The following is a 57,671-nucleotide window of genomic DNA, read 5'->3' as shown; positions in this document are numbered from 1 at the left end:
CCAGCTCGCGCTCACGTGGGGCGTCGAGACCTTCCTCGTCGGCAAGGTCCGGCACACCGACGAGATGGCCATGCAGGTCGACGAGGTGCTCATGGGACTCGGCCGGGTCCAGGAGGGCGACCAGGTGGTCATCGTCGCGGGCTCGCCCCCCGGCATCCCCGGCTCGACGAACGCCCTGCGCGTGCACAAGGTCGGCGACGCCAAGAACCGGGTCGCGCCCGCCTACGTCGAGGCGGCGAAGCACGGACACGCCTGAGGCCGGCACGGTGGCCCTCGATATGCTGTCCACGCCCCGGCCGGGGTGGTGGAACGGCAGACACGGCGGACTCAAAATCCGCTGCCCGCGAGGGCGTGCGGGTTCGAGTCCCGCTCCCGGCACATGACCCAGAGTGCAGCCACCACCAAGCGCGTCCTCGTCGCCGAGGACGAGGCCATCATCCGGCTCGACCTCGCGGAGATGCTCCGCGAGGCCGGGTACGACGTCGTCGGCCAGGCCGGCGACGGCGAGCAGGCCGTCGAGATGGCCCGCTCGCTGACCCCGGACATCGTCATCATGGACGTCAAGATGCCCGTCATGGACGGGCTGACCGCGGCCGAGACGATCGGCGCCGAGCGCATCTGCCCGGTCGTCATGCTCACCGCGTTCAGCCAGCGCGAGCTCGTCGAGCGGGCCCGCGACGCGGGGGTCATGGCCTACGTCGTCAAGCCCTTCACCGCGAGCGACGTCACGCCGGCGCTCGACATCGCCCTCTCGCGCTGGAGCGAGCTCAAGCAGCTCGAGGCCGAGGTCGCCGACCTGGGGGAGCGGCTCGAGACGCGCAAGGCCGTCGACCGCGCCAAGGGCGTGCTCATGGCCAAGCTGAAGATCAGCGAGGCCGACGCGTTCCGGTGGATCCAGAAGACCGCCATGGACCGGCGGATGGGCATGCGCGAGGTCGCCGACGCCGTCGTCGCCGGCATGGAGAAGAGCTGACCCGATCCGTGGGCCGGGAGCGGTCCCACGACGGGATCCGTGGGCCGCGTCGGGCCGTTCGGACCGGTTGCGGCCATCCGGACTTCCCTCGGGTGGCCGCGGGGGCATAGTGTCCGGTGTCGGTGCGGTCCCCGCTGGGGACCACCGTCGGACAGGAGGCGAACGTGGCGCGACGACCCGTCGAGGTGGCTGCCGTCGAGGGTGATCTCGTGGCCCTCACCGCGCTCTGGCGTGAGGCGAAGGTCGACGCCGGCACCAGCCCCGAGGTCTGCGCCCGCGCCATCTCCGACGGCCGGCTGTCCGGCGCCCTCCAGCGTCCCGGCGTGCAGGCCTTCATCGCCCACCTCGAGGGCGAGCCCGCCGGCTACGTCATCACCACGGACAACCCCTTCGGGCTCGCGCCCAGCCCCGAGGTCGCCATCGAGCAGCTCTGGGTCACCCCGGACGCCCGGCGGCACGGTGTCGCCAAGCAGCTCCTCGCCGCCGTCCTCGCGGCGGCCGAGCGCGCGGGCTGCGAGCAGGTCGTCTCGAACGTCCCGACGACGAGCCGCGAGGCCAACCGGTTCTTCGCCCGGCTCGGTTTCGGCTCCACCGTCACCCGTCGCGTCGTCGCCACGGGCACCCTCCGGCGCAGGATCGCGCCCGAGACGGCCGACACGGGCCTGGAGCTGACCCGTCGCCGCCGCAGCCTGCGCCAGCGGGCGTTCTCGACCCGCTCGGCCTGAGTCGCGGCGGCCCGGCCCCGCTCAGGCCTTCTGCTGGAGCAGGCCGAGGCGGCTCGTGGGGGTCCCGGGCAGCACGCTCGAGGCGGTGAGGCGGCAGCGCTTCTCGAGGACCTCGGCGAGGACGGTGCGGTAGTCGGTGGTGGCCTTGAGGTCGCCGGCCTGGGTCTGGTCGGGGGCGAGGCCGGGCCAGGTGCCGTAGACCTTGCCGCCGTTGACGCCGCCGCCGAGGACGAACGAGAAGTTGCCGTAGCCGTGGTCGACGCCGCCCGAGCCGTTCTCGGTGACGCGGCGGCCGAACTCGGAGAGGGTGACGAGGGTGACCCGGTCGGCGGCGCTGCCGAGGTCGGTCATGAACGCGGCGAGGGCCTTGCCGACCTCGGTGAGCTGGCTGAACATCCAGCCCCCGGTGCTGGAGCCGAGGTCCGTGTGCATGTCCCAGTTGCCGGAGTCGATGCTCACGGCGCGCAGGCCGACGCCGGCCTTGACGAGCCGTGCCGTGTCCTTGAGGGCGTCCGCGAGGCCGCCGTTCGGGTAGACCGCCCCGTTCGCCGGGGTGTAGCCGGCGGTCTGGAGGGTGGACGCCGTCGACAGCGCGTCGAGGGCCGTGCGGGCCGGGGTGGTCACCGGGTCGGCGGCGCCGGCGTGCAGGGCGCGCAGGGCGGTCGTCCACCGCGTGGTCTCGGTGGCGTCCCAGGCGCCGCTGAGGGTGAAGGAGTCGACGGAGCGCATCGCGAGGTCGGCGGTGAGGTCGCCGAGGAAGGAGCGGGGGGCCGTCGTGGATCCCAGGGTGGTGCCGGCGAAGGGGCCGGGGGTGGTGGTGGCGCCGACCATGCGGTCGAGCCAGCCGGTGCGCAGGGAGGAGCCGGGGGCGGCGCGCTCCATCTCGTCCATGTCGGTGAAGTGGGAGCGGGTGGGGTTGGGCTGGCCGACGGCGTGGACGACGGCGAGCTTGCCGGCGGTGTAGAGGGGCAGGAGCGGGGCCAGGGCGGGGTGGAGCGCGAAGCGGGCGTCGAGCTTGAGGCCGCGGGACTGGGGGATGGCGATGGAGGGGCGGGCGGTGTAGTAGGCGGGGTCGCCGACGGGGGCGACGACGGAGAGGCCGTCGATGCCGCCGCGGAAGCTGAGGACGACGAGGGTGTCGCCGGTGTAGCCGGCGTCGGCGAACGTCAGGCGGGTCATGGCCTCGGCGGGGGAGGCGAGGGCGAGGGTGGCGCCGGCGGCGCCGAGGACGGTGGCGCCGGCCAGGAGGGCCCGGCGGCTGGGGGCCATGGCGGCGACGCCCTCGGGGCAGCCGCAGGTGGTGGTGGTCATGGGGGGGGCTCCTCAGCGGGTCGCGAACTCGGGGGTGTCGAGGACCAGCGCCACGACGTAGGGCAGGCGCCAGCCGACGAGCGAGTCCGTCGACTTCAGCGGGGTGGTGGCGGTCTTGCCGAGGAACGCGCAGATCGCGTCCCGCTTCGCGGCGGGCAGCGGGGCGAAGACCAGGCGGGTCGCGAGGGCGTCGACCGCGGCCCCGTGGGTGGCGGGCAGCGTGCTCGGCAGGAGGCCACGCAGCGCGGGGTAGACGACCCGCTTCTCGTTCGTGTCGGCGGCCGACCAGCCCTGGTGCATCGCGAAGTTCCACCCGGCGAGCGTCGCCCCGGCGCCCGACCACGCCGCGGCGACGTCCGGGTAGCCGTTGGGCGCGGGCCACGCCAGGGGGGCCTGCCCGGCGACGCGGGCGTTCCACGTGAGGTCGCCGAGCCAGCCGCGGGTGTTCGCCCCCGGCTTGACGCCGAGGGCCCGCGCGACCGAGACGATGCGCTCGAGCGGGCGCTTGGTCTTGCGGCCCGCGGACTCCGCGAACTCCGTCGAGGCGAAGAGGGCGCGCAGGACGGGCGCGATGGCCGTGTCGTTGGCGAGGTAGACCTGCGCGAGGGAGTCGACGAGGCTGCTCGGCGGGGTGTCCGAGACGAACCGCACGGCGAGCTTGGTCGCCAGCCGGCGCGCGGTGCTCGGGTGGCGGGCCAGGTGCTGCAGGTAGGAGACGCCGACGGCTTCCCCCCGGGACGACGTGTTCGCGCTCGACCAGCCGAGCAGGCCGACCTGGCCCGTGTGGTGGCGGTTGTACCGGTAGAAGTACTCGCCGGTCTCCGGCTCGGTCGAGATGCCCGTGAGGACGAGCGCGGAGGTCCGGATGTCCGACTCGACGTAGCCGCCGGTCACGCCGACGGTGTGCAGCTCGAGCAGCTCGCGCCCGAAGTTCTCGTTCGGCGCGCGCTTGGAGGAGGACTCGTTGTCGAGCTGGGCCAGCATCGCCGGGTGCATCGCGGCGGCGACGAGCATGTCGACGTACCGGCCGAGGGCGTTCTTGCGGATGACGTCCTCGTGGAAGCGGTGCACGCAGTCCCAGGTCTCGCCCCACGGCGCCGTGACGACGAGGTGGTTGCTCCAGAAGTCGACCATCACCTCGAGCAGCTGCCGCGTGGACCAGATCGCGCGGGCGGCGTAGGCCTCGACGGTGTCGTAGCCGAGGTCGCCGGTCTGGTTCGGCCAGTACCGGTCACGCACCTCCCAGGTCTGCCACGACAGGCGGGGGAACTGCGTGGCGATCAGGTCGTCGACGACCGGGTCGGCGATGCCCTTGGGGGCGAGCTGCGCCTCGACCCAGGCGCTCGCGCCCATCGCGGTGATGGCGTCGACGACCTCGGGGGTGGCTCCCCAGGTCGCCCGGCGGGCGAGGAGCAGCGCCGCGGCGGTGCTCGTCGTGCCGCCGCTCACCGCTCGCGGGGCGACCGGGCGCACGGCCTTGTAGCGCGGCGGGCGCGCGGCCGCGACGCGCGGCGTGGTGCCACCGAGGGCGACCCGGGGGGCGTACGCCGCGTCGACCGACCGGGCGGCCGGGGCCTTCGTCGGGACGACGACGCCGGCCGGCGCCACGGACCGCGGCGGGGTCGGCGCGGGCAGGCGCGTCCTCGTCGCGGCGGCCTTCGCCGCCTTCTTCGCCGGCGCGGACGGGTCGGCGCCGGCGGTGGTGGCACCGAGGATGGCCTGGAGGGTGGCGGCCCGGCGAGGGGGCAGGGGAGAGCTCACCCGCCCATGGTTTCTCGGTGTGCCGCAACCGTCGTCGTCCGTTCGGACGCCGCGGCATCGGGCCAACGGCCCTCGTTCGCCGGACTTGACCAGGGCTTTACCCGGACCTGGTGAGGGCGTGGTGAAACGCTGGTGCCGCCATGACCGACGGCGTCCCGGACGAGGGCGTCAGGCCCCCGGGGCGGCGTCCCGGATGAGGCAGGTGATGCGGCTCGTGCAGACCCGTCGGCCGTCCTCGTCGGTGACGACGACCTCGTAGCAGGCGAGGGTGCGACCGAGGCTGAGCGGCGTCGCCGTGCCCGTCACGAGGCCGGAGCGGGCGGCCCGGTGGTGGGTGGCGTTGATGTCGAGCCCGACGACCGCCTTGCCCTCGCCCGCGTGCAGGGCGGCCCCGATGGAGCCGAGCGTCTCGGCGAGGACGACCGAGGCGCCCCCGTGGAGCAGGCCGTAGGGCTGGGTGTTGCCGGCGACCGGCATCGTCGCGACGAGCCGGTCGGGCGTGGCCTCCAGCACCTCGATGCCCATCCGGTCCATGAGGGAGTCGGGGTTCATCGCGCGCATCCGGGCGACGGCTGACATGAGGTCGGGGCTGTCGGTCATGGTCGTTAGGCTGCCACGCGTGAAGCTCCTCCTCCTCGACGGACACTCCCTGGCCTACCGGGCGTTCTTCGCCCTCCCCGTCGAGAACTTCTCGACGAGCACCGGGCAGCACACGAACGCCGTCTACGGCTTCACCTCGATGCTCATCAACGTGCTGCGCGACGAGGCGCCGACGCACGTCGCCGTCGCCTTCGACGTCTCGCGCCAGACCTTCCGCCTGGAGGAGTACGGCGAGTACAAGGCCGGCCGCTCCAAGACGCCGACGGAGTTCACCGGCCAGCTGCCGCTGCTGCGCGAGGTGCTCGACGCGCTGCGCATCAAGCACATCGGTGTCGAGGGCTACGAGGCCGACGACGTCATCGCGACCCTGACCCGCCGCGCCACCGAGGCCGGCGCCGAGGTCGTCGTCTGCACGGGTGACCGTGACGCCTTCCAGCTCGTCACCGACCAGGTCAGCCTCATCTACCCGGTCCGCGGCGTCTCCGAGGTCTGGCGGATGGACCCCGCCGCCGTCGAGGAGAAGTACCTCGTCCCGCCGAACCGCTACAGCGACCTCGCCGCGCTCGTCGGCGAGGCCAGCGACAACCTGCCGGGGGTGCCCGGCGTCGGCCCGAAGACCGCGGCCAAGTGGATCACGCAGTACGGCGACCTCCAGGGGATCGTCGCCCACGTCGACGAGATCAAGGGCAAGGCCGGCGAGAACCTGCGCGCCCACCTCGACGACGTCCTGCGCAACCGCCGCCTCAACAGGCTCGTCGACGACCTCGACCTGCCGCTGACGGTGCCGGACCTCGAGCGCGCCTCGTGGGACCGCGAGGAGGTGCACCGGGTCTTCGACGGCCTCGAGTTCCGGGTGCTGCGCGACCGGCTCTTCCAGACCTTCGACGTCGAGTCCGACGAGGTCGAGGGTGGCTTCGACCTCGGCGGGGACGTCCTCACCGCCGACGACCTCACGACGCGGTTCGCCGACGACGGCCCGGGCCGCGCGCTGCCGCACGGTGTCGTCGTCTCCGGGCACTACCGCGCCGGCGAGGGCGACGCCACCGCGCTCGCGCTCGCGGGGGAGGACGGCGCCACCGCCCACCTCGACCTCACGGCGCTCACCACCGAGCAGGAGCAGGCCCTCGCCGGCTGGCTCGCCGACCCCGACGCCCCGAAGGTCCTCCACGACCTCAAGCCGCAGCTGCAGGCCCTCAGCGCCCGCGGCCTGGCGCTCAACGGCGTCGTCAGCGACACCGCCCTCGCGGCCTACCTCGTGCGCCCCGACCAGCGCTCCTACGACCTCGAGGACCTCGTCGTGCGCCACCTCGGCCGCGAGCTGACCGCCGAGGGCGACGCGACGAGCGACCAGGGTGCCCAGGGCACGCTCGACTTCGACACCGACGACGACACCGCCGCCCGCGACGCGATGGTCCGCGCCCGCGCCGTGCTCGAGCTGTCGTCCGTCCTCGCCGAGAAGGTCGAGGAGACCGGCGGCACCGAGCTGCTCGCCGACCTCGAGCTCCCGCTCGTCGGCATCCTCGCCGAGATGGAGCGCACCGGCATCGCCGTCGACGAGGACGCCCTCACCGCGCTCGAGGCCGACTTCGCCGCGAAGATGCGCCAGGCCCAGCAGGACGCCTACGACGCGATCGGCCGCGAGGACGTCAACCTCGGCAGCCCGAAGCAGCTCCAGGAGGTCCTCTTCGACCAGCTGGGCATGCCGAAGACCAAGCGGACCAAGACCGGCTACACGACCGACGCCGACGCGCTGGCCGACCTCTTCGTCAAGACCGAGCACCCCTTCCTCGAGGCGCTGCTGCGCCACCGCGACACCAGCCGGCTGCGGGTCACCGTCGAGGGGCTCATCAAGTCGGTCGCGCCCGACCGGCGCATCCACACGACCTACCTCCAGACCATCGCGGCCACCGGGCGGCTCTCGTCCACGGACCCGAACCTCCAGAACGTGCCGATCCGGACCGAGGAGGGCCGGCGCATCCGCGACGTCTTCGTCGTCGGCGAGGGCCTCGAGTCGCTGATGTCGGCCGACTACAGCCAGATCGAGATGCGGATCATGGCCCACCTCTCCGGCGACGAGGGGCTCATCGAGGCCTTCCGCACCGGCGAGGACCTCCACCGCTTCGTCGGAGCGCGGGTGTTCGCGGTCGAGCCGGCCGACGTCACCCTCGAGATGCGCAGCAAGGTCAAGGCGATGAGCTACGGCCTCGCCTACGGCCTCTCGGCCTTCGGTCTGTCCAAGCAGCTGACGATCTCGACGGGCGAGGCGCAGGGCCTCATGGACGAGTACTTCGCCCGGTTCGGCGGGGTGCGCGACTACCTGCGCGAGGTCGTCGTCGAGGCCCGCGCCACCGGCTACACCGCGACGATGCTCGGCCGCCGCCGCTACCTCCCGGACCTGCTGAGCGACAACCGCCAGCGCCGCGAGGGCGCCGAGCGGATGGCCCTGAACGCCCCGATCCAGGGCACGGCCGCGGACATCATCAAGCTCGCGATGAAGGGCGTCCACGCGGCCCTGCTGGCGGAGGGGGCGCGCAGCCGGATGCTCCTCCAGGTGCACGACGAGCTCGTGCTCGAGGTCGCGCCGGGTGAGCGCGAGGACGTCGAGGCCCTCGTCCGCCGCGAGATGGGTGCGGCGATCGACCTCGGCGACGTGCCGCTCGACGTCAGCGTCGGGGTCGGCCGCTCCTGGCACGACGCCGCCCACTGAGCGGCCGGCGTCAGCCCGTGACCTCGACGGCGGGCGCCGGGTCGTCGTGGCGGGTCACGAGGACGAGGACGACGAGCACCACGGACGCGACGGCGACGATCCAGGCCAGCAGCGGCTCCGCCGCGTCGACCCCGGACGGGACCGCGGCCCCGAGCCCGAGGACCCCGGCCCACAGCGCGGCGGGCGCCCACCTGTGCCCGCGGGCCAGCGCGGTGAAGACGAGCAGCTGGATGCAGGCGAAGACGGTGCCGAGCACGGCGAACGCCCACAGCGAGGGGGCGACGGCGCGGTACTGCTCGCCGCCGACGAAGGCGAGGGTGAGGCCGGGCAGGGCGAGCGCCCCGCCGACGACACCGGCCCCGATGAGTCCGACGACGGCCAGCCCCCACAGGTGCAGGTGCCGGTGGGCCCCCCGCGCCAGGGCCGGGAAGATGACGGCGGTGACGAAGTAGGGCAGGAAGAGGACGGACTTGGCGAGGATGGCGCCCGAGGCGTAGAGCCCGGCCTCGTGGGCGTCGAGGGCGGCCCGGGCCACGACCACGTCGCTGCTGGAGAGGACGAAGAAGGCGAGCAGGGCGTGCGCGTTGCGCGCCACCTCGCGGGCGAGCGCGCCCTGCCCCACCGGGGTGCCGTCCGGAGCCGGGGCGCCGCGACGCCACCCGAGGAGGAAGGGGGCGAGCGCCCCGACGGCCACGCCCACCATCGCCCCGAGCGGTGTGGGGGAGACGGCCACCGCGACCGACCCCGCGACGAGCCGGCCGAGGCCGAGGGCGAGGAACACGGCGGAGAACGCACCCCAGCGCTCCTCCCCCTGGAGCACACCGACCCGGCCGCCGACGAGCGTGAGCAGGCCGGCCGGCACCGCCAGGACGGCGGCGGCCGCGATGCCGCCGAGGTCGAGGAGCGCGGCGACGAGGGGTGCGGCGAGCAGGCAGAGGGCGGCGAGCGCGAGGGCGGCCCGCGCGGCGAGGGTCCCGACGGCGGCGGCGCTGGCCCGCCCGTCCGTCGCGACGCGGCGGGCGCCGACGGTCTGCAGCCCGAGGGACACGACGTTGACGACGACGAGCACGGACATGAGGGCGGCCACGGCGCCGTACCGCGCCGGTCCGAGACCACGGGCCGCGACGAGCGCGAACGCGTAGCTCGCGACGTTCATCACGACGAGCGAGACCGCGACCAGCGCACCGCCGCGGACGGCCGTGCCGGGGGAGCGGCGGCGCTCCACCGCGGTCACAGCGGCAGCCGGCGGAACAGCGGCCGGGGCACGTGCCGCAGGACGCTCATGACGACCCGGAGCGGCGAGGGGACCCACACGATCCCCCCGAGGCCGGCGAGCCGGGTGGTGACCGCCTCGGCGACGGCGTCGGCGTCGACGGCGAGCGGGGCCGGGGCCAGCCCGGCGGTCATCCGGGTGCGGACGAAACCGGGCCGCACGACGAGCACCTCGACGCCGCTGCCACGCAGCTCCTCCCCGAGTCCCAGCGCGAACCCGTCGAGGCCGGCCTTGGTCGAGCCGTAGAGGTAGTTCGACGCCCGGACCCGTTCGCCGGCGACGGAGGACAGCACGACGATCCGTCCGTGCCCGGCGGCGCGCATCCGCGTCGCGGCGACCGTGAGCGCCGTGACGCCGGCGGTGAAGTTCGTCGTGACGACCTCGGCCGCCGCTTCGGGGTCGGGCAGCGACGGTCGGTCGGGCAGGGTGCCCACGGCGAACAGCACGACGTCGACGTCGCCCGCGTCGAAGACCGGGTGCAGCGCGGCCGCGTGGTCGCCCGTGCGCGTCGCCTCGAAGTCGACGACCTCGACCGAGGCGGCGGGCGCGAGCCGCCGCGCCGCGTCGGCCGCCGCGTCCCGTCGCGCGCCGGGACGCCCGGCGAGGACGACGCGCAGCAGCCGCCCGCCGGCCGCCCACCGGGCGAGGGTGGCGGCGGCGATGTCGGAGCCGGCCCCGAGGACGAGGACGGACTGGGGGGCGCCGAGCGCGTCGATCACAGCTGCAGCCTCCTGGCCAGGTCGGACGTGAACACGTGGTGCGGGTCGAGCCGCTCCCGCAGGGAGCGCCACCGGGGCAGCTCGGGGTACATCGCCGCGAGGACGTCGGGGCGGGTCCGGGCGTCCTTCGCGAGGTAGGTGCGCCCGCCCGCAGCGGCCACGAGCGCGTCGGCCCGGTCCAGCGTCGGTGCCACGCCGGGGTCGGCGGGCACGTCGAGGGCGAGGGTCCAGCCGGGGACGGGGAACGACAGCGGGGCCCCGCTCGCGAGGCCGAACCGCTTGAGCACCGCGAGCGCGACGACGACGCGCTCCCGGTGCAGGAGCGCCACGAGGTCGAGGAGGTCGTCGTCGGTGGGGACCGCGACCTGGTACTGGACGAAGCCCCGGGGGCCGTACAGCCGGTTCCACCGGCCGACGACGTCGAGCGGGTGGAAGAACGTGGTGGGGTCCTCGTGGGTGACCGTCGGACGCACGGGGGCCCGCCGCAGGTAGAGCTCGTTGACGGCGCGCAGGCCGTGCCGCCCGACGAGACCGACCGGGGACGGGGGGACATCGACCGCGCGAGGTCCGCGGTGCAGCTCCACCGGTCGGGCCCCGGGCTCGTCGCGGTCCGCGTGGTCGCCCGAGGTGACCACGCCGCGGCCGTGGGCCCGGCCCCCGACGACGAGGTCGACCCACGCGACCGTGTACCGGTGTGCGGCATCGTCCTCGACGAGGGCGGACATCGTCGCCTCGAGGGAGGACGTGCGGCGGGTGTGGACGGTGACGCTCGAGCTGGTGACAGGCAGGAGCCGCACGCGTGCGGACAGCACGACGCCGGCGAGGCCCATCCCGCCGAGGACGGCGCCGAGCAGCGGGTCGCCCCGCTCGAGCACCAGGACCTCGCCGGTCCCGTCGACGAGCGTGAGGGACTCGACGTGCGCGCCGAACGTGCCGTCGCGGTGGTGGTTCTTGCCGTGGACGTCCGCCGCGAGGGCCCCACCCACCGTGACGTGCCGCGTCCCGGGCGTCACGGGGACGAACCACCCGTGGGGGAGGACCGCGTCGAGCAGCGCGCCGAGGCTCGTGCCCGCGGCGACCGTGACGGTGCCGTCGGGTCCGGGCACGGGCACCGGCGCCGACCGCGGCAGGCGCAGCAGGGTGCCGCCGGCGTTGAGGGCGGCGTCGCCGTAGGCCCGCCCGAGGCCGCGGACGAGCAGGCCCCGGCCGTCGGCGGTGCGGACGGCGCGCGCGACCGCCTCCGCGTCCTCCACGTCGAGCACGTGGCTCGCGGTCGCGGTCGCGCGCCCCCAGCCGGTCACGAGCTCGGTCACAGCAGCGCCCCGACCGCGTAGGTGACGAGCCAGAGGAGCACGAGGACCAGGAGGACGCGGTCGGCGACCACCGTGCGCTCCGGCTCCTCGGCCTGCGCGTCCTCGGCGTCGAGGAGGAAGCGCAGCACGGCCACGGTGAAGGGGACAACGCTGACCGCGATCCACGGCTCGCGCGCCTGCGGCGCCACGTCGGCGGCCCACAGCGCGTAGCCCGCCACGGTCATCGCCGCGGCCGTGGCGGCGACGACCCGCAGGAACGCCGTCGTGTAGCGCGCGGTCGCGCGGCGGGGGGTGCGGCCGTCGCGCTGGGCGAGGACGAGCTCGGACTCCCGCTTGCCGGTCACGACGAGGAGCGAGCCGAAGCCGGTGACGATGAGGAACCACTGCGACAGGGGCGTGTCCGTCGCGACACCGCCGGCGATGGCCCGCAGCACGAAGCCCAGCGCGACGATCGCCAGCTCGACGACCGGCTCGTGCTTGAGCCCGGCCGAGTACGCCGCCGTGAGCGCGAGGTAGCCCCCGACGACGAGGAGCAGGCCGACGCTCGCCGCGACGGCGAGTGCGGCGACGGCGAGCACGGCCACGACGACGGCGGCCGTCCGCCGGGGCACCCGCCCGGACGCGACCGGGCGGGCGCGCTTGACCGGGTGCGCCGCGTCGGCGTCCGCGTCGAGGAGGTCGTTGAGCGCGTAGGTGGCGCCGCTCGCGAGGACGAAGGCGACGAAGGCGACGGCGACCCGTCCGGCGACGGCGGGCTGGAGGAGCGTCCCGGCGGCGAGGGGCGCGGCGACGACGAGGAGGTTCTTGACCCACTGGCCGGGTCGCACGAGGCGCACGAGCTCGCGGGTCACGCGGGGAACCCTACGGGATCGGCTAGGGTCGCTCGCCATGATCGCGGCGGCCCGGACCCGTGTCGCCGGGGAGGCGGCGCCGCTCCTCGCGGCGGTCCTCGCGGCGGTCGGAGTCCTCGGTCCGGCGCTGGTCCCCGGGGCCGCCCTCGTCCGCGACATGGTGCTTCTCCCGGGTGCCGTCCTCGGGCCGCGGCTGCTCGGGCTGGGCCACGAGACCGCCCGCGCGGTGCCGAGCGACGCGGTCGCCGCCCTGGCCTCGACGGTGCTCGGCGACCTCGCCGCGCCGAGCGTGCTCCTCCTCCTGCTCGTCGGGGCGGGCTGGGGCGTCTCCCGCCTCGTCCCCGGGCCGGTCGTGGGGCGGGCCGCCGCCACCGTGGCCGCGGTCTGGAACCCCTACGTCGCCGAGCGCCTCGCCATGGGGCACTGGGCGCTGCTCCTCGGCTACGCCGCCCTCCCGTGGGTCCTCGCCGCGGCCGGCGCCGTCGCCGCGGGTCGCGGCGGGGGCCGTCCCCTGCTCGTCGCGCTGTCCGTCGGCGCGCTGGCCGGCGCCGTCGGGTGGCTCCTCGGCGTGCTCGCCCTCCTCGCGGGCGTCCTCTGCGGCCCCCGAGGTCGGGCGGCGCGGTGCTGGCTGCCCGCCGCCGGCCTCGTCGTCGCCCTCGCCGTCCCGTGGGCCCTGCCGTCGCTCCTGCGCCCCGTGGCACCGGTCTCGGGCCAGCTGGGTTTCGCGGTGTTCGGGCCGCGCAGCGACCTCGGTGACGTGCCGGGGGGTGTCGTCCTCGGGGTGCTCGGTGGCGGTGGCACCTGGAACGCGTCGGTCGTCCCCGACGGGCGCGCCTCGGGGGCCGGCGTCGTCCTCGCGCTGCTCGCGCTCGCGGTGGCCGTGACCGGATGGGTGCTGAGGCCGCCGTCCGCGCGGCAGGACCGGGTGGTGCTCGTCGCCGGCGCCCTCTCGCTCGTGACGGTGCTCGCCGGCGCGGCGCTCGCCCACCTCCCGGCCCTCGCCGGACTGCCCGGCGCCGGCCTGCTCCGCGACGCCACGCGCTCGCTCGGTCCGTGGGCGGTGGTCCTCGCCGTGGGGACGGGGCGGGCGGTGGGGGAGGCGTCACGGCGCGGCCTGCCCCGTGGCGCGTCGCTCCTCATCGTCCTGCTGCCGGTCGTGCTCCTGCCCGGCGCCGCGCTCGGCGTCGGCGGGCGGGTGGCGACGGTCCAGCTCCCGCCGGCGGTGGCCGCGGTCCGGGCCGCGGTCGCGGCGGGACCGGCGGACGAGGCCCTGGTCGTCCTGCCGTGGCAGCCGGTCAGGGCCTACGACTGGAACGGCCGGCGCACCAGCCTCACCCCGTGGTCCCGGGTCCTGCCGGTGCGGGTCGTCGCGGCCTCGCAGCTCGTCGTCACGCGTCCGGGGGGTGCCGTCGTCGTCCCCGGGGACGACCCCCTCGCCGCCGACGTCGGCGTGGCGCTCGCCGCCACCGACCCCGTGCCCGCGCTCCGCCGCCTCGGGGTCGGGTGGGTCCTCGTGGACGCCGGGGCGTCCCCGTCCTGGCTGCCCGCCGGCCGCGACCTCGGCTCCGGGGTGTCGCTGGTGCGGCTCGAGGGGGCCGCGGCCGGCGCGGCCGACCGGCACGACCCACCGACGTCCGTCGTGCTCGTCGGCGACGCGTTGGCGGTGCTCGCGGGCCTCGTCCTGCTCGCCACGACAGGCCGACGTCGGGAACGGCGGGACTCCGCGGTTACCTTGCAGTAGGCTTCGCACACACCTGCTCGTATCGTCCCGGGAGAGCCCATCCATGAAGGACTCGATCATCACGGTCGTCGTCGGCGCCGTCCTCGCCGGCCTGGCGAGCTTCGGCCTGTTCACGGCCGCCACGCCCGAGCCCAACACGCAGCAGGTGACGATGTACACCTACGGGGACCAGACCCCCTGACCCGGCCGGGCGGGCCCCGCCCCGCTCAGCGCCCGCGACCTGCGGGCTGCGGTCGCCGCCGGGGGTGGCGCCGCCCCACCGACCTCGTGATGAGGTCGTCCCACCGCGCGACGGCCGCCTCCCACGTGTAGCCCTGGGCGAGTTCGCGGGCTCCCCGCCCCAGCTCCTCGCGCAGCGAGGCGTCCTCGACGAGCCGGCGCACCTGCGCGGTGAGGTCGTCGACGTCGTCGGCCCGGGCCAGCAGACCGGTGCTCCCGTCGACGATCGACTCCTCCGTGCCGCCCGAGCCGTGGAAGGCGACGCTCGGCGTGCCGTGCATCCCCGCCTCGACGACGACGAGCCCCCACCCCTCCTTGACCGACGGCACGAGCGAGACCCAGCTGCTCGCGAGGAGGCGGTGGCGCTCCCGGTCGCTCACGTAGCCGACGAGGTCGACGTGCGCCGCGAGCCCGAGCTCCTCGACGCGCTCGTTGATGTGGTCGGCCCACCAGCCGCGCCCCGCGACGACGAGGCGCAGGTCCGGGTGCTCGGCGACGAGGCGGCGCGTCACCTCGAGCGCGAGCTCGACGCGCTTGTGCGGGACGAGGCGGCCGAGCACGACGAGCTGGGGGTGGGCGGCACGGGGCACGTCGTCGGGGGGCGGCGGGATCGCGCCGTTGTGGATGACGGTGACCCGCCGCGGCTCGACGCCCAGCTCGGCGAGCTCGTCGCGGGTGACCCGCGAGACGGCGACGTAGGGGCGCCGCCGGTTGACGAAGGGCGCCAGCCGGGACTCGACGAACCACCCGACCCGGGCCAGCATCGGGGGGAAGACCACGGGCCACTGCTCCCGGTGGACGTGGTGGACGAGCACGACGTGCGTGGCCCGGCGGCGCCAGAGGGCCGCGAGGTACGGGACGCCGTTCTGCGTCTCGACGATGACGTCCGGCGGGTCGACGCGCCCGCGCAGGACGGTGAGCGCGGCCGTGGCGTAGACCCCGAAGCGTCCCCCCGCGCGCCGGTGGACGACGCCGCTCTCGCGCACGGCCACCTCGGGCAGCCCCTCGACCCGGGCGGTGAGCAGGGTGACGGCGTGGCCGGCCGCCGCGAGGCCGTCGCACACGTGCTCCGCGTACACCTCCGACCCGCCGCCCTCCGGGTGCCGCGTGTCACGCCAGTTGAGGAACAGGACGCGCAGGGGGCGGTCCTCCGGGGGCTGAGGCATCATCGGCTCTTCCGGGATCACGGGGCGGGCGGCGGCTACTCTACCGACGGGTAGACAAGCCGGACGCGGGACACCGCCCCCGGGAGCAGGTCGGACGAGAGGCGGGCGAGCAGGTGCGCGAGGGCTCGGCGGGCGCCGCCGCACGGTCGAGGGCCGACTGGGAGCGGCTGGGCGAGAGCGACCCCCTCTGGGCCGTCCTCATGAAGCCCGACACGAAGAACGGCGGCTGGGACCGCGAGGAGTTCCTCGCCACCGGCCGGGCCGAGGTCGCGGCCTCCCTCGACCACCTGCGCGAGCTCGGGTCGCTGCCGCTGCCGGGGCGGGCGCTCGACTTCGGGTGCGGCGCCGGGCGCACCGCCATCGCCCTCGCCGCGACCTTCGAGGAGGTGACGGGGCTCGACGTCTCACCGGGGATGCTCCGGGCGGCACGCTCCCTCGACACCTCCGGCCGCTGCCGCTTCGTCCTCTCCGAGCGCGACGACCTCGCCGGGCACGGGGACGGGAGCTTCGACCTCGTCTACTCCAGCCTCGTCCTCCAGCACCTGCCACCGGACCTCGGCTGGAGCATGCTCGCCGAGCTCGCCCGGGTGACGGCGCCCGGAGGGGCCCTCGTCGTGCAGCTGACGACGCGGCCGACCCGCAGCGCGAAGGGACTGCTCTTCCGTTACGCCCCGTGGCCGCTCATCCGGCTCGGGCAGCGGCTCGTGCTCCGGTACCCCGCCCCGATGCGGATGCAGGCCTTCGACCCGCGACGGGTGCGGGCGGTCCTCGCGGCCGCGGGGCTGGAGGTCCTCGACGTCGTCGAGGACACGACCTACGGGGGCCACTGGGTCTACCACCGCTACTTCGCGGTCCGTCCGTCGTGACGCAGACCCGGTCCGCCGGACCGAGCACCACCCGGGACGGCGCGACCGCGCCACGCACGGTCGTGGCGCTGGCCCTCGCGCTCGTCGCCGTCGGTGTCGCCGTGCGGGCCTGGGTCGGGTACGGAGGCTGGTTCAGCCTCGACGACTACGTGTTCTACGTCCGCGCGATGTCCCGGGCACCGTTCGACCCCGACCTCCTCCTCACCCCGTACAACGGGCACCTCATGCCCGGCGCCATGCTCTGGGTGTGGGCGGCCTCCCACCTGGCCCCCCTCGGCCACGGGCTCGTCGTCACGACGATGCTCGTCGGCGTCGCCCTCTGCGGGCTGGCCGTCGTCGGGCTCCTCGTCGACCTCTTCGGGGCGCGCGAGGCCGTCCTCGTCCCGGTGGGCGTCTTCACCCTCTCGACCCTGACGCTGCCGGGGTCGACCTGGTGGGCGGCGGCCCTCAACCAGCTGCCCCAGGTCCTCTTCACGACCCTCGCGCTCTGGGCGCAGCTGCGCGCCGTCCGCAGCGGGCGCGCGAGATGGTCGCTCGCGTCGGTCCTCGCGGTCGCCGCGGGGCTCGCCTTCTCCGAGAAGACGGCGCTCGCGATGCCGCTCGTCGCCGGCTTCAGCCTCCTCTTCCTCCTGCGCGGGACACCGTGGCAGCGGGTCCGGCTGGCGCTGCGCCGCACGCCGGTCACCTGGGCGGGATACCTCGTGCTCGGGCTCGCCTACGTCGCGATCTACGCCGCCACCGTCGTGAGCCCGGTCAAGGAGGGCGTCGCGGCGGGGGAGGTGGCCACCGGTCTCGGGCAGGCGCTGCGGGCGACCGTCGTCCCGGGGCTGCTCGGCGGGCCGTGGACCTGGCGCCCGCTCGGCGTCGTCGACTCGCTCGCGGCGCCCTCGGCCGTCATGCAGGTCGTCTCGGCCGCGGTCCTCCTCGGCGTCGTCCTGCTCTCGGCGCGTGTCGGGGCCCGGTGGCGGGCCGCGTGGGCCTTCGCGGCGGTGGCGGTCGTCGTCGACGTCGTGCTCGTCATCGTCACCCGGGTGCCGGTCGTCGGCGCGGACCCCGTCCTCCTCGAGTACCGGTACTTCACCGACCTCGCGCTCGTCCTCGCCCTGGCGGTCGGCTGCGCGTTCCTGCCGGTCCGCGGGGTCGACCCGCCGGCGACCGACCCCCGGCCGGAGGTCAGCGTCGGCAGCTGGCACCTGACCGACGACGTCCTGCGCACCGTCGCGCTCACCGGGCTGGCGGTCCTGCTCGTGGGCTCGCTCGTGTCGGCGTCGGGCTTCCGCGAGCGGTGGGCCGCCAACCCCGGGCGCGCCTACGTGACGACCGCGCTCGCCGACGCCCGGACCGTGCCCGCGACGGCGCGCGTCTACGACGCGCCGGTCCCGGACGCCGTCGTCTGGCGGCTGCTCTGGCCGGCCACGCTGCCCTCGCGCCTGCTCCTCCCCGCCGGCGGCCGGTTCACCCCGCTCGCGGTGGGCGAGGCGACGGACGACCTGCGCGACTTCGCCGCGGACGGCCGGCTGCGACGCTCGGAGGTCAGCGGGGTCCCGCTGGCCGTCGACGGCGCCGGCACCTGCCCCGGCCCGGCCACGCCCACCCGGGTCCGGGCCACGGCGGGCCAGTTCTTCTGGGCCTGGGTCGTGCAGCTCGACTACCGGGCCACCTCCGACGGCACGCTCACCCTGAGCACCCCGCGCGGCGCGAGCGTCCGGGTCCCGGTGCGGGCGGACGGCTCCCGCGTCTGGGCCCTCGTCGAGGACGACGTCACCTGGCTCGACGTCACGGCCGACGCCGGGTCGGGGGCCTGCCTGACCGGCGGCGTCGTCGGCCTGCCCCAGCCGGTGGGGTGGTGAGCATGCCGCTGCGTCCCGGGACCGGGCGCTACCCCGAGCTCACCGCCGTCCGCGGGCTGGCCGCCCTGGCCGTCGTGGGGACGCACGCCGCCTACTGGACCGGTCGGTACGACGAGAGCACCCTCGGGCTCGTCCTGGCCCGCCTCGACGTCGGCGTGGCGGTCTTCTTCGCGCTCTCCGGGTTCCTCCTCCTGCGCCCCTGGCTCGCGGCCGCCGCCGGGGCCGGCACGCCGCCGAGCGCGCGGTCGTACGCGTGGGCCCGCGCGACCCGCATCCTGCCGGGCTACCTCGTGGCCGTCGCCGCCGCCTACCTGTTCGTGGCGTCGCCGTCCGGGAACGGGCTCGGGGACCTGGTCCGGACGCTGACCCTCACCCAGATCTATCCCGGGGCCGAGCAGCACCTCGGCCTCACCCAGATGTGGAGCCTCGCGGTGGAGGTCTCCTTCTACCTCGTCCTCCCGGTCCTCGCCCCGCTCCTCGCGCGGCTGCGCTCCACCCGGGCGCGGCTCACGGTCCTCGGCGGCCTCGGGGCGGTGAGCCCGCTCTGGTGGGTGCTGCGCGCGCGCTGGGACGCTCCGCTCGAGGCGCAGTACTGGCTGCCCGGTCACCTCGTGTGGTTCGTCGCGGGGATGGCGCTGTGCGTCCTCGCCGTCGAGCGCGAGGCCACGGGGAGCGCCGACCTCCCGGGAGCCGCGCGTGCCCCGGGGTCGGTGTGGCTCGTCGGTGCCGGGCTCTTCCTCGTGGCGAGCACGCCGGCGGCCGGGCCGGCGACCCTCGTCCCGGCGCAGGCGGGCGCCGCGACCCTCAAGTCGCTGCTCTACGCGGGGGTCGCGGCGTGCGTCCTCGCCCCGCTCGTCGCCCGCTCGGCGTCCCCGCTCGTGACCTGGCTGCGCCACCCGGCGCTGCAGTGGCTCGGGCGGGTGTCCTACGAGCTGTTCCTCGTGCACCTCGTCGTCATCGAGGGCGTCATGGACGTCCTCGGCTACCGCACCTTCACCGGTGACACCGCCGTGGTCTTCGTCGTGACCCTCCTGGCGAGCCTCGCGGTGGCGGCCCCGCTGCACCTGGTGCTCGCCCGCCTCACCGGTCGCGGCGGGGGAGCGGCACCAGGGTCAGGACGACGGCGGCGAGACCGAGCAGCTGGACCGCCGGGGCCAGCGCGTCATGCCGCGCGGACCCCCACGGGGCCGCGGCCATGAGGACGCCGGCCACGACGAGGAGAAGGCCCACGACGCCCGCCCGGTGACGTGCGGTGCGGCGGCGGCCTGCCCACCCGGTGGCGGAGGCCGTCGCGACGACGAGCGCGAGCCCGGCGACCCCGCCGAGCAGACCGGCGGTGACCACGACGGCCGACCACCGCAGGGGGCGGGGCAGCCCCCGCCCGGCCACGGCCACGGTGGCGCCTGCGGGCGTCCGACGACGCCGCGACCAGAGGGCGGCGAGCGCGACGAGCGCGGCGAGGGCGAGCCCGCCGACGACCGCGCCCCGATAGAGACCGGCCGGGGCGAAGCGTGCGCTGACGGCGGTGTCGCCGGCGGGCACCACGAAGCCCTGCTGCCATCCGTCGACGACGACCGGCGTCACCCGCGGGTCGTCGGCGACCCACCCGGGGTTGGTGTTGAGCGGTCGGGTGAGCAGCGTCGCACCGGCGTCGACCCCGGGGGGCGCCGTCACGGTGACCTCGGTCCCGCCGCCGGTAGTGCTCGCGGGCCGGGCCGGGACCGGGGTGGTCCAGGTGGAGCCGACGAGCGAGAGGCGGGCGGGGGCGAGGGTGTCGGTGCGCTCCACCGACACGACCGTCTCGCCGTCCAGCACGACCGCGTCGGAGCCGCAGACGCGCGCGGGGACCTCGGTGCCGGTGGCGAGGTCGGCGACCGTCGTGGTGACCGCGGTCGGCAGGCGGACCCCGCCGACCTCCACCTCGGGGCCCTCGCCGCAGCGCCACCGCACCTCCGTCGTCCCCTCGACGACGCCACTCGTCACCCCGGGGACCTCGAGCTCCGTGACGCCCACCGGCAGCAGCTGCTGGGTGCCGTCGACGGGGTCCAGCCCGGGTCGACCGCTGGACCCGAGGACCGTCACGGTCAGGGAGTCGGTCCGGGTGGGGGGCAGCTCGACCGTCCCGTCGGAGCCGACGGCGCGCAGCACGTCGACGTCACCGGCCCGCACGCGGACCGTCGTCGGACGCGACGCGCGCGCGTCGTCCGCCGTACGGAGGGCGACGCGCGAGAGGCGTCGCGCGCCGTCCCAGCGGAGGGTCAGCGAGGGGGTGTCGTCGCCGGCGGCGGCCGTCCAGGTGGTCGTCGTGAGGCCGTCGACGGCCGCGAGCGCCGAGCCGCCCGGGGACGTGACGCCGCTGGAGGACGACGTCACCTCGACGCCGAGCCCTGCGGCGCGGGCGATGCGCGCGTCCAGGGCGGGACCGCCGACCGGGCGCACCGTCAGCGCCGGCGCGTAGCGGTCCCGGCCGGTGACCGGCAGCACGCGGACGAGCCCGGCCTCCTCCTCGGAGCGGGCGGCGAGCAGCGGGTCGCAGGTCAGCCGCTCGAACGGCCCGACGCAGCCGTCGCGGTGGCCGGGGTCGCTCGCGAGCACGACCGCGCTGGGGCGGTTGGTCACGTCGAGGGCCGGCGTGCGGCGGGCGGACCGCACCGGCGCGCCCGTCACGTCCACCTCCGCCACCCCGGTCGCGCCGGGCGCCTGCACGGTGAGGGTCGACACGGGCCGGTCGACGCGCAGGACCGCGCGCCCGTCGGCGACCCGGACGTCGGTCTCCGTGGTGCCGTCCCCGATCCGCACCGTCCCGGAGGGCGGGCTGCCGTCCCCGGCGAGCGTCACGGTGACCCGCCCCGGGACGACCGGGCCGGCGTAGCGCACGGTGAGGGTCGGTGCGCGGTCCTCGGCGACGGGCCACCAGGCGGTGTCCGGGTCGCCGTCGAAGGCCTGGGCCGGGCTGCGCCAGCGCTGGGCCGGCTGCCGGCCGCCGAGCGAGGAGGCGGACGAGCTGGCCGTCACCGACCGGGCACCGAGCCAGACGGCGGACGTCTCGTCGGAGGCGTCCCCGCCGACCGTCCACTCGCGCGCCGCCGTGCCCAGGGTGCCGTCGTCGTCCGCGGCAAGGACGGCGGAGCGGTCGGCGGCGGAGCGTCCCACGTCGACCTCGCGACGCGCCAGGCTGTCGGTGAGGACGACCCGGCCGGTCGGCAGCTCGGGGACCCGGTCGACCCCGAGGACGGTGGGCGCTCCGTCGAGCACGCCGGCCTCCTCCGCCCGAAGGAGCCCCTCGGGCCCGCCGAGGAGCTCCACGACGTCGTCGGGGGCGGCGGCGGTGGCGCGGGCCGGTCCGGGCTCGACGCGCCAGACCTCGACGACCTGCGCGTCGGCCACCGCCGGGCTGCGCAGCGGTCGCCCGAGGGCGGGGTCGGGACGACCGACGCGGGGGCCGAACCCGGCCACCCGTGTGAAGCCGGGGGAGGCGCCGAGGACGGCGTCGACGAGCTCCGGGCGCGGGGCCCCCGCCGCCTGCGTGTCGAGGTCGTGCCGGACGAGCACGTACCCCACGCCCGAGCGGGCGAGGAGCGCGGAGAGGCCGGGCACCGAGCCGCCGGTCTCCCACGCCTCGCTCACGGCGTCGAGCAGGCGGACGTGCCCCGGAGGGGTCAGCGGCACGGCGTTGCGGACGTCCCAGGACGCCCGGGTCAGGGCCTGGAGCGGCTCGTCGCCCGGCAGGCCCCACGCGTAGCTGGCGAACCGGGACTGCGGGGCGAGGAGCGTCCGGCCCGCCGGGTGCTCCTCGAGCCAGCGCCCGGCGTCGGCCCAGTAGCCGGGGACCTCCGTGAAGGAGCCGCGCGGGGCGACGCGGTCGGTGAGGAACGGTCCGGCGCCCGCGAAGCCCACCGCGAGCACGACGACCCCGACGAGCCCGACGACGAGCCGTGGTCCGCCGGCGAGCCGGCGGAGGCCGGCCGGCGCGACCGCGAGGAGGTGCGCCAGCCCGAGCGCCAGGGCCAGCCGCACGCCCACGTCGAACTTGTGGACGTTGCGCAGGGGCGCCAGCGGGCCGTCCAGGAGGTCGCGCACCGGACCGTCGACCGGCGAGCCGAAGGTGGCGGCGTGACCGGCCGTCAGCACGACGAGCGACGTGGAGAGCGTGAGGACCAGCCAGCGGCGTTCCCGCAGACCGGGGAGGGCGAGGCCGGCGAGCCCGGCGGCCGCGACGAGCATGGAGTAGAGCACGAGGGGCGGCTGCACGACGAGGTCCTGGCCCGCGCGCCAGGTACCGCCCAGCCCCGGGGGCAGGTAGGCGACCCACTGGCTCGCGCCGCGCAGCGAGTCGGCCAGGGAGGTGACGAGGGTCGTCGTCGACGCGGACTCGATGTAGTCGAGGAAGGGCGGGCTGTAGCGGCCGAGGATGAGCAGGGGCACGACCCACCAGGCGGTGGCGAGGGCGGTCGCCCCGACCCACGCGAGCCACGTCCGGCCGGTCCGGGACGAGAACGGTCGGGTCAGCAGGTAGAGCGCGGCCGGCAGCACCGCCGCGAGGTCGAGCGCCGCGTTGACACCGCCCATGAGCAGCACCGGCAGCGCGGCCTCGACTCCTCCGCGCAGTGGGGACCGCCCGCGCCGGAACACCTCGACGAGGGGCAGGAGCACCCACGGGGCGAGGGCCATCGGCCAGGCCTCGGCCGACACGGGCCCGAGGACCGAGACGACCCGCGGGGAGAGGGCGAAGGCGACGGCTGCGAGCATCCGCGTCGCGGGCGAGCCGATGTCGAGGGCCCGGGCCAGGCGGTCCAGGCCGAGGAAGGCGGTGACGAGCAGCAGGGCCCACCACAGGCGCTGGACGACCCAGGGGTCCAGCAGCGCACCGCCGGCGGCGAAGAAGGGTCCCATCGGGGCCAGGTAGCCGTAGGCCTGGTTCTGCAGCTGTCCGGCGAAGCCCGTGTCGTCCCACACCGACAGCGCGCGGCCGAGGAAGCGGACGGGGTCGACGACGAGGTCGAGCTTGGTGTCGGGGACGATCCGCCCCGCGTCCTGGAGGAAGCACAGCGCGACGAGGGCGGCGGCGACGGCGGCCCGTCGCCACCGCCACACGGGTCCCGCGGCGGGGTCGGTCATCGGCGGCGGAGCACGACCATGAGGTTCCAGGTCACGATCTCGCGCACGCCGGGGACGTGCACCACGCCCCGGGCCCACGACGGGTGGTACCGCGGGGCGAAGGCGAGGACCTCGCCGCGGCGCTGTCGGTCCGCCCAGCGACGGGTCGCGGTGACCGAGACCGGGAACAGGCTCTCGCCGAAGCGGTTCTTCGGCTCGTGTCCCGTCCGCCGGACGTAGCGACGTCGGGCCCGGTGTCCCCCGAGGTAGTGCCACGGAGCGGTCTCGTGGCCGCCCCAGGGACCGAGCCACACGGTGAACGAGATGAAGGTCAGGCCCCCGGGCCGGGTGACCCGGAGCATCTCGTCGGCCATCCGCCACGGGTCGGGCACGTGCTCGAGCACGTTGGAGGAGTAGGCGACGTCGACGCTGGCGTCGGCGAACGGGAGCTCGAGACCGCTGCCGAGCAGCGTGTTGCCCGGGGCGGACCCGCGACCGGTCAGCTCGCCGACGGCGGCGTCGACCGCGCAGTAGCGCGCCCCGGCGGCCTCGAACGCGCGCGCGAAGTAGCCCGGGCCCCCGCCGACGTCGAGGACGACCCGACCGTCGAGGTCGGTCCAGGAGCCGAGCTGGGCGACGGAGTCCTCGGCGAGCGCGGAGTAGAACCGGTCCGGGTCCGGCTGCTCGTACCGGAACTCGCGCAGCAGGCGGACCGAGCGTCCCAGGGTCGGCGCCCACGAGGGGGACGGCGGGGAGGTCACACGCGGGACCGTACCCGACGCCCCCGTGCCCCGGAGGCCGTCCCGGGACACGCCACGACGCGCCTCGCGAAAGCGGTGACAGAGCGTCTACCCGTTGGTAACCTTGCCCGGATTTCTCAACGGAGAGCTAGGAGCAGCCCCACCATGCGCAAAACCGTCGGTTTGGTCCTGTTGGGGTTGTTCGGCTTCCTCGCCGTCGCCGCCGTGCTGACGGCGACCGTCGCGCCCGGGATGCTCAAGAAGACGCCGCTCGACGTCGACTCCGAGACCCGTCTCACGGGGACCGCCTCCTACCTCGGGGCGCCGGAGGTGCCCGTCAAGGCGCTCAACCACACGGTCGCGGACGGCAAGACCTCCACCTCGGACGTCGTCGTGTTCGACACCTTCACGTGCGTGATCCGCAACCCCGACGGCAACTCGCCGGACTGCCTGAGCGGGGACGACGAGCGCACGCTGACGCTCAGCTCGGACCGGTTCGCGACGAACCGCACGAGCGCCGAGAGCGTGCCGGCGGAGCAGTCGGGCGACTTCGGGGTCGAGCCGCACGAGGGCGTCGTCAACAAGTGGCCCTTCGACCCGGAGCCGAAGACCTACACCTACTGGGACGGCCTGCTCGGTCGCGGCGTCGAGGCCGTCTACGACGGCGAGGAGGACGTCGACGGCGTCCCCGCCTACCGGTACCGCGTCACGGTGACCGACCAGCCGGCCGAGGTGAGCAAGGGCGTCTCCGGCCTGTACTCGGACGACAAGACCCTGTGGATCGACCGGGGGACCGGCTCGATCCTCGACACCAAGGAGCACCAGGTCCGCACGCTCGAGGACGGCGCCTCCGCGCTGGACATCACGCTGGCGTACACGGCCGACACGGTGAAGAAGAACGTCGAGGACGCGAAGGCGAACAACGCGCAGCTGTCGGTCCTCGGCTGGGCGCCGATCGCCCTCGGGGTCCTGGCCCTGCTCGCCCTGGCCGGTGGCGTCTTCCTCCGGATGGCCGAGTCGCGCGGCGGCGCGGCGCACGCGACGCGCGAGCCCGAGCGCGTCCGCGGCTGACCTCGCGGGGAGGGTCAGGCCGGGCGCTCGGTGACGAGGATCGCCGTCCCCGGCAGGACCCTCCCGCGCAGGGGCGACCAGCCGCCCCACTCGGCCTCGTTGCGCTCGGGCCACTCCGGCTCGACGAGGTCGACGAGCACGAGCCCGGCCGCCACGACCTGGCGCACGAGGTCGCCGAGGGTGCGGTGGTGCTCGGTGTACGTGACGACGCCGGCCTCGCTCTCGACGTAGGGCGTGCGGTCGAAGTACGACTGTGACACCGTCAGCCCGGCCGGCCCGGGCACGTCGGGGAAGGCCCAGCGCACCGGGTGCGACGTCGAGAAGACGAAGCGTCCGCCCGGCCGCAGCACGCGGGCGGCCTCGCGCAGCACCGCGGCGCTGTCCGCGACGAAGGGGATGACCCCGTAGGCGGTGAACACGCGGTCGACCGACGCATCCGCGAGGGGGAGGACCGCCCCGTCGCACTGGAGGAGGGGGAGCGGGGCGCCACCCGCGCTCGCGTCGAGCCGGCGCCCGGTGCGCAGCATCCCGGCCGACAGGTCGCTCGCGACGACCCGCACGTCGTGGGTGCGCGCCAGCCAGCGCGAGCACTGCGCCGCGCCCGCGCCGATCTCGAGCACGGTCATCCCGTCGCGGACGCCGAGCAGGTCCAGCTCGGCCTCGGTCCAGCCCTCGGGCCCCCAGACGAAGGAGTCGTCGCCGAGGAAGGCGCCGTGCTCGGTGTAGTAGTCGTCGGCCTCGCCGTCCCACCACGACCGGTTGGCCGCCCGGGTCTCGTCGGCGCCGACGGCCCGGCGGCCCGCCTCGGACGTCATCGGCGGGCGTCCCCGACCGCCACCGTCCCGGACGTTTTGCCCGCTGCGCCCGGAGCCGAGTAGGCTGGCCGAGCACACGTGTGCCCTGCGTGGGTCACGCGTGCGCGCGAAGCATCCCATCGATTCCATCTGTCCACATCGGAGTTCCTACTACATGACTGCCAGCACGGTCGACACGACCGCCCCCCAGATCGCGATCAACGACATCGGATCTGAGGAAGACCTCCTCGCCGCCATCGACGCGACGATCAAGCACTTCAACGACGGCGACATCGTCGAGGGTCGCATCGTCAAGGTCGACCGGGACGAGGTCCTGCTCGACATCGGCTACAAGACCGAGGGCGTCATCCCCTCGCGCGAGCTGTCCATCAAGCACGACGTCGACCCCAACGAGGTCGTCGCCGTGGGCGACGAGGTCGAGGCCCTCGTCCTCCAGAAGGAGGACAAGGAGGGTCGCCTGATCCTGTCCAAGAAGCGCGCCCAGTACGAGCGCGCCTGGGGCACGATCGAGAAGATCAAGGAGGAGGACGGCGTCGTCACCGGCACCGTCATCGAGGTCGTCAAGGGTGGCCTCATCCTCGACATCGGCCTGCGCGGCTTCCTCCCGGCGTCCCTCGTCGAGATGCGCCGCGTCCGCGACCTCCAGCCGTACGTCGGCAAGGAGATCGAGGCCAAGATCATCGAGCTCGACAAGAACCGCAACAACGTGGTCCTGTCGCGCCGTGCGTGGCTCGAGCAGACGCAGTCCGAGGTCCGCACGACGTTCCTCAAGGAGCTCGGCAAGGGCCAGGTCCGCACGGGTGTCGTGTCCTCGATCGTCAACTTCGGTGCGTTCGTCGACCTCGGCGGGGTCGACGGCCTCGTCCACGTCTCCGAGCTGTCCTGGAAGCACATCGACCACCCGTCCGAGGTCGTCGAGGTCGGCGACGAGGTCAAGGTCGAGGTCCTGGACGTCGACATGGACCGCGAGCGCGTCTCCCTGTCGCTCAAGGCGACGCAGGAGGACCCGTGGCAGCACTTCGCCCGGACCCACGCGATCGGCCAGGTCGTCCCGGGCAAGGTCACCAAGCTCGTCCCGTTCGGTGCGTTCGTGCGCGTCGACGACGGCATCGAGGGCCTGGTCCACATCTCCGAGCTCGCCGAGCGCCACGTCGAGCTGCCCGAGCAGGTCGTCACCGTCGGCCAGGAGATCTTCGTCAAGGTCATCGACATCGACCTCGAGCGTCGCCGCATCTCGCTCTCGCTCAAGCAGGCGAACGAGGACGGCGCCGGCCAGGTCGAGTTCGACCCGACCCTCTACGGCATGGCCGCGGAGTACGACGAGCAGGGCAACTACAAGTACCCCGAGGGCTTCGACCCGGAGACCAACGAGTGGCTCGAGGGCTTCGAGACCCAGCGCGAGGCCTGGGAGAAGCAGTACGCCGAGGCGCACGCCCGCTGGGAGGCGCACCGTGCCCAGGTCGAGGCGTTCGCCAAGGCCGACGCGGAGGCCGCCGGCGGCAGCGCCGAGACCTCGTACTCCTCGGAGTCGGGCTCGTCCTCCTCGAGCGACAGCTCGCCGCGTCCGCAGCAGGCCGTGCAGTCCGAGGGCACGCTCGCCTCGGACGAGGCCCTCGCCGCCCTGCGCGAGAAGCTCACCGGCAACTGAGCCACCGCGCCGCCACGGCGCACCGGCTCTGCCACGAGGGGCCCGGACCACACGGTCCGGGCCCCTCGCCCGTGCCCGGGGTGAGCAGTTCACGGATGTCACCTTCCGGACGGAACTCGTTCACCTCCAAGCCCCCGTCGGTCGACCCGCGCGGTTAGGGTCGCGCACGTGCCGCCGACGTCGACGACCCAGCCCGATGTCGCGCGAGGGGGAACCACCGGCCCACCCGAGCCGGTCGGCCCCCCTCCGCGACGCTCGTCCGGACGCGCCTGGGAGTGGTCCCTCGCCGCGCTGCTCCTCGCCCCGAACCTCGTCCTGCTCGTCGTCTTCACCTACCGGCCGCTGCTGGACAACATCCGGCTGTCCTTCACGGACTGGAACATCTCGGCGCCGGTCGCGAACCCGGTCGGGGTCGCGAACTACGTCGAGTGGTTCGGCCGCGAGGACACCCGCACCGTCCTCGGCAACACGCTGGTCTTCACGGTCGCGACGGTCGGCATCTCGATGGCCCTCGGCCTCGGCCTGGCGATCCTCCTCGACCAGCGGCTGCGGGGGAGGAACCTCGTCCGCTCGGCGGTCTTCGCCCCGTTCGTCATCTCGGGCGCGGCGGTCGGCGTCGCGTTCCAGTTCGTCTTCGACCCGAGCTTCGGGCTGGTCCGGGACCTGCTCGCCCGCATCGGGGTCGAGGCGCCGGACTTCTACCAGCGCTCGGGCTGGGCGTTGTTCATGGTGACCTTCACCTACATCTGGAAGAACCTCGGCTACACCTTCGTCATCTACCTCGCCGCCCTCCAGGGCCGGCGCGCCGACCTCGACGAGGCCGCCGAGATCGACGGCGCCTCCCCGTGGACGCACTTCCGCAAGGTGCTCCTGACGCAGCTGCGCCCGACGACCTTCTTCCTCTCCATCACGGTGCTGCTCAGCTCGGTCCAGGTCTTCGACATCATCAACGTGATGACCCGCGGCGGGCCCGTGGGCGACGGCACGATGACCCTCGTCTACCAGGTGTACCGCGAGACCTTCGTCAACCAGCGGGCCGGCTACGGCGCGACGGTCGCGACGGTCATGTTCCTCATCCTCCTGCTCGTCACCGTCGTCCAGGTGCGGATCATGGACCGGGGGCAGCGCTCGTGAGGGCCCGCGCGCACGGGGCCGAGGCCGCCTCGCACCGCTCCCGCGGGATGACCGTCGCCGGCTACGCCGGGATGGTCGCCGTCCTGCTCCTCGTCGGCGTCCCGCTGTTCTGGATCGTCATCACCTCGCTCAAGGAGCGCGGCGACATCTACGTGCAGCCGGCGCAGTGGCTGCCCGACCCCGCGACGACCGCGAACTACCACGACGTGACGACGCGGATCCCGTTCCTCGACTACTTCCGCAACTCGGTCATCATCACGCTCGTCCTGTCGGCGTCGAAGATCGTCCTCGGCGTCATCAGCGCCTACGCGCTCTCGCTGCTGCGCTTCCCGGGGCGCAACCTCGTCTTCCTCGTGGTCATCGCGGCGCTCATGGTGCCGAACCAGATCACGGTGATCAGCAACTACGCGCTCGTCGCCCAGCTCGGCTGGCGCAACACCTTCCAGGGCATCATCGTGCCGCTCGCGGGGGTGGCCTTCGGGACCTTCCTCATGCGCAACCAGTTCCTCAGCCTGCCGGGCGAGATCATCGAGGCGGCGCGGCTGGACGGGGCGGGGCCGATCAAGCTGCTGTGGCGGGTCGTGCTGCCGATGTCGTGGCCGACGCTCGTCGCCTTCTCGCTCATCACCGTCGTCAACGAGTGGAACGAGTACCTCTGGCCGTTCCTCATGTCCGACGACCAGCGCACCGCGCCGCTGCCGGTCGGCCTGACCCTGCTGCAGAACAACGACGGCGTGACGAACTGGGGACCGGTGATGGCCGGCACGGTGCTCGCGATGCTGCCCGTGCTCGTCCTCTTCCTCGTCCTGCAGCGCCAGATGATCAAGGGCCTCACCGCGGGGGCCGTCAAGAGCTGACCCGCACCACCCCACCGACACCCACGACGCACATCCACCCCGGGCGACCAGACCCGGACCACAGGGAGGGCACCACCATGAACAACGTCACCCGCCGAGGGTTCCTCGGCCTCGCCGGCGTCGCGGGCGCCGCCGGTCTCAGCGCCTGCGCCGGCACCGGCACCAGCGCCACCTCGGACCAGGGCGGCGACGGCACGACGCTCGAGCTCTGGAGCAACCACCCCGGCAACAGCAAGCCGGTCGAGCAGGAGCTCATCGCCGCGTTCCAGAAGGCGAACCCCGGCATCACCGTCAAGCTCGTCGACGCCGGCAAGAACTACGAGGAGGTCGCGCAGAAGTTCAACGGCGCGCTCGTCGGGGGCACCCTGCCCGACCTCGTCGTCGTCTCCGACGTCACGTGGTTCAACTTCGCCCTCAACAAGCAGCTGACCCCGCTCGACGACCTGCTGTCGACGGCGAAGATCGACACCGCCGACTACGTCGACGCGCTCTACGGCGACTACCTCTTCGACGGCGGCCACTTCGCGCTGCCGTACTCGCGCTCGACCCCGCTCTTCTACTACAACAAGGAGATCTGGTCCAAGGCCGGCCTCGAGGACCGCGGCCCGAAGGACTGGGACGAGTTCAAGGAGTGGTCCGACGCGCTCAAGGCGGCGGCGGGCAACGGCAAGTTCGCGATGGAGCTGCCCGACGGCTCGAACTACCTCGACTGGCACTTCCAGAACATGGCGTGGGGCTACGGCGGCGGGTACTCGCAGGAGTGGACGCCGACGTTCTCCGCCGAGGGCACGGTCAAGGCCGGGCAGTACCTCCAGGACCTCGCGAAGGCCGGCGTCGTCAAGTTCAACGCCACCCCCGAGGCCGACTTCTCCGCCGGGCTCGCCGGCTGCATCCTCCAGTCGACCGGTTCGCTCGGCGGCATCACGAAGGACGCGAAGTTCGAGGTCGGCACCGCGTTCCTGCCCGGTGAGGGCAACTGCCCGACCGGTGGCGCGGGCCTCGGCATCCCGGCGAACATCTCGGACGCGCGCAAGGCCAACGCCGTCAAGCTCGCCGAGTTCCTCACGAACGCCGAGAGCACGGTGACCTTCACGCAGGCGACCGGGTACATGCCGGTGCGCAAGTCGGCCGTCGAGCTGCCCGCCGAGAAGGACTACCTCGCGAAGAACCCCAACGCCAAGACCGCGATCGACCAGCTGCCGCAGACCCGCTCGCAGGACAACGTCCGCGTCCTCCTGCCCGGTGGCGGTGCCCGCATCGGGAAGGGCCTGGACCAGGTCGCGCAGGGCCAGGACGTGGCGACCGTCTTCGCCGGCCTCGACACGGAGAGCCGGCAGGTGTTCGACAACCAGATCAAGTCCAAGCTCTGAGGAGAGCCACCCGATGGCAACCGTCTACTTCGACGCGGCGACCCGCCGCTACGCCAAGGACGCCGCCCCGGCGGTCGACGCGGTGACCCTCGACATCGAGGACGGCGAGTTCCTCGTCCTCGTCGGGCCCTCGGGCTGCGGCAAGTCCACGACCCTGCGGATGCTCGCCGGCCTGGAGCCGGTCGACGGCGGCCGCATCCTCGTCGACGGGCACGACCAGCAGGGCGTGCGTCCGCGCGACCGTGACATCGCGATGGTGTTCCAGAGCTACGCGCTGTACCCGAACATGACGGCCGCCCAGAACATGGCCTTCGCGCTCGACAACTCCGGTGTCTCCAAGGCGGAGACGAAGACCCGGGTGCAGGAGGCGGCGCGCATCCTCGAGATGGAGGACCTGCTGCACCGCAAGCCGGGGCAGCTCTCCGGCGGGCAGCGCCAGCGCGTCGCGATGGGCCGGGCGATCGTGCGCCAGCCCAAGGTGTTCTGCATGGACGAGCCCCTGTCCAACCTCGACGCCAAGCTGCGTGTCTCGACCCGCAGCCAGATCGCCGGGCTGCAGCGCCGGCTCGGGGTGACGACGGTCTACGTGACGCACGACCAGGTCGAGGCGATGACGATGGGCCACCGGGTCGCGGTCCTGCGCGACGGGCGGCTCCAGCAGGTCGACGCCCCGGAGGTGCTCTACGACAAGCCCGTCAACACCTTCGTCGCCTCGTTCATCGGCTCCCCGGCGATCACCCTCGTCGAGGCGCCGGTGCGTGAGGGCCGGGCCGAGGTGCACGGGGTGCCCGTCGCGCTCGACCGGTCCGTCGCGTCGGGGGCCGGCGACCGCGTCGTCGTCGGGCTGCGCCCGGAGGCGTGGCGGATCGCCGGCGCCGACGACCCCGGCGCGCTCGAGCTGACCGTCGAGCTCGTGGAAGCGCTCGGCTCGGAGTCGTTCGTCTACGGCCGCCGGCCCTCGACCGACGGCGCCGAGGGGGAGCGGGTCACCATCAAGACCGAGAAGCGGGCCGGGGTCGAGGTGGGCGACGTCGTCCGCGTCCGGCCCCTGGAGGCTGAGGCGCACGTCTTCGACGCCGAGAGCGGCGAGCGGCTGGGCGCCTGACGGCGGTCGTGCGTGGCAGGGTGGAGCCATGCCACGCACGATCGCCACGAACACCTCGGTCGAGCTCGACGAGCTCCTCGACTTCGTCCGTCCCCGCCACCAGATGGTCCTCATGACCACGCGCGCCTCGGACGGTCGTCCGCAGGCGTCGCCGGTCACCGGCGGGGTCGACGACGCCGGCCGGATCGTCGTCACGAGCTACCCGGAGCGGGCCAAGGTCCGCAACGCCCGTCGGGACGCACGCTGCAGCGTCCTCGTGCTGTCCGACGACTTCGGCGGGGCGTGGGTGCAGGTCGACGGTGACGCCGAGGTGGTCGACGCGGTCGACGACGTCGAGCCGTTCGTCGAGTACTTCCGGAACATCTCCGGCGAGCACCCCGACTGGGACGAGTACCGCCGGGCGATGGTCGCGCAGGGCAAGTCGCTCCTGCGCATCACCCCCACCCGCTGGTCACCGGTCGCGACCGGCGGCTTCCCCGCGCGCCTCGCCGGGGAGTGACCGCCCACGCCGGCCCGGTCCTGCGCGTCGGTCTGACCGGCGGCATCGGCTCGGGCAAGTCGACGGCGGCCCGCGAGCTCGCGCGGCTCGGTGCCCACGTCGTCGACGCCGACGCCGTGGCCCGGGAGGTGGTCGAGCCCGGGCAGCCGGCCCTGGCCGAGATCGCCCGTCGCTTCGGCGACCACCTCCTGCGCCCGGACGGCTCGCTCGACCGGGCCGCCCTGGGGCGCATCGTGTTCGGCGACCCGGCGGCGCTGCGCGACCTCGAGGCCATCACCCACCCCGCCATCTGGGCGCGCACGGCCGAGCTCGTCGCCGAGGTCCCGGACGGCGGCGTCCTCGTGCACGACATGCCGCTGGTCGTCGAGAAGGGCATGGCGGGGGAGTACCACCTCGTCGTCGTCGTGGGGGCCGACGCCGAGGTCCGCGTGGCCCGACTGGTGCGCGACCGCGGGATGGACGAGGCCGACGCCCGCACCCGGGTCGCCGCGCAGGCCGACGACGCGGCGCGCCGCGCCGCCGCCGACGTGTGGCTGCCCAACGAGGGCAGCCCCGAGGCGCTGGCCACGGCGGTGCGCCGGCTGTGGCACGAGCGGCTCGAGCCCTTCGCCGACAACCTGCGCAGCGGCACGCGCAGCCGGCTGCCCGCGCCCGTGCTCTGCCCGCCCGACGCCGCCTGGGCGCCGACCGCGGCGCGGCTGCTCGCCCGGGTCCGGCACGCCGTGGGCGAGGCGGCGGTGACGCTGGACCACGTCGGGTCGACCGCGGTCCCGCACCTGCCGGCCAAGGACGTCGTCGACCTCCAGGTGGGCGTCGCGGACCTCGCCGACGCCGACGACCCCGCCTTCGTCGCCGGGATGGCGCGGATGGGGTTCGTCCGCGTCGAGGACGTCACCGAGGACCACGGCAAGGACGGCGCGCCGTGGCCCAAGCGCTTCCACGGGTCGTCCGACCCGGGGCGCGTCGCCCACGTCCACGTGCGCGAGGTGGGCTCTGCCGGTTGGCAGTTCGCTCTGCTGTTCCGCGACTGGCTCCGCGCCGACGCCACCGAGCGCGACGCCTACGCCACCGTCAAGGCCGACCTCGCGGCCCGCCTCGTGACGACCGAGGAGTACGCCGACGCCAAGGAGCCGTGGTTCGACGCGGCGTACCCGCGCGCGCACGCGTGGGCCGTGCGGACCGGGTGGACCCCGGGGGCCTGATCCTCCCCGGGCCGCTCGGGGTGTGACAGGGTGGGTCGATCGCGCTCCGGCGAGGGGACCGGGGCACCATCGACCGAACTGGGGACTCCGTGACCGCGACCGACACCACCGCCGTCGACGACGGGACCGGTGCGCTCAGACGATCCATCAACGGCAAGCAGCTGTTCTTCTACACGCTGGGTGACGTGCTCGGCTCGGGCATCTACGTCCTCGTGGGGCTCGTCGCGGCGGCCGTCGGCGGGGCGTTCTGGATCGCCTTCGCGCTCGGCATCCTCGTGGCCGCCATCACCGGGTCCGCGTACGCCGAGCTCGTGACGAAGTACCCGCGGGCGGCCGGCGCGTCGCTCTACGTGAAGAAGGCGTTCGGCAGCCCCGTGCTGACCTTCCTCGTCACCGTGTCGTTCCTCTCCGCGAGCTTCGCCGCGACGGGGTCGCTCGCCACCGGCTTCGCGTCGTACTTCGCGACGCTCTTCGACGGCGGCGGCCCGCCGGCCCTGCTCGTGTCGCTGGTCTTCGTCGCGCTGCTCGCCGTCGTCAACTTCGTCGGCATCACCGAGTCGGTCGTCATGAACATGCTCATGACCTTCGTCGAGGTGGCCGGCCTCCTCGTCATCATGGCGATCGGCGTCTACCACGTCGTCCAGGGGGACGCCGACTTCGGCGTCCTCACCGACATCAGCACCGACGGCAACCCGGCGCTGGCGATCCTCGCCGGGATCGCGTTCTCCTTCTTCGCGATGACCGGCTTCGAGAACACGGCGAACGTCGCCGAGGAGACCGTGGACCCGCACCGGCACTTCCCGCGCTCGCTCGTCGGGGGTATGGTCGTCGCCGGCGTCGTGTACGTCCTCGTGTCCATGGCCGCCGCCCTCACCGTCCCCGTCGACCGGCTCGCCGACTCCGACGCCGCGCTGCTCGAGGTGGTGAAGTCGGGGATCCTGCCGTTCTCGACGGACCTCATGGCGACGGTCTTCTCCGTCATCGCCCTCGTCGCCATCACGAACACGACGCTCGTCACCCTCGTGACCCAGCCGCGCATCCTCTACGGCATGGCCAACGAGGACGTCGTGCCCGGCATCTTCGCGACGGTCCACCCCCGTCGCCGCAGCCCCTGGGTCGGGCTGCTGTTCAGCGCCCTCGTCGTCGCGGCGCTGCTCGTCACCGGCACGGTCGTGCTCGAGGCGGGCGGCGGCATCGACCTCGTCAACCGGCTCGCGCTGGTCACCGTCGTCTTCCTGCTCTTCATCTACGCCCTGGTCATCGTGGCGTGCCTGCGCCTGCGCGGGCAGGACGAGCACGAGAAGACCTTCCGGGCCAACACCCCGCTGCTGCTCCTCGGGCTCCTGGGCAACCTCGCCATCCTCGCGTTCGCGATCTACGACGACCCGACGTCGCTCCTGTGGTGCGGGGGGCTGCTCGCGCTCGGGGTGGTCCTCTACCTCGTCGAGCGCGTCGTCGGCTCGCGGACCGGCAGCGACGACACGGAGGCGGACCCGGCGCTCACCCGGTGACGGTGGCGACGGCCCGGGGTCCGAGGCGCTCGAGCGCGGCGACGAACAGGTCGAGGTCCTCGGGTCGGGTGCGGTGGTTGCCGATGGCGACGCGCACGGCGAGCCGTCCCCGCAGCGTCGTCTCGGTGACGACCGCCACGCCGCTCTCCTGGACGAGGAGGACCAGCTCGCGGTTGACGGCGTCGAGCTGCTCCTCGTCCAGGCCGTCGACCCGGTAGCGGAAGCACACGATGTCGCAGCCGACGGGGGCCAGCCGCTCCAGCGCGGGATGGTCGTCGACGAGCGCGGCCAGCCGGTGGGCCAGCGCGGTCGTGCGGTCCATCACCGCGCCGTGCGCGTCGGCGCCGTGCGCCAGCAGGGCCATCCACACCCGCAGGGCGCGGAACCCGCGGGTGAGGTCGATGCCGTACTCGTTGAACCAGACGTCGCCGGCGGCCAGCCCGCGCGTGGCGTGCCGCAGGTAGGCGGGCACGACCGAGAAGGTCGCGCGGTGGGCGGCCTCGTCGCGCACGAGGACGAGCCCGACGTCCATCGGCGCCTGCATCCACTTGTGCAGGTCGAGCGCCAGCGAGTCCGCCCGAGCCATCCCGCGGACGAGGTCGCGGCGGGCGCTGAGGCCGAGGAAGCCGCCGATCGCGCCGTCGACGTGCATCCACAGGCCCTCGCGCTCTGCCAGGTCGGCGACGGCGTCGAGGTCGTCGACCGCGCCGGTGTTGATCGTGCCGGCCGTCGCGACGACGGCGAGCGGCCGGACGCCCGCGGCCCGGTCCGTCGCGACGGCGTCGGCGAGGGCGTCGACGTCGAGCGTCAGGTCCTCGTGCACGGGGACGAGGCGCAGCGAGGCCTCGCCGAGCCCGAGCAGCTCGCAGCTCTTCCGGTGGCAGCTGTGGACCTCGCCGCTCGCGTAGACGGCCATCGGCCCGGCGCCGGCCAGCCCCTCGGTGCGCACGGTCGGGCCGAGGACCGCGCTGCGGGCGACCGCGAGCCCGACGAGGTTCGCCTCCGAGGCGCCGCTGACCAGCAGGCCGCTCGCGCTCGTCGGGTACCCCACGGCCTCCGCGCACCAGCGCACGACCTGCTGCTCGACGAGCACCGGCGCGTGGTCGCCCCCGCCGAGGTTCGGGTTGAGGGCGCTGGCCACGAGGTCGGCCAGGGTGCCCACCGGGGTGCCGGCCCCCATGTACCAGCCCCAGAAGCGCGCGTGGTCGTTGCCCATCGTGTACGGCACGACGCGGGACAGCACCTCGGCGTAGGCGGCCTCCGCCCCGATGCCCTCGCGGGGGAGGGGGCCGGCGAAGGAGTCACGCACGTCGTCGGGCAGCGGCTGCCAGACGGGCTCGTCGCGGCGGCGCTCGAGCCGGTCGAGGAGGTCGTCGACCACGCGGTGGGCCAGGGCCCGGAAGGAGTCCGGGTCGACGGGGTCGAGGGTCTCGGGCGCGGAGCCGGTCATGGCGCCGATGGTCCCACCGGGCGCGGGGGGGGGGGGGGGGGGGGGGGCGCGGGGGGGGGGGGGGGGGCCCCCCGGGGGGGGGGGGGGGCCCCCCCCCCCCCCCCGCGCCGGGTGTCAGGACCGTCGCAGCCGCAGCGTCGCGATCTGGAAGGGGCGCAGGGACATCGAGCCGTCGCGGTCGGTCAGCGCCCGCGGCTCGTCGAGCGGCCGCTCGAGGAGGTCGGTCTCGACGACCTCGGTCGTCCCGAACCCGGCGACGAGCCGGGCCGACGCCCGGCCGCCGTGCGCCTCGTAGAGCCGGACGACGACGTCGCCGCTGCGGTCCTCGGCGAGCTTGACCGCCTCGACGACGACACCCGGGTCGCCCTCGAGCCGGACGAGCGGCGCCGGGGCGGCCGCGCCCCGGACCGAGCGCACCGGCAGGTTCGCCCGGTAGCCCTCGACGACGGCCTCGGCGACCTCGGCCCCGACGACGAGCCCCGCCCGCAGGCGGTGGTGGCCCTGGTCGGCCTCGGGGTCGGGGTAGACCGGCGCGCGCAGGAGTGAGAGCCGGACGGTCGTCGTCGTGCCGGGACTGGCCTCGGCGTCGCCGCGCGAGGTCCGACCGACGTCGTGGCCGTACGTCGAGTCGTTGACGACCGCGACGCCGTAGCCCGGCTCGCCGACGTGCACCCAGCGGTGCGCGCAGGTCTCGAAGCGCGCGGCGTCCCACGAGGTGTTCGTGTGCGTGGGGCGCAGGACGTGGCCGAACTGGATCTCCGAGGCCGCCCGGTCGGCGTGGACGTCGAGCGGGAAGGCGAGCTTGAGCAGCTTCTGCCGCTCGTGCCAGTCGACGTCGAGCTCGACGTCGACGACCCGGCTGCCGGCCCGCAGCGCCAGCACCTGCTCGACCCGGGAGGAGCCGAACCGGCGGACGACGCGCACGGCGACCCGCTCCGGCCCCTTCTCGACGAGCTCGACGAGCTCGGCGTCGACGAGGTCGGTCGTGTGCCGGCGGTAGTGCTCGTCGACGTCCCACGCGTCCCACTGCGTCGGGGTGTCGCGGTGCAGCTGGAGCAGGGCGCCGCGGCTGCCCGGTGCGAGGACCTCGCGGCCCCCGGCGGCGAGGTCGCGGACCGACGCGAGCAGCCCGTCGCGGTCGACGACGAGGCGCACGAGCCCGTTGTCGACGACCCACCCGCCGGTGTCGGGGTCGGGGGAGTCCTCGACGCCGACCGGGGTCTCCGGTCCCGAGCCGTCGAGGACCGCCGCGCCGAGGGCGGTGACCCCGTCGCGGTCGTGCGGCGCCGCGTTGAAGACGACCTCGTGCTCGCCCTCGCCCGCGAGAGCGGCCAGGGCGTCGTCGACGAGGGTCTCGAGCTCGGTCGCCACCCGCTCGTAGTTGGCCTCGGCCTCGCGGTGCACCCAGGCGATGGACGAGCCGGGCAGGATGTCGTGGAACTGCTGGAGCAGCACCGTGTGCCACGCCTGCTCGAGCGCGTCATAGGGGTACTCGGCGCCCGTCGCCACCGCCGCCGTCGCCGCCCACAGCTCGGCCTCGCGCAGGAGGTGCTCGCTGCGGCGGTTGCCCCGCTTGGTGCGCGCCTGCGAGGTGTACGTGCCGCGGTGGAACTCGAGGTACATCTCGCCGCTCCACACGGGGGCGTCCGGGTAGGCCGCCTCCGCGCGGCGGAAGAAGTCGTGCGGGTCACCCAGTTCGACCCGCGGGGACCCCTCGAGGTCGCGGGTGCGCGCAGCGGCCGCGAGCATCTCGCGGGTGGGACCCCCGCCGCCGTCGCCGTACCCGAAGGGCAGCAGCGAGAGGTCGGTCCGGCCCTTCTCCGAGAAGTTGCGCTCGGCGCGCGCGAGGTCGGCCGCCGAGACGTCCGAGTTGTAGGTGTCGGCCGGCGGGAAGTGGGTGAAGACCCGGGACCCGTCGATGCCCTCCCACCAGAAGGTGTGGTGCGGCATCCGGTTGGTCTCGTTCCACGACGGCTTCTGGGTGAGGAACCACCGGGCGCCGGCCGCGAGGGCGATCTGCGGCATCGCCGCCGTGTAGCCGAACGAGTCGGGCAGCCAGACGTCCTCCGGCTCCACCCCGAGCTCCTCGAGGAAGAAGCGCTTGCCGGCGACGAACTGGCGGGCCAGCGCCTCGCCCCCGGGCATGTTCGTGTCGGACTCGACCCACATGCCGCCGACCGGCACGAACCGACCCTCGCGCACGCGCTCCTTGATCCGCTCGAAGAGCTCGGGCTGGCTGTCGCGCACCCAGGCGTACTGCTGCGCCGAGGAGCACGCGAACACGAGGTCGGGGTCCTCGTCCATGAGGGCGAGGACGTTGGAGAACGTCCGGGCGCACTTGCGCGCGGTCTCGCGGGTCGGCCAGAGCCAGGCCGAGTCGATGTGCGCGTGTCCGACGGCGACGACGCGGTGCGCGCTGGCGTCCGCCCCTGCGTCGAGCGCGGGGCGCAGGGCGGCGCGGCCGGCCGCCGCGGTGCCGGCGACGTCGTCGGGGTCGACCGCGTCGACGGCGTCCTCGAGCGCCTTGAGGGCGCCCGCGCGGCGGCTGCCCGCGGGCAGCTCGGCGACGAGGCCGCGCAGCGCCGTGACGTCCTGGAGCAGCTCCCACACCTCGACGTCGACCTCGGCGAGGGCCACCCCGTCGTAGCGGTAGCGCGGCTCCCGCCCGGCCGTGGCGAGGTCACCGAGCGGGGTCGGCTCGAAGGTGAAGGAGCCGGCACCGGCGACGTCCGGGTTGGACGACGCCTCGAGCAGCACCTCGACGGCGTGCCCGTCCGCGGAGGCCGCCGCGAGCGGCAGGTACCGGTTGCGCGGGTGCAGGCCCTTGATGACGGTGCCGTCGGGGCGGTAGGCCGTCGCCTCGGCCTGGAAGCCGGGGTGGTCCTCGGAGTAGCCGAGGTCGGCGACGACCTCGACACGCGTGCCGTCACCGCCCCAGCCCTCGGGGACGGTGCCGGTGGCGCGGAACCACGTGGTGCCCCACGGGCGGCCCCAGCGGGTGCCGGGGGAGACGGGCTCGAACGCGGAGGCGGCGGCCTCGGCGAAGGGGACGGGCTCGCCGGGAGCCTCCCACCACTCGACGGTGAGGGGGGTGCGGCGGCGGTGGAGGCCGGAGACGAGGCGCTCCCGCACGAAGCGGTCGACGCGCATCTCGACGAGGTGGCTGTTGTCGTGCACGGGTGGTGGTTTCCTCTCAACCCTTGACGGAGCCGGCGAGGGCGAACGAGCCGCCTCCGAGGCGTTGGACGACGAGGTACAGGACGAGCACGGGCAGGGAGTACAGGACGGAGAAGGCGGCGAGCTGCCCGTAGGCCACCGCTCCGTTGGTGCCGAAGAACGTGTAGATCGACACGGCCGCAGGCTGTTTCGCCGGGTCGAGCAGGAGCACGAACGGGACGAAGAAGTTCCCCCACGCCTGCGTGAACACGAAGATGAAGACGACCGCCATGCCGGGGCGCATGAGCGGGACGACGACCCGCCACAACGCCTGCATCGAGCTCGCCCCGTCGACCCACGCGGCCTCCTCGAGCGAGACCGGCACCGAGTCCATGAAGTTCTTCGTCATCCAGACCGCCATCGGCAGCGCCGTCGCGGAGAGGAAGAGGACCGTGCCGGGCACCGAGTCGAGCAGGCCGAGCGTGACGAAGAGGGCGTAGACCGGCACCATCACCGCGGTGATGGGCAGGCAGCTGCCGAAGAGGATCGTGTGGAGGAACGCCCGGTTGAACCGCATCCTGTACCGCGACAGCGGGTACGCCGACAGGGTCGCGACGAGGACGACGATGACCGCCGTCGCGCCCGAGACGACGAGCGAGTTGAGCAGTGGCCGGAAGGTCAGCTCCGGGGTGAGGACGTCGCGGTAGTTCTGCAGCGTCGGCTCCTCCGGCACCGAGACCGACACCGTGGCGCTCGGGTTGAGCGACGCGAGGAGGATCCAGGCGAGCGGCACGAGGAACGCCACGCCGACGACGACGAGCGCGAGCCCGGCGGCGAGGCGCGGGCCCTTGGTGCGGGCCGGGGCCGCGGGGCTCACCCGGGGGCGCCGGGGCGGGCGGGTCGCGGCCGGCGGGACCGGCACGGCGGCGGTGGGCGACGGCGTGGTGGTGGGTGTCGTCATGAGTCGACCTCCGGCTTGAGCACCTTGACGTAGACGACGGCGAAGAGCGCGCCGACCATGAGCGTCACCGTGGCGATGGCCGTGCCGTAGCCGACCTGCGCGAACTTGAACGCCTGCTGGAAGGCGAGGATGGGCAGCGTCGAGCTCTGCGTGCCGGGGCCGCCGCCGGTCATCACCCAGATGAGGGTGAAGACGCCGAGGGTCTGCAGCGTCGTGAGCATCATGTTCGTCGCGATGGCGCGACGGACCATCGGCAGCGTGATCCGCGTGAAGCGCTGCCACCACCCGGCCCCGTCGATCTCCGCGGCCTCGGTGAGGTCCGGGGCCACCTCGGCGAGGGCGGCGGAGTAGACCATCATCGAGAACGCCGTGCCGCGCCAGACGTTGGCGAGGATCACCGTGAGCAGCGGGAACGTGATGAGCCAGGTCGGCCCGTCGAGGCCGAGCCAGCCGATCATCTCGTTGAGCGTGCCGTCGGTGGCGAAGAACGCGTAGAGGGTGAACGCGGCGACGATCTCGGGCAGCACCCACGCCGTGACGACGAGGGAGCTGACGACCGAGCCGAGCCGCTTCGGCCCGTTGCGCACGAGCAGCGCGAGGGCCATCCCGAGGACGTTCTGGCCGACGATCGCGGAGCCGACGACGAAGACGAGGGTGAGCCAGACCGACTTCCAGAACTGGCCGCTGGTGAACAGCTGGGTGTAGTTGTCGAGCCCGACGAACTCGGGGGCGACGGCGCGGTAGCCCGAGAGGGCCGCGTTGGTCAGCGAGCCGTAGAGGGCGTACCCGATGGGGCCGACGAGGAATATCCCCATGAGGACGACCCCGGGCGCGAGGGGGAGGAGACGCAGGAGGGTGCGCCGGCCGCCGGTGGCGGCACCCCGCCCCGGGCCGCCGCGGGGGCGGCGGCTCGGGGCGGGTGCGAGGGCGGTGCTCACCTCAGCCGCCCTGGACCTTGTCCTGGCCGACGATGCCGACCAGCCCCTCGTCGTAGGTCTTCGCCGCCTCGTCGGGCGTCGCCGACCCGGTGGCGACGGACTCCGCCGCGACCTGGATGTTGCCGGAGATCTGGGAGTAGTCCGGGGTCGCCGGGCGGAAGTGCGTCGTCGGCACGAGCGAGGAGAAGAACTCGAACGACGGGTTGTACGAGGTGTACGCGTCGTCCGAGGCGACGTCCTTGCGGACCGCGATCTGGCTGTTCTCGGTGTCGTACTTGAGCGAGTTCTCGCGGTTGAGCGCGACCTTGATGAAGTCGAACGCCGCGTTCTTGTCCTTCGCGTTGGCGCCGACCGACAGCAGCCAGCCGCCGGACATCGACACCGAGCCGGGGGCCTGGCCGTTCTGGGTCGGCATCGGGGCGAAGCCGATGGTGTCCTCCCAGCCCTTCCAGGCGTTGTCGCCCTCGATCCACTGGCCGGGCAGCCACGAGCCGTCGAGCGCGATGGCCAGCTCGCCCTTGGGCAGCATCTCGGTCGCGACGCGCGAGCCGACCGTGGCGTCGAGCGCGACGTCGAGGGCCGGGGCGAGCTTCTCGCCGAAGATGGTCTGGTAGAAGCCGAGCGTGTCCTTGAAGCCCTGCGAGCCGGTGACCCACTTCTGGCTCGAGTCGTCGTACAGCGTGCTGTCGGTGCCGTAGAGCAGCATCTCGAAGCCCTGCATCGACGTGGCCTCGCCGGCGGCCTTGCCCGCGTAGACGTTGATCGGCGTGACGCCCGGGGCCTTCTGCTTGATGGTGCGGGCGGCGCTGAGGACGTCGTCCCAGGTCTTCGGCTGCCAGTCGGTCGGCAGGCCGGCCTTCTCGAAGATGTCCTTGTTGTAGAACAGCGCACGGGTGTCGGTGCCCATCGAGACGCCGTAGGTCTTCTTGTCGTCGCCGAGGCCGGCCTGCTTGGCGACGTCGTCGAACTGGCTCCAGTCCGACCACCCGGCGAGCTGCTCGTCGATGGGGGCGAGGTAGCCGGCGGCGGCGTCGCTGCGGACCTGGAAGCTGTCCTCGTAGATGACGTCGGGGGCGGTGGAGGGCGAGCGGTTCATCAGCGCGAGCTTGGTGAAGTACTGGTCCTGCTCGGCCTCGATCGCGGTGAGCTTGACCTTCTTGCCGGGGTTGGCGGCCTCGTACTCCGAGGCGGCCTTCTTGAGGACGGCGTCGAGCTGCGTGAACTGCGCCGTGCGCTGGTAGGCGACCGTGATCGTGTTCGTGTCGCCGGACCCGGACGAGGAGCCCGAGCCGCAACCGGCGAGGACGATCCCGAGGGAGAGGGCGGCGGCACCGAGGGCCGCAGGACGGGTGCGCTGCATCGGGGGGTCCCTTCGCGTTCGCGGGTCACCGTTGACCCGGCTTGCGAGGTTTATACATCAAATGGACTAACTGCCGTCAAGGGGGATCCGGGGTTCGTGGACACGGAATCTCGACAGGTGGACGCCGGTGAGCGGGGGTGTCAGTCGACGAGGAGGGCGGAGGATCGCGCGCTGAAGGCGTGGTCGAGGACGGTGCTCGCGGCGCCCACCGCGGCGACGTCGGGGCCGAGGACGGTGCCGCGCACCGCGATCGGGTGGATGGCCGCACCGACCGCGCGGTCGCGGACGAGCCCGGGGACGTGGGTGAGGAAGGTGGGGGAGAGCCGGGCCCAGAGCGGACCGCCGAAGACGACCTGGTCGGCGTCGAGGACGTCGACGAGGTCGGTCACCGACTTGGCGACGTGCCGGGCCCAGTCCTCGAGGAGGGCGAGGGCGCGGCTGTCGCCGGCGTCGGCGAGGTCGCAGAAGGCGTCGAAGGCGACGAGGACGGAGGCGCCGGGGTGGAGGGGGTCGCCGGCCGGCGGGGGCACGGTGGGCCCGTCCGGGTCCGTGAGGTCGGGCGCGGCGGGGTCGAGGTCCCAGTGCCCGATGCCCTCGCGGACCGCGCGCCGGACGACCTGGCCCGGCGCGCAGACCTCGCCGAGGCAGCCGCCGAGACCGCACCAGCAGGACGGGCCGGTGGCGCCGGTGCCGAGGTGGCCGACCTCGCCGGCGTTGCCCGACGCCCCGCGCAGCACCTCGCCGCCGACGACGAGACCGGCGCCGACTCCGGTGCCGAGGTAGAGGAAGACCGCGGTCGCGCCGGGGCCCAGACCACCGGCCCAGACCTCGCCGACGGCGGCGGCGACGACGTCCTTGTCGAGCAGCACCGGCAGGCCGGTCGCGTCGGCGAGGGTGTCGCGCACCGCGACCCGCTCCCAGCCGGGCAGGTTCGGGGGGCGGACGAGCGCGCCGGCGTCCCGGTCGACCGGACCGGGGGCGGCGACGCCGAGCCCGACGAGCCGTCCGGGGTCGATGCCCGAGCCCGCGACGAGGCGGTCGACGTCCTCGACGACGTCGCGCAGGACCTCGTCCGGGTCGGCGCCCGGGCGCAGGGCGCGGGCGGAGCGGGCGACCGGCTGCCCGGTGAGGTCGAGGAGGACGTGGCTGACGACGGCCGGGTCGAGGTGGACGCCGACGGCGTAGCGGCCCGAGGGCTGGAGGCGCAGGAGGGTGCGCGGCTTGCCGGGACCCGAGGCCCGGCGGCCGGCCTCGACGACGAGGTCGTCGTCGAGGAGGCGGCGGCAGATGTTCGAGACGGCCTGGGGGGAGAGGCCCGTCGCGGACGCCAGCTCGACCCGGCTCAGGCCCTCCGGATGGTGGCGGATCGCCTCGAGGACGACGACCTGGTTGTAGCCCCCGACGCGGGGCAGGTTGGAGCCCCGGCGGATGGTCGGGGGCGCGGGCACGCCCGTCATCGTCGCACGTGGGCGCCCGGGCTGGGCAGCCATCCCGTCCACGCGCACGCGGCCGCGGCCCCTGTCGGTGCCGGGGCCTACCGTGGAGGCATGCGCCCCACCACCGAGCTCCAGCGCCGCGTCGCGCCGTTCGAGGTCGTCTCCGAGTACTCGCCCGCCGGCGACCAGCCGAAGGCCATCGAGGAGCTCGCCCGCCGCATCAAGGCCGGCGAGCAGGACGTCGTCCTCCTCGGCGCCACCGGTACCGGCAAGTCGGCCACCACCGCGTGGCTCGTCGAGCAGGTGCAGCGCCCCACGCTCGTCATGGCGCCCAACAAGACGCTCGCCGCGCAGCTGGCCAACGAGTTCCGGGAGCTGTTGCCGCACAACGCCGTCGAGTACTTCGTCAGCTACTACGACTACTACCAGCCCGAGGCGTACGTCCCGCAGAGCGACACCTACATCGAGAAGGACTCCTCGATCAACGAGGAGGTCGAGCGGCTGCGGCACAGCGCCACCAACAGCCTGCTGACCCGCCGCGACGTCATCGTCGTCGCGTCCGTCTCGTGCATCTACGGCCTCGGCACGCCGCAGGAGTACGTCGACCGGATGGTCCCCCTGCGCGTCGGCGACGAGGTCAACCGCGACGACCTGCTGCGCAAGTTCGTCCACATGCAGTACACCCGCAACGACCTCGCCTTCACCCGCGGCACCTTCCGGGTCCGCGGCGACACCGTCGAGATCATCCCGGTCTACGAGGAGCACGCCGTCCGCATCGAGTTCTTCGGCGACGAGGTCGAGGCGCTCTACACGCTCAACCCGCTGACCGGCGAGGTCGTGCGCGAGGAGCAGGAGATGTACGTCTTCCCCGCCTCGCACTACGTCGCCGGCCCGGACCGGATGGAGCGGGCGATCGCCGGCATCGAGCGCGAGCTCGAGGACCAGCTGGCGAACTTCGAGCGGCAGGGCAAGCTGCTCGAGGCGCAGCGGCTGCGGATGCGCACGACCTACGACATCGAGATGATGCGCCAGATCGGGTCGTGCTCGGGCATCGAGAACTACTCGATGCACATCGACGGCCGCTCGCCGGGCTCGGCGCCGAACTGCCTCCTCGACTACTTCCCGGAGGACTTCCTCCTCGTCATCGACGAGTCGCACCAGACCGTGCCGCAGATCGGCGCGATGTACGAGGGCGACGCCTCGCGCAAGCGCACCCTCGTCGACCACGGCTTCCGCCTGCCGTCGGCGATGGACAACCGGCCGCTGAAGTGGGAGGAGTTCCTCGAGCGGATCGGGCAGACCGTCTACCTGTCGGCGACCCCGGGCGACTACGAGCTGGCCAAGAGCGACGGCTTCGTCGAGCAGGTCATCCGCCCGACCGGGCTGGTCGACCCCGAGGTGATCATGAAGCCGACGAAGGGGCAGATCGACGACCTGCTCCACGAGATCCGGCTGCGCACCGAGAAGAACGAGCGCGTCCTCGTCACGACCCTGACGAAGAAGATGGCCGAGGACCTCACCGACTACCTCCTCGACAAGGGAGTGCGAGTTCGGTACCTGCACAGCGATATCGACACGCTGCGCCGCGTCGAGCTGCTGCGCGAGCTGCGGATGGGGGAGTACGACGTCCTCGTCGGCATCAACCTCCTGCGCGAGGGTCTCGACCTGCCGGAGGTGTCGCTCGTCGCGATCCTCGACGCCGACAAGGAGGGCTTCCTCCGCTCGACCCGCAGCCTCATCCAGACGATCGGCCGCGCGGCGCGCAACGTGTCGGGCCAGGTGCACATGTACGCCGACAAGGTCACCCCCTCGATGCGCGACGCCGTCGAGGAGACCACGCGTCGGCGCGAGAAGCAGGTCGCGTACAACCTCGAGCACGGGGTCGACCCGCAGCCGCTGCGCAAGCGGATCGCCGACATCACCGACATGCTCCAGCGCGAGGACGCCGACACCCAGGAGCTCCTCGGCTCCGGGCGGGCGCGGTCGCGCGGCAAGGCCGACGGTGGTCGTGGCCGCGGCGCGGTGGCGGCCGACGCGGACGCCGCGATGGGCACGCAGCGCGGCAAGGACCTGCCGGCGAGCGAGCTGGCCGGTCTCATCCAGGAGCTCTCCACGCAGATGCACCAGGCGGCCGGCGACCTGCACTTCGAGCTCGCCGCCCGGCTGCGCGACGAGATCGGCGACCTCAAGAAGGAGCTGCGGCAGATGAGCGAGGCGACGCGCTAGTCCGAGCCACTGGCGCTGGGCCCAGCCGCCGAGCGAGACGAGCAAGGCCACCCGCCGGAGGGCGGGTGGCCTCGTCGTCCGCTCGACCGGATCAGCCGGCGAGGTCGCGGCTGCGCTGCTGCACGCCCATCTCGCCGTAGGGGTAGTCGGTCGCCTCCAGGTCGCTCGCCGCGTCGAGCGCCGCGTTCTCCTCGGCCGTCAGCTCGACGTCGACGGAGCGGAGGTTGGCCCGCAGCTGCTCGGTGGTGCGCGCGCCGAGGATCGTCGAGGTGACGGCCGGGCGGTTGGTCACCCACGAGAGGGCGACCTCGGCCATCGAGACGCCGCGTGCCTGCGCGACCTGCTCGACGGCCTCGATGATCCGCCACGTGCGGTCGGTGCCCCGGCGGTCGTAGGCCTCCATCCCGCGGTTCGGGTCGTCGCCGAGGCGGGTGTCGCCGGTCGGTCGCTGGTCGCGGGTGTACTTGCCCGACAGCCAGCCGCCGCCGAGGGGGCTCCAGGGGAGCAGGCCCATCCCGGCGTCGAGCACGGCGGGGACGATCTCCCACTCGATCTCGCGGACGATGAGGCTGTACTGCGGCTGGAGGGTCACCGGCGGGCGCACCCCGAGGGCCCGGGCGGTGTGGACCAGCTTGGTCAGCTCCCAGCCGGTGAAGTTGGAGAGGCCGTAGTAGCGGATCTTGCCCGCCTGCACGAACCCGTCGAGTGTCCGCAGGGTCTCCTCCATCGGCGTGTGCTCGTCGGAGGCGTGCACCTGGTAGAGGTCGACCGAGTCGACGCCGAGCCGGTCGAGGGACGCGTCGAGCGCGCGGGTCAGGTGCCGGGCCGAGAGGCCGCTGCTGTTGGGACCCTCCTCGAGGGCGAAGCGGCCCTTCGTCGCGAGGACGACCCGATCGGTGACGTCCTTCGGGCGGTCCTTGAGCCAGCGGCCGATGATCTCCTCGGACACTCCGCCGGAGTACACGTTCGCGGTGTCGACGAGCGTGCCTCCCGCCTCGAGGAAGACGTCGAGCTGCTCGTGCGAGCCGGCCTCGTCCGTCTCCGTCCCGAAGGTCATCGTGCCGAGGCAGAGCTCGGAGACCGCGGTTCCACTGTTGCCCAGTCGTCGGTAGCGCATGCGTTCGACCCTAGACCGGGGCCAGCCGCGTGACGGGCCCGCGATGCCGACGGACCTGGCCCATCCGCTGCCCGCCTCCGCTCCCGTGCAGGAATCGCCGAATGTGTCGATTCCTGCACGCCCTCCCCGTCCGCCGGTCAGCGCTCCGGGGGAATCTCGGCCGAGAGGCCGCTGTACCACCGCACGACACCGGCGACGACGAGCAGGAGTACGCCCGACACGAGAATCGCTCCCTCCCACGACATCCCGCCGAAGCCGGCGAAGAACCCGACGAACACGGCGCACAGGCCGACGGCGGCCGCAGCGGCCGAGAACGAGAACCCCATGCGGGCACCCTAAGGGTGTTCGAGCGGGTTCGGGACGCGGTGCTGGGGTTCGGTGGTGCGGGTGGCGCCGTCGGGTCCGTGCCAGGTGACGGTGCCGTCGGGGGCGAGGTGGGGTCGCCAGCGTCCTTGTTGCTTGAAGCGGTGGTGTCGTCGGCAGAGGTCTGCCAGCCCGGTGGGGGTGGTCTGGCCGGTGGGCCAGGGCCTCACGTGGTCGAGGTCGCAGTGTTCGGCGGGTCTGGTGCAGCCCCACATCCGGCACGTCCCGTCCCGGGTCTTCACGAACTCGGCGATGGCCTTGGGGGGTTTGTACGCGGCGGTGGTGAGGGAGGCCAGGGTGCCGGTGTCGGCCTCGAGGACCGCGCGGGCGACCTCGAACGGCAGCAGCTTGAGGAGGTTGGCGAGGGTGGCGGGGTCGACCCAGCCCAGACCGGGCAGCTGCGTCCCGGACACCGCGTACCCGGGCGTGACCTCGGCCTGCAGGACGCTGCGGTCGCTCGGGTCGTCTGCGGGTTCCTCCAGCCACGACAGCTCCTCGCGGGACGTCGGGTCGAGGTCGCCGTACCGGACGACCTCCCCGGTGGTGGCGTCGATGACCGTCTCGTCGTCGTCCCACTTCACCCGGAACCACGTCCCGCACTGCTCCTCGGGTGCGGGACGGTCGCTCACCACCGGCACGCCGAGGGTGACCTGCGCCGAGACCTTGACGTTGCGCAGCACGAGGTCGGCCAGCGCGTCCGCCCGCGACTCCGGCACCGAGAGGGCCTCGTCGACCTGCCGGTAGTCCCCGGCCAGCTCCTCCACCGCCGCCCACATCGCCGAGGACGTCGCCGTCGGCAACGAGGCGAACCAGTCCGTCAGACCGTCCTCGCCCGGGCACACCTCCACCCGGCGCCCCTTGCGCGTCCGCGCCACGTGCGCCGCGACCTGGTCGGCCGCCACCCGCGTCGCCACCCTGCGCGCCTCACTGGTGACACGGGAGGGATCCATCCCCGCCAGCCGCGGCGCCAGGTCCGCATCGACCCGCACACACGCCTCCACGTCCAAACCCGCGCACGCGTCGACGACCTTCTGCACGTTAACCACCGCGACCGCACCCTCGATCAGCAGGTCACGCACCTGCGGGAACCGCTCACCCAGCGCGGCCCCCAGCGCCGCCTTCCGACCCGCGACCCCCTCGGTCAGACCCGTCGCCAATGACATTCGCGTCGCGGCCATCGCGTCGACGAACCCCACCGGGTGCACCCGCTCCCACGACCCCGACCGCACCGTCGTCTCCACCCGCGCACCCCACGCACCTGCCACCGCCGTGGCCCCCTCGGCCGCGTTCACGACACCCTGCAGCTCCCCCGCGAGCGCGAACGCCTCCTCCGACGACAGCGAGTGACCACCCTCGACCAGCTCGGCCCCCAGCCGCGCACACTCCTCGCGCAGCGCCGCGATGCGGCGGGAGAGGGTCTCGGTGTCCATGCCTCAGTGTACCGAACATCTGTTCGACGGACAAGGGTTGAGACGCCCCTGTGGACAACGAAAGTGCCTGCACCCCAGGCCTGTTCGAGCGCCAACCGCGACCGGCCGGCGCACGCCCTCACCCGGTGTTCTGCAGCCCCGCCGCCAGCCCGTTGACGGTCAGCAGGAGCGGCCGGTGCCACTCCGACCCCTCGTCCTCGCCGGTCGCCCGCAGCTCACCGAGCCCGCGCAGGAGCAGGTGGCTGAGCATGTCGACGAACGGCCGACGCAGCCCGACCGCGGTGTACAGGTGGGGCTTCCGCTCGAGCATCTCGTCCTGCCCGAGCAGCTCCAGCACCATCCGCCGGGTCAGGGCGAGCTCGTCGAGCACCTGGGTCGCGAGCTCCGGCCGCCCGCCGAGGGTGAGGAACGCGGCCGCAAGGTCGTCGTCGGTCTTGGCCAGGCTCATCTCGGCGACGTCGACGAGCGCCGCGAACACCGGCCACTCGCGGTAGGCCTGCCGCGCCTCGTCGAGGTCGCCGAGCGCGGCCAGTCCGCTGCCGAGGCCGTACCAGCCGGGCAGGTTGACCCGCGTCATCGACCACGCGAACACCCACGGGATGGCGCGGAGGTCGTCGAGGCTGCGCCCCGACTCCGAGCCGCTGCGCCTCGACGGGCGTGACCCGAGCCGCAGGTCGGCCAGGAGGTCGAGCGGGCTCGACATCGCGAAGAAGTCCGCGAAGCCCGGCTGCTCCACCAGCGAGCGGAACGCCGTCCGGCTCGCCTCTGCCACAGCGGAACCCACCGCGTCGAACCGCCCGGCAGCCTCGTCGCGCGCGGCGACGTGCTCCGGCGCGTCGGTCAGCAGCACGGCCGATGCGACCCGCTCGAGGTGCTGCTCGGCGATGCGCACGTCGGCGTACCGGGCGAAGATCACCTCGCCCTGCTCGGTCACCTTGAACCGCCCGTCGACCGAGCCCGTCGGCTGCGCCGCGATGGCCCGGTGCAGCGGACCGCCACCACGCCCGAGCGACCCGCCACGACCGTGGAACAGCGTCAGCTCGACCCCGTGCCGCCGGGCCCACGCGACCAGCCCGACCTGCGCGCGGTGCAGCGCGAGGGTGGCCGCCGCCGGACCCACGTCCTTGGCCGAGTCGGAGTAGCCGAGCATCACCTCGACCTGCCGATCGACGCCCTCGAGCCACGTCGCCGTCGACGGCAACGCGACCCACTCCTCGAGCGTGTGGTCGGCGGCGTCGAGGTCGGCCCCGGTCTCGAAGAGGGGGACGACGTCGAGGGCGAGCGGGCGCGACCCGACGGCGAGCCGGGCCAGCGCCCGCACGGCGACGAGGTCGGCGGCCGACTGGCTGAACGAGACGACGTACCGGCCGCAGCTGCGCCGGCCCCACCGCTGCTGGAGCCAGGCCATGACGCGCAGGGTGTCGAGCACCTCGCGGGTCCGCTCGCCGGGAGCCCCGACGAGCTCGGGCCAGCCGTCGACCGCGAGCCGGTCCAGCAGCGCGGGGTCGGTGGCGGCGGCCTCGGGGTCGGTCGGCCGGGCGTCGTCCGGCAGGAGCCCGAGCGCCTCGACGAGCGCGGCCCGGTGGACCGCCGAGTGCTGCCGCACCTCGAGCTCCGCGAGGTGGAACCCGAACGTCTGCACCATCCACACGACGTCCTGCAGCTCGCCGTGGGCCGTGCGCGCGTCGCCCGCCGCGACGAGCGAGTCCTGGACGAGGGCGAGGTCGGCCAGCGCCTCCTCGGGCGAGCCGTACGCGACACCGGCCCGCTCGTCCCGCGTCGCGGCCAGGCGGGCCGCGACGACGAGCAGCTTCTGCCGGTGCGGCTCGTTGGGGGAGTCCTTGGTCACCTCGGCGAGCAGGCGTGGGTGGGCGGCGGCGTCGTTGGCGAGGGCGTCGCGCAGCGCCGCCGTCGGGGGCGTTGACTCCTCGTCGACCGTGATCATCCGCGCGACCCGGTCGACGGCGTCGTGCAGGATCTCGAGCGCCTGGTCGGCGTGGGCGCGGACCGTCTCGCGCGTCACCTCGGCGGTGACGAACGGGTTGCCGTCGCGGTCGCCGCCGACCCAGGACCCGAACCGCACGATGGGCGGGAGCGGTGTGTCGGAGGGCCGCTCGTCGCCACCGAAGGCCGCCTCGACCGCGCGCTGGAACCGCGGCACGGCGTGGATGAGCGACTGCCTGAAGACCGTGAGCACCGTCTTCACCTCGTCGGCCGGCGTCGGCCGGGTGATGCGCAGCGTCGACGTGCGCTGGAGGATGTCGATGTCCTCGAGCATCCGGCGCCGCGCACGGGCCCGCTCCGAGGGGCCCGAGCCCGGGTCGGCGTGCGTGTCGAGGTGCTCGGCGATGCGGCGCAGCGCCGACGCCACCGCCCGGCGGCGCGCCTCGGTCGGGTGGGCGGTCAGCACGGGGTGGATGCGCATCCGCTCCAGGCGCGCCCGGGCGTCCGGACCCGCCGCGGCGACGGCCGGCCCGATGTCGCCGGTGTCGCTGCCGCCGCCGTACTCGCCGTCCTCGCGACGCAGGGACCGGGCCCGGTGGCGCTCCTCGGCGAGGTTGGTCAGGTGCAGGTGCACGGTCAGCAGGCGCGCGAGCCGCGACGTCGTGTCCGGGTCGAGGGCCGCCACGAGCGCCGCGGGGTCGCCGTCCTCCTCGCCCCGGCAGCGCCGCTCGAGGGCGTCGGTCAGCTCGAGGAGGTCCGCGCGTCCGGACTCCTCGACCACCTGCCGGTGCAGGCTCGTCAGCAGGGAGAGGTCGTCGAGCATGCTGGCCATGGCCGCCAGCCTAGGAGCGCGCGGACGTGGCGCAACGGGGCGTCCACCCACCGTTACGCTGGCGCGGTGCTTCCCGCCCTGCTGCCCGCCGCCACCAGCGACCTCGACCTCGCCCCCTGGGTCTGGTGGGTGACGATCGGCGTCGCCGTCGCCGTCCTCGCCTTCGACATCGCGGTGATCGCCCGCCGCCCGCACCGCCCGTCGACCAAGGAGCTCGTGTCGGCCTTGGCGGTCTACGTCGGCGCCGCGGTCCTCTTCGGCCTCGGGCTCTGGTTCACCGCCGGGGGCCAGATCGCCGGCGAGTTCTTCGCGGGCTGGCTGACCGAGTACTCGCTGTCGGTCGACAACCTCTTCATCTTCATCCTCATCATGGCGAGCTTCCGGGTGCCGGAGAAGTACCAGCAGTTCGCGCTCATGGTCGGCATCGTCATCGCGATCGTCCTGCGCGGCATCTTCATCGCCGTCGGCGCGGCCGCCATCGACCGGTTCAGCTGGGTCTTCTACATCTTCGGCGCGTTCCTCGTGTACACGGCGTGGAAGCTGGCCAGCGGCGGCGAGACCGACGACGACGAGTACGAGCAGAACCGCTTCATGCGCCTGGTGTCCAAGCGCTTCCCGGCGAGCGAGGACTACGACGGCACGAAGCTCTTCACCCGGCAGAACGGCAGTCGCCTCGCCACCCCGCTCTTCTTCGTCATCGTCGCCCTCGGCACGACCGACCTGCTCTTCGCGCTCGACTCGATCCCCGCGATCTACGGTCTCACCGACGAGCCGTACCTTGTCCTCGTCGCCAACCTCTTCGCCCTCATGGGTCTGCGGCAGCTGTACTTCCTCATCGGCGGCCTGCTCAAGAAGCTCATCTACCTCAGCTACGGCCTCGCCGTGCTGCTCGCCTTCATCGGCGTCAAGCTCATCCTCCACGCCCTCCACGAGAACGAGCTCGGGTTCATCAACGGCGGCGAGAAGGTGCCGGTCCCCGAGATCCCGATCGCCGTCTCGCTCGGCGCGATCGTCGTCATCCTCGGTGTCACGACCGTGCTCAGCCTCTGGCGCACCCGGCGCCACCCTGAGCTCGTCGAGGACTGACCTCCGGCCCGGTCCGGCGGCTCAGGCGGCCTGCGCCTCGGCGGGGTCCTTGCGCGCCCCGAGCCCGAGGACGAGGGCCGACGCGCCGACGACGAGCGCCATCCCGACGAGCTGGCTCGGCGCGAGCCGCTGGCCGAGCACGACCAGCCCCGCGACCGCGGCGGCGGCCGGCTCGAGGCTCAGCAGGATGCCGAAGACCTGCGCGCGCAGCCGGCGCAGGGCCAGCAGCTCGAGCGAGTAGGGCAGCACCGACGACAGCACCGCGATACCGAGTCCCTTGAGCAGCGCCTCGCCGGTCCACGACGGGACGCTCGTGATGCCGAGCGGCAGCGTGACGAGGGTGGCGACGACCATCGCGAGCGCCAGGCCCTCGAGCTTCGGGAACGCCGCACCGGTGCGCCCGGACAGGACGATGTAGGCCGCCCAGAAACCGCCGGCGGCCAGGGCGAGCAGGATGCCGGTCCACTCCAGCTCGGCGAACGGCACCTCGAGCGCCTCGGAGATGAGCACGACGCCCGCCGCGGCCGCGAGCACCCCGAGGGCGTCGACGACGCGCCGCGAGAGCACCGCCGCCAGCGTCAGCGGACCGATGAACTCGATGGTCACCGCGACGCCGATCGGCAGGTGCGCCAGCGACTGGTAGAAGGTGTAGTTCATGAGGCCGAGCGCCACGCCGAAGGCCGCGACGGTGGCCCAGGCGCGCCGGGTGTGCCCGCGCCAGCGCGGCCGGACGAAGGCCAGCAGCAGGGCGGTCGCGAAGAGCAGCCGCATGACGACCGACCCGCCGGCGCCGATGACCGGCACGAGGGTCTGCGCCAGCGCCCCGCCGAACTGGACGGACACGACCCCCGCGAGGACGAGCAGGGGAGCGGGTACCCGGTCGGCGGCGGTCGTCACCGCTGCAGGCTAGCCATCACCATCCGCGCTCGCGCCACTCGTCCAGGTGCGGCCGCTCCGCCCCGAGCGTCGAGTCGCCGCCGTGCCCCGGGTAGAACCACGTCTGGTCGTCGTAGACGCCGAAGATGCGCTCGGTGACGTCGCCGTAGAGGGCGTCGAAGTCCTGGCCCTCGTTCTTCGTGTTGCCGACGCCGCCGGGGAAGAGGGTGTCGCCGGTGAAGAGGTGGGTCACCCCGTCTGGTGCGCGCCAGGCCAGTGCGACCGAGCCGGGGGTGTGGCCGCGCAGGTGCACGACGTCGAGCTCGAGCTCGCCGACGCGCAGCGTGTCGCCCTGTCGCAGACGGACGTCCGGGGCCAGCGGCAGCGCGTCCGCGTCGTCCTCACCGGCGTAGGTGCGGGCACCGGTGGCGCGGGCGACGTCCTCCAGCGCCCGCACGTGGTCCCAGTGCTGGTGCGTCGTCACGAGGTGGTCGAGGCGCCCGGTGCCCTCGGCCACGAGCGCGAGGCAGCGGTCGGGGTCGTCCGCGGCGTCGACCATCAGCTGCTCGCCGGTGGCCGTGCAGGTGAGGAGGTAGACGTTGTTGTGCATGTCCGAGACCGACATCTTGCGCAGGGTCGCGGGGCCGAGCTCGCGCACGTCGCTCGGGCCGCCGGGGGTCACGTCGCCGGTGTAGGCCATGGTCATCGTCCGTCCGGGAGTCGGGGCAGGGGGTCGGCGGAGACACCGTCGGTGAGGCCGCGGGCGAGCCACCCGAGGAGCGCGGCGCGGCTGCCGGTCACCGAGGTCGTGCCCAGGCCGATGGTCCACTCCTCGCCCTCGTCCGAGCGCAGCGTGACGTCCGGGGCGTCGTCGAGGGTGCGCAGGCGCTCGGCCTCCTCGTCGAGGAAGGCCAGCAGGAGCTCGGGCTCGAGGTCGGCGAAGCCGAAGCCGGCGTCGAGGTCGACGTGGTGCCACGTCACCTCGCGCAGCCGCATCATCGGGACGTCGGCTGCGGTGCCGCGCACGTCGCAGGGGGTGCGCTCGAGCGCGTGCCCGGCGTGCTCCGGGCCCAGGCGCGGGGCCTCGGCGGCGTACGCGGCGGCCGTGCGCTCGAGGTCGTCGGCGAGCTCGGCGGGGGAGCGCCCCGCGCCCTCGTCGATGTCGGCGTTGCGCTGCTCCCGGCTCGCGTACATCGTCTCGCGGGTGCCGTCGACGGCCGAGCGCACGAGCCGCGCCAGCCCGTCGGCGTTGCGCGCGACGTGGGTGACGACGTGCCCGCGGGTCCACCCCTCGCAGAGCGTCGGGCCGGCCGCGTCGGGCAGGGCCCGCGTCGTGGCCACGAGCCGGGCGGTGTGCGCGTCGACGTACTGGGCGGGGTCGATCCGGGTGCCGGTCATGCCGCCGACGCTACCGCCGCCCGGCCTGCGCGTCGGCCTCCGCGATCGCGATGGCCGCGTGGACGAGCGCGAGGTGCGAGAACGCCTGCGGGAAGTTGCCGACGAGCCGGTCGGTCGACGGGTCGTACTCCTCCGAGAGCAGGCCGAGGTCGTTGCGGATGCCGAGCAGCCGGTCCATCAGCGTGTGCGCGTCGTCGACCCGGCCGCACCGGGCGTAGGCCCCGGCGAGCCAGAACGAGCAGGCGAGGAACGGGTTCTCGTCGCCGCTCAGCCCGTCGACGCCGCTCTCGGTGCGGTAGCGCAGGACGAAGCCGTCACGCAGCAGGTCCTCCTCGACGGCCCGCACGGTGCCCAGCACGCGCTCGTCGTCGGCCGGCAGGAAGCCGACGGTGGGGATGAGCAGCAGTGCCGCGTCCACCTCGCGGGTGCCGTAGTGCTGGACGAAGGTGCCGCGCTCGGTGTCGAACCCCTTCTCGAGCACCTCGGTGTGGACGCGGTCGCGCAGGGCGCGCCAGCGCTCGACGTCGCCCTCGTGGCCGTCCTCCTCGACCGCCCGGACGGCCCGGTCGAAGGCGGCCCAGACCATGACCCGCGAGTGCGTGAAGTGCTGCGGCTCGCCCCGGATCTCCCAGAGGCCGTTGTCGCTCTGGTCCCAGTGGTCCGCGAGGTCGTCGACGAGGGCCTTCTGCACGGCCCACGACTCGTGCGACTCGCTGACGCCGAGGCGCCGGGCCTCGTCGAGCGCGATCATCACCTCGCCGAGGACGTCGCTCTGGCGCTGGTCGACCGCCGCGTTGCCGACCCGCACCGGCCGCGAGCCCTCGTAGCCGGGCAGGTGGTCGAGCGTGCGCTCGGGCAGCTCGCGGCTGCCGTCGACGGCGTACATGATCTGGAGGTCGGCCGGGTCGCCGGCGACCGCCCGCACGAGCCAGTCGCGCCACAGCCGCGTCTCGTCGACGTAGCCGCAGGCGAGCAGCGCCTCGAGGGTGAGCGAGGCGTCGCGCAGCCAGCAGTACCGGTAGTCCCAGTTGCGCTCGCCGCCGACGTCCTCGGGCAGGCTCGTCGTCGGGGCGGCGACGATGCCGCCGCGCAGCTCGTCGGTGAGCAGGCGCAGGACGAGCAACGAGCGGGTGACCGCGTCGCGGTAGGGCCCCTCGTGGGTGTGCCGTGCGGCCCAGTCGTCGAACCGCCGCACGGTGTCGTCGACGCGGCTCGGCACGTCGAGCGCGCCGGGGACCTCGCACCACGACGGCACCCAGGTCATCGCGAACTCGTAGCGCTCGCCCGCGCGGACCGTGAACTCGTCCCGGTGGTGGTGGTCGGTGGGCTCGGGCAGCCGGTCGCCGCGCAGCACGAGCATGTCCGGGCCCGCGATGGCGCGGATGACCGTGACGCCGTCGCAGTCCTCGGTGCGCGACACCCAGGGCAGGACCTTGCCGTACCCCGTCCGCACGACCCACTCGTGGAGCATCGGCACCTCGCCCTCGAGGCCCTCGACGATGCGCACGAGGTCGGCGCGACCGTCGCCGAACGGCATGAGGTCGGTCACACGCACCCGCCCCGTCGCGGTCTCGTGGACGGTGTCGAGGACGAAGCTGTTCTCGCGGTAGGCGCGCGTCGCCGTCGCCTCGTCGACCGGCCCGAGGAACCAGCGGCCGTGGTCGTCGGTCCCGAGGACGGCCGCGAAACAGGCGGGGGAGTCGAAGCGGGGGAGGCAGAGCCAGTCGACGGCGCCGTGCCGGCTGACGAGGGCCGCGCCCTCGGTGTCCCCGAGGAGGGCGTACTCGGCGATGGGGGTGCTCACCCCGTCGACCCTAGATGTACCCGGCCATCAGGTTGGTGACAGGCGGCTGGTCGGTGGGAGTCCGCCGAGGGCGGTGTGGCGTCGCTGAGTGTTGTACAGCTCGAGCCAGGGGGCAAGGGCGTCGGCGCGGGCTTGGTTGCTGGTGAAGACCTGCCGGTAGGCCCATTCGG

At 74.0% G+C, this 57,671-nt stretch carries 46 protein-coding genes and 1 tRNA gene (1 of these 47 running past the window's edge); 21 read left to right on the top strand and 26 right to left on the bottom strand.

Annotated features, from left to right (window positions below; all coding sequences use genetic code 11):
• From pyk to KMZ30_RS15780, 4 genes are all read left to right on the top strand, one after another.
• Positions 1-256, top strand: the 3' portion of a protein-coding gene (pyk, locus tag KMZ30_RS15795; RefSeq protein ID WP_215513697.1) for a pyruvate kinase. Its footprint begins 1,208 nt before the window's first position; 256 of the gene's 1,464 nt are visible here — the last part of the coding sequence; the start codon falls outside the window, past its left edge; it ends in the stop codon at positions 254-256.
• 39 nt (positions 257-295) lie between these two features.
• Positions 296-378, top strand: a tRNA-Leu gene (locus KMZ30_RS15790).
• 1 nt (position 379) lies between these two features.
• Positions 380-973: an ANTAR domain-containing response regulator gene (locus KMZ30_RS15785; protein ID WP_030528333.1), complete on the top strand. Its 594-nt coding sequence runs from the start codon at positions 380-382 to the stop codon at positions 971-973.
• A 164-nt stretch (positions 974-1,137) separates the two neighbouring features.
• Complete coding sequence (locus KMZ30_RS15780; protein ID WP_215513698.1) at positions 1,138-1,698, top strand: GNAT family N-acetyltransferase; 561 nt, start codon at positions 1,138-1,140, stop codon at positions 1,696-1,698.
• A gap of 21 nt (positions 1,699-1,719) precedes the next feature.
• On the opposite strand, the gene KMZ30_RS15775 is transcribed toward KMZ30_RS15780, so the two are convergent.
• The 3 genes from KMZ30_RS15775 to KMZ30_RS15765 all read right to left on the bottom strand — a co-directional run bounded on the left by KMZ30_RS15775 (position 1,720) and on the right by KMZ30_RS15765 (position 5,370).
• Positions 1,720-3,009, bottom strand: coding sequence for a DUF1501 domain-containing protein (locus KMZ30_RS15775; protein WP_215513699.1), 1,290 nt, complete (start codon positions 3,007-3,009; stop codon positions 1,720-1,722).
• A gap of 12 nt (positions 3,010-3,021) precedes the next feature.
• Positions 3,022-4,770: a DUF1800 domain-containing protein gene (locus KMZ30_RS15770; protein ID WP_215513700.1), complete on the bottom strand. Its 1,749-nt coding sequence runs from the start codon at positions 4,768-4,770 to the stop codon at positions 3,022-3,024.
• A 168-nt stretch (positions 4,771-4,938) separates the two neighbouring features.
• A complete protein-coding gene (locus tag KMZ30_RS15765; protein ID WP_215513701.1) occupies positions 4,939-5,370 on the bottom strand; it encodes a hotdog fold thioesterase in 432 nt (143 codons plus the stop codon).
• Here KMZ30_RS15765 and polA point away from each other — a divergent pair.
• Entirely contained in the window at positions 5,369-8,077 is a 2,709-nt protein-coding gene (gene polA, locus KMZ30_RS15760) for a DNA polymerase I (RefSeq protein ID WP_215513702.1), read from the top strand. The two genes, KMZ30_RS15765 and polA, sit on opposite strands and share 2 nt — an antisense overlap.
• Positions 8,078-8,087: 10 nt before the next feature.
• Here the strand turns inward: polA and KMZ30_RS15755 are convergent, their stop codons facing one another.
• From KMZ30_RS15755 to KMZ30_RS15740, 4 genes are read right to left on the bottom strand one after another with little or no spacing between them, the layout of a single operon-like run.
• On the bottom strand, positions 8,088-9,311 hold the full coding sequence (locus tag KMZ30_RS15755) for a polysaccharide biosynthesis protein (protein ID WP_215513703.1): 1,224 nt from the start codon (positions 9,309-9,311) through the stop codon (positions 8,088-8,090).
• A complete protein-coding gene (gene dprE2, locus KMZ30_RS15750) occupies positions 9,308-10,069 on the bottom strand; it encodes a decaprenylphospho-beta-D-erythro-pentofuranosid-2-ulose 2-reductase (protein WP_215513704.1) in 762 nt (253 codons plus the stop codon). The genes KMZ30_RS15755 and dprE2 overlap by 4 nt, the downstream gene beginning before the upstream one ends.
• Positions 10,066-11,382 carry an FAD-binding oxidoreductase gene (locus KMZ30_RS15745; protein WP_215513705.1) on the bottom strand — a complete coding sequence of 439 codons (1,317 nt, stop codon included), beginning with the start codon at positions 11,380-11,382 and terminating at the stop codon, positions 10,066-10,068. Before KMZ30_RS15745 ends, dprE2 begins: the two co-directional genes overlap by 4 nt.
• Positions 11,379-12,272: a decaprenyl-phosphate phosphoribosyltransferase gene (locus KMZ30_RS15740; protein ID WP_226902900.1), complete on the bottom strand. Its 894-nt coding sequence runs from the start codon at positions 12,270-12,272 to the stop codon at positions 11,379-11,381. The genes KMZ30_RS15745 and KMZ30_RS15740 overlap by 4 nt, the downstream gene beginning before the upstream one ends.
• On the opposite strand from KMZ30_RS15740, the gene KMZ30_RS15735 reads away from it, so the two are divergent.
• Positions 12,271-13,974, top strand: a complete 1,704-nt coding sequence (locus tag KMZ30_RS15735) for an MmpA family trehalose lipid delivery protein (RefSeq protein ID WP_215513707.1) — start codon at positions 12,271-12,273, stop codon at positions 13,972-13,974. The two genes, KMZ30_RS15740 and KMZ30_RS15735, sit on opposite strands and share 2 nt — an antisense overlap.
• A gap of 43 nt (positions 13,975-14,017) precedes the next feature.
• Positions 14,018-14,155, top strand: a complete 138-nt coding sequence (locus KMZ30_RS15730; protein ID WP_215513708.1) for a hypothetical protein — start codon at positions 14,018-14,020, stop codon at positions 14,153-14,155.
• Positions 14,156-14,180: 25 nt separating this feature from the next.
• Here the strand turns inward: KMZ30_RS15730 and KMZ30_RS15725 are convergent, their stop codons facing one another.
• A complete protein-coding gene (locus KMZ30_RS15725) occupies positions 14,181-15,359 on the bottom strand; it encodes a glycosyltransferase family 4 protein (RefSeq protein ID WP_226902902.1) in 1,179 nt (392 codons plus the stop codon).
• Between the two features lie 113 nt (positions 15,360-15,472).
• On the opposite strand from KMZ30_RS15725, the gene KMZ30_RS15720 reads away from it, so the two are divergent.
• Genes KMZ30_RS15720 through KMZ30_RS15710 form a run of 3 tightly spaced genes read left to right on the top strand, consistent with a single transcriptional unit; the run spans position 15,473 to position 19,274 of the window.
• The gene (locus KMZ30_RS15720) at positions 15,473-16,225 is read left to right on the top strand and encodes a class I SAM-dependent methyltransferase (protein ID WP_215513709.1); all 753 of its coding nucleotides are present in this window, start codon (positions 15,473-15,475) and stop codon (positions 16,223-16,225) included.
• Positions 16,222-18,075 (top strand): hypothetical protein, encoded by a 1,854-nt coding sequence (locus KMZ30_RS15715; RefSeq protein WP_215513710.1) that lies wholly within the window; start codon positions 16,222-16,224, stop codon positions 18,073-18,075. Before KMZ30_RS15720 ends, KMZ30_RS15715 begins: the two co-directional genes overlap by 4 nt.
• 2 nt (positions 18,076-18,077) lie before the next feature.
• On the top strand, positions 18,078-19,274 hold the full coding sequence (locus KMZ30_RS15710; protein ID WP_215513711.1) for an acyltransferase family protein: 1,197 nt from the start codon (positions 18,078-18,080) through the stop codon (positions 19,272-19,274).
• Here the strand turns inward: KMZ30_RS15710 and KMZ30_RS15705 are convergent.
• Together KMZ30_RS15705 and KMZ30_RS15700 are read right to left on the bottom strand one after the other, a co-directional pair.
• Positions 19,156-23,193 (bottom strand): alpha-(1->3)-arabinofuranosyltransferase domain-containing protein, encoded by a 4,038-nt coding sequence (locus KMZ30_RS15705; RefSeq protein WP_215513712.1) that lies wholly within the window; start codon positions 23,191-23,193, stop codon positions 19,156-19,158. The two genes, KMZ30_RS15710 and KMZ30_RS15705, sit on opposite strands and share 119 nt — an antisense overlap.
• On the bottom strand, positions 23,190-23,933 hold the full coding sequence (locus KMZ30_RS15700) for a class I SAM-dependent methyltransferase (protein ID WP_215513713.1): 744 nt from the start codon (positions 23,931-23,933) through the stop codon (positions 23,190-23,192). The genes KMZ30_RS15705 and KMZ30_RS15700 overlap by 4 nt, the downstream gene beginning before the upstream one ends.
• Positions 23,934-24,077: 144 nt before the next feature.
• Here KMZ30_RS15700 and KMZ30_RS15695 point away from each other — a divergent pair, with 144 nt between their 5' ends.
• Entirely contained in the window at positions 24,078-24,983 is a 906-nt protein-coding gene (locus tag KMZ30_RS15695; protein WP_215513714.1) for a PorA family protein, read from the top strand.
• Positions 24,984-24,997: 14 nt separating this feature from the next.
• Here KMZ30_RS15695 and KMZ30_RS15690 read toward each other — a convergent pair whose 3' ends face one another.
• A complete protein-coding gene (locus tag KMZ30_RS15690; RefSeq protein ID WP_215513715.1) occupies positions 24,998-25,798 on the bottom strand; it encodes a class I SAM-dependent methyltransferase in 801 nt (266 codons plus the stop codon).
• Positions 25,799-25,952: 154 nt separating this feature from the next.
• Between KMZ30_RS15690 and rpsA the strand changes: the two genes are divergently transcribed.
• The 8 genes from rpsA (at position 25,953) to KMZ30_RS15650 (ending at position 35,124) form a co-directional block, all read left to right on the top strand.
• Entirely contained in the window at positions 25,953-27,446 is a 1,494-nt protein-coding gene (gene rpsA, locus KMZ30_RS15685; RefSeq protein ID WP_215513716.1) for a 30S ribosomal protein S1, read from the top strand.
• A gap of 168 nt (positions 27,447-27,614) precedes the next feature.
• Positions 27,615-28,580, top strand: coding sequence for a carbohydrate ABC transporter permease (locus tag KMZ30_RS15680; RefSeq protein ID WP_215520062.1), 966 nt, complete (start codon positions 27,615-27,617; stop codon positions 28,578-28,580).
• Entirely contained in the window at positions 28,577-29,437 is an 861-nt protein-coding gene (locus KMZ30_RS15675) for a carbohydrate ABC transporter permease (protein ID WP_308279821.1), read from the top strand. The genes KMZ30_RS15680 and KMZ30_RS15675 overlap by 4 nt, the downstream gene beginning before the upstream one ends.
• A 77-nt stretch (positions 29,438-29,514) precedes the next feature.
• Positions 29,515-30,807, top strand: coding sequence for an ABC transporter substrate-binding protein (locus tag KMZ30_RS15670; protein WP_215513718.1), 1,293 nt, complete (start codon positions 29,515-29,517; stop codon positions 30,805-30,807).
• A gap of 13 nt (positions 30,808-30,820) precedes the next feature.
• Entirely contained in the window at positions 30,821-31,912 is a 1,092-nt protein-coding gene (locus tag KMZ30_RS15665; protein WP_215513719.1) for an ABC transporter ATP-binding protein, read from the top strand.
• 28 nt (positions 31,913-31,940) lie between these two features.
• Positions 31,941-32,411: a PPOX class F420-dependent oxidoreductase gene (locus tag KMZ30_RS15660; RefSeq protein WP_215513720.1), complete on the top strand. Its 471-nt coding sequence runs from the start codon at positions 31,941-31,943 to the stop codon at positions 32,409-32,411.
• The gene (gene coaE, locus KMZ30_RS15655) at positions 32,408-33,613 is read left to right on the top strand and encodes a dephospho-CoA kinase (RefSeq protein ID WP_215513721.1); all 1,206 of its coding nucleotides are present in this window, start codon (positions 32,408-32,410) and stop codon (positions 33,611-33,613) included. The genes KMZ30_RS15660 and coaE overlap by 4 nt, the downstream gene beginning before the upstream one ends.
• 89 nt (positions 33,614-33,702) lie before the next feature.
• A complete protein-coding gene (locus tag KMZ30_RS15650) occupies positions 33,703-35,124 on the top strand; it encodes an APC family permease (RefSeq protein WP_215513722.1) in 1,422 nt (473 codons plus the stop codon).
• Here KMZ30_RS15650 and KMZ30_RS15645 read toward each other — a convergent pair.
• From KMZ30_RS15645 to KMZ30_RS15620, 6 genes are all read right to left on the bottom strand, one after another.
• Positions 35,114-36,574 (bottom strand): pyridoxal phosphate-dependent decarboxylase family protein, encoded by a 1,461-nt coding sequence (locus tag KMZ30_RS15645; protein ID WP_215513723.1) that lies wholly within the window; start codon positions 36,572-36,574, stop codon positions 35,114-35,116. The two genes, KMZ30_RS15650 and KMZ30_RS15645, sit on opposite strands and share 11 nt — an antisense overlap.
• Positions 36,575-36,688: 114 nt before the next feature.
• Entirely contained in the window at positions 36,689-39,751 is a 3,063-nt protein-coding gene (locus KMZ30_RS15640; RefSeq protein ID WP_215513724.1) for an alpha-mannosidase, read from the bottom strand.
• Positions 39,752-39,767: 16 nt separating this feature from the next.
• On the bottom strand, positions 39,768-40,691 hold the full coding sequence (locus KMZ30_RS15635) for a carbohydrate ABC transporter permease (protein ID WP_215513725.1): 924 nt from the start codon (positions 40,689-40,691) through the stop codon (positions 39,768-39,770).
• The gene (locus KMZ30_RS15630) at positions 40,688-41,629 is read right to left on the bottom strand and encodes a carbohydrate ABC transporter permease (protein WP_372447524.1); all 942 of its coding nucleotides are present in this window, start codon (positions 41,627-41,629) and stop codon (positions 40,688-40,690) included. Before KMZ30_RS15630 ends, KMZ30_RS15635 begins: the two co-directional genes overlap by 4 nt.
• Position 41,630: 1 nt before the next feature.
• Complete coding sequence (locus KMZ30_RS15625; protein WP_215513726.1) at positions 41,631-42,989, bottom strand: extracellular solute-binding protein; 1,359 nt, start codon at positions 42,987-42,989, stop codon at positions 41,631-41,633.
• A gap of 140 nt (positions 42,990-43,129) precedes the next feature.
• Positions 43,130-44,446, bottom strand: coding sequence for an ROK family transcriptional regulator (locus KMZ30_RS15620; protein ID WP_215513727.1), 1,317 nt, complete (start codon positions 44,444-44,446; stop codon positions 43,130-43,132).
• Positions 44,447-44,536: 90 nt separating this feature from the next.
• On the opposite strand from KMZ30_RS15620, the gene uvrB reads away from it, so the two are divergent.
• Complete coding sequence (gene uvrB / locus KMZ30_RS15615) at positions 44,537-46,651, top strand: excinuclease ABC subunit UvrB (RefSeq protein ID WP_215513728.1); 2,115 nt, start codon at positions 44,537-44,539, stop codon at positions 46,649-46,651.
• Positions 46,652-46,742: 91 nt separating this feature from the next.
• On the opposite strand, the gene KMZ30_RS15610 is transcribed toward uvrB, so the two are convergent.
• The 4 genes from KMZ30_RS15610 to KMZ30_RS15595 all read right to left on the bottom strand — a co-directional run bounded on the left by KMZ30_RS15610 (position 46,743) and on the right by KMZ30_RS15595 (position 52,337).
• Positions 46,743-47,768 carry an aldo/keto reductase gene (locus KMZ30_RS15610; RefSeq protein ID WP_215513729.1) on the bottom strand — a complete coding sequence of 342 codons (1,026 nt, stop codon included), beginning with the start codon at positions 47,766-47,768 and terminating at the stop codon, positions 46,743-46,745.
• Between the two features lie 137 nt (positions 47,769-47,905).
• Positions 47,906-48,094 (bottom strand): hypothetical protein, encoded by a 189-nt coding sequence (locus KMZ30_RS15605; RefSeq protein ID WP_215513730.1) that lies wholly within the window; start codon positions 48,092-48,094, stop codon positions 47,906-47,908.
• 9 nt (positions 48,095-48,103) lie between these two features.
• A complete protein-coding gene (locus tag KMZ30_RS15600; RefSeq protein ID WP_215520061.1) occupies positions 48,104-49,561 on the bottom strand; it encodes an HNH endonuclease in 1,458 nt (485 codons plus the stop codon).
• A gap of 118 nt (positions 49,562-49,679) precedes the next feature.
• Positions 49,680-52,337, bottom strand: coding sequence for a phosphoenolpyruvate carboxylase (locus KMZ30_RS15595; protein ID WP_215513732.1), 2,658 nt, complete (start codon positions 52,335-52,337; stop codon positions 49,680-49,682).
• A gap of 66 nt (positions 52,338-52,403) precedes the next feature.
• Between KMZ30_RS15595 and KMZ30_RS15590 the strand changes: the two genes are divergently transcribed.
• Positions 52,404-53,423: a TerC family protein gene (locus tag KMZ30_RS15590; protein WP_308279822.1), complete on the top strand. Its 1,020-nt coding sequence runs from the start codon at positions 52,404-52,406 to the stop codon at positions 53,421-53,423.
• A 21-nt stretch (positions 53,424-53,444) separates the two neighbouring features.
• On the opposite strand, the gene KMZ30_RS15585 is transcribed toward KMZ30_RS15590, so the two are convergent.
• From KMZ30_RS15585 to KMZ30_RS15565, 5 genes are all read right to left on the bottom strand, one after another.
• Positions 53,445-54,320, bottom strand: a complete 876-nt coding sequence (locus KMZ30_RS15585; RefSeq protein ID WP_215513733.1) for an EamA family transporter — start codon at positions 54,318-54,320, stop codon at positions 53,445-53,447.
• A 16-nt stretch (positions 54,321-54,336) separates the two neighbouring features.
• The gene (locus tag KMZ30_RS15580; RefSeq protein ID WP_215513734.1) at positions 54,337-54,999 is read right to left on the bottom strand and encodes an MBL fold metallo-hydrolase; all 663 of its coding nucleotides are present in this window, start codon (positions 54,997-54,999) and stop codon (positions 54,337-54,339) included.
• Positions 55,000-55,001: 2 nt separating this feature from the next.
• The gene (locus tag KMZ30_RS15575; protein WP_215513735.1) at positions 55,002-55,697 is read right to left on the bottom strand and encodes a maleylpyruvate isomerase family mycothiol-dependent enzyme; all 696 of its coding nucleotides are present in this window, start codon (positions 55,695-55,697) and stop codon (positions 55,002-55,004) included.
• A 10-nt stretch (positions 55,698-55,707) separates the two neighbouring features.
• Positions 55,708-57,501, bottom strand: a complete 1,794-nt coding sequence (locus tag KMZ30_RS15570; protein ID WP_215513736.1) for a glycoside hydrolase family 15 protein — start codon at positions 57,499-57,501, stop codon at positions 55,708-55,710.
• 27 nt (positions 57,502-57,528) lie between these two features.
• Positions 57,529-57,671: integrase core domain-containing protein (locus KMZ30_RS15565; protein ID WP_215512587.1), on the bottom strand; the 143-nt coding region annotated here is incomplete at its 5' end.

It is taken from the genome of Phycicoccus mangrovi (assembly GCF_018729305.1).
GTDB classification, from domain to species: Bacteria; Actinomycetota; Actinomycetes; order Actinomycetales; family Dermatophilaceae; genus Phycicoccus; species Phycicoccus jejuensis.
Note: the sequence above shows the minus strand (reverse complement) of the source record. Positions and strands in the feature narration are given on the sequence as shown.

What these genes read in the sequence shown, in the direction of transcription:
- KMZ30_RS15660 (WP_215513720.1), top strand. Translation starts at nt 31,941, where the DNA reads ATGCCACGCACGATCGCCACGAACACCTCGGTCGAGCTCGACGAGCTC.
- KMZ30_RS15670 (WP_215513718.1), top strand. Translation starts at nt 29,515, where the DNA reads ATGAACAACGTCACCCGCCGAGGGTTCCTCGGCCTCGCCGGCGTCGCG.
- KMZ30_RS15620 (WP_215513727.1), bottom strand. Translation starts at nt 44,446, where the DNA reads ATGACGGGCGTGCCCGCGCCCCCGACCATCCGCCGGGGCTCCAACCTG.
- KMZ30_RS15635 (WP_215513725.1), bottom strand. Translation starts at nt 40,691, where the DNA reads ATGACGACACCCACCACCACGCCGTCGCCCACCGCCGCCGTGCCGGTC.
- KMZ30_RS15580 (WP_215513734.1), bottom strand. Translation starts at nt 54,999, where the DNA reads ATGGCCTACACCGGCGACGTGACCCCCGGCGGCCCGAGCGACGTGCGC.
- KMZ30_RS15785 (WP_030528333.1), top strand. Translation starts at nt 380, where the DNA reads ATGACCCAGAGTGCAGCCACCACCAAGCGCGTCCTCGTCGCCGAGGAC.
- KMZ30_RS15595 (WP_215513732.1), bottom strand. Translation starts at nt 52,337, where the DNA reads ATGGCCAGCATGCTCGACGACCTCTCCCTGCTGACGAGCCTGCACCGG.
- KMZ30_RS15730 (WP_215513708.1), top strand. Translation starts at nt 14,018, where the DNA reads ATGAAGGACTCGATCATCACGGTCGTCGTCGGCGCCGTCCTCGCCGGC.
- KMZ30_RS15665 (WP_215513719.1), top strand. Translation starts at nt 30,821, where the DNA reads ATGGCAACCGTCTACTTCGACGCGGCGACCCGCCGCTACGCCAAGGAC.
- KMZ30_RS15605 (WP_215513730.1), bottom strand. Translation starts at nt 48,094, where the DNA reads ATGGGGTTCTCGTTCTCGGCCGCTGCGGCCGCCGTCGGCCTGTGCGCC.
- KMZ30_RS15690 (WP_215513715.1), bottom strand. Translation starts at nt 25,798, where the DNA reads ATGACGTCCGAGGCGGGCCGCCGGGCCGTCGGCGCCGACGAGACCCGG.
- KMZ30_RS15735 (WP_215513707.1), top strand. Translation starts at nt 12,271, where the DNA reads ATGATCGCGGCGGCCCGGACCCGTGTCGCCGGGGAGGCGGCGCCGCTC.
- KMZ30_RS15610 (WP_215513729.1), bottom strand. Translation starts at nt 47,768, where the DNA reads ATGCGCTACCGACGACTGGGCAACAGTGGAACCGCGGTCTCCGAGCTC.
- KMZ30_RS15645 (WP_215513723.1), bottom strand. Translation starts at nt 36,574, where the DNA reads ATGACCGGCTCCGCGCCCGAGACCCTCGACCCCGTCGACCCGGACTCC.
- uvrB (WP_215513728.1), top strand. Translation starts at nt 44,537, where the DNA reads ATGCGCCCCACCACCGAGCTCCAGCGCCGCGTCGCGCCGTTCGAGGTC.
- KMZ30_RS15710 (WP_215513711.1), top strand. Translation starts at nt 18,078, where the DNA reads ATGCCGCTGCGTCCCGGGACCGGGCGCTACCCCGAGCTCACCGCCGTC.
- KMZ30_RS15725 (WP_226902902.1), bottom strand. Translation starts at nt 15,359, where the DNA reads ATGCCTCAGCCCCCGGAGGACCGCCCCCTGCGCGTCCTGTTCCTCAAC.
- KMZ30_RS15765 (WP_215513701.1), bottom strand. Translation starts at nt 5,370, where the DNA reads ATGACCGACAGCCCCGACCTCATGTCAGCCGTCGCCCGGATGCGCGCG.
- KMZ30_RS15575 (WP_215513735.1), bottom strand. Translation starts at nt 55,697, where the DNA reads ATGACCGGCACCCGGATCGACCCCGCCCAGTACGTCGACGCGCACACC.
- KMZ30_RS15695 (WP_215513714.1), top strand. Translation starts at nt 24,078, where the DNA reads ATGCGCAAAACCGTCGGTTTGGTCCTGTTGGGGTTGTTCGGCTTCCTC.
- KMZ30_RS15600 (WP_215520061.1), bottom strand. Translation starts at nt 49,561, where the DNA reads ATGGACACCGAGACCCTCTCCCGCCGCATCGCGGCGCTGCGCGAGGAG.
- KMZ30_RS15740 (WP_226902900.1), bottom strand. Translation starts at nt 12,272, where the DNA reads ATGGCGAGCGACCCTAGCCGATCCCGTAGGGTTCCCCGCGTGACCCGC.
- polA (WP_215513702.1), top strand. Translation starts at nt 5,369, where the DNA reads ATGGTCGTTAGGCTGCCACGCGTGAAGCTCCTCCTCCTCGACGGACAC.
- KMZ30_RS15775 (WP_215513699.1), bottom strand. Translation starts at nt 3,009, where the DNA reads ATGACCACCACCACCTGCGGCTGCCCCGAGGGCGTCGCCGCCATGGCC.
- KMZ30_RS15625 (WP_215513726.1), bottom strand. Translation starts at nt 42,989, where the DNA reads ATGCAGCGCACCCGTCCTGCGGCCCTCGGTGCCGCCGCCCTCTCCCTC.
- KMZ30_RS15705 (WP_215513712.1), bottom strand. Translation starts at nt 23,193, where the DNA reads ATGACCGACCCCGCCGCGGGACCCGTGTGGCGGTGGCGACGGGCCGCC.
- rpsA (WP_215513716.1), top strand. Translation starts at nt 25,953, where the DNA reads ATGACTGCCAGCACGGTCGACACGACCGCCCCCCAGATCGCGATCAAC.